The organism is Trinickia sp. (genome assembly GCF_051953405.1).
GTDB lineage: Bacteria > Pseudomonadota > Gammaproteobacteria > Burkholderiales > Burkholderiaceae > Trinickia.
The window spans coordinates 1-54,933 of the sequence record NZ_JBQCIV010000103.1; the positions used below are offsets into that span (position 1 = coordinate 1).

General features: G+C 63.3%; 56 protein-coding genes, 1 tRNA gene and 3 pseudogenes (1 of these 60 only partly in view). 33 read left to right on the top strand and 27 right to left on the bottom strand.

Features of this window, described 5'->3' with window-relative positions:
- The coding region (locus ACTHN9_RS17595) for an elongation factor 1-alpha C-terminal domain-related protein (protein ID WP_440538054.1) at positions 1 to 631 on the top strand (631 nt) is incomplete at its 5' end.
- A gap of 146 nt (positions 632 to 777) precedes the next feature.
- Positions 778 to 1,953: a porin gene (locus tag ACTHN9_RS17600; protein ID WP_440538055.1), complete on the top strand. Its 1,176-nt coding sequence runs from the start codon at positions 778 to 780 to the stop codon at positions 1,951 to 1,953.
- Positions 1,954 to 2,045: 92 nt separating this feature from the next.
- Here the strand turns inward: ACTHN9_RS17600 and ACTHN9_RS17605 are convergent, their stop codons facing one another.
- Entirely contained in the window at positions 2,046 to 2,195 is a 150-nt protein-coding gene (locus ACTHN9_RS17605) for a glycine zipper 2TM domain-containing protein (RefSeq protein ID WP_440538125.1), read from the bottom strand.
- A 185-nt stretch (positions 2,196 to 2,380) separates the two neighbouring features.
- On the bottom strand, positions 2,381 to 3,190 hold the full coding sequence (locus ACTHN9_RS17610) for a helix-turn-helix domain-containing protein (RefSeq protein ID WP_440538056.1): 810 nt from the start codon (positions 3,188 to 3,190) through the stop codon (positions 2,381 to 2,383).
- A 580-nt stretch (positions 3,191 to 3,770) separates the two neighbouring features.
- Here ACTHN9_RS17610 and ACTHN9_RS17615 point away from each other — a divergent pair.
- The 6 genes and pseudogenes from ACTHN9_RS17615 to ACTHN9_RS17640 all read left to right on the top strand — a co-directional run bounded on the left by ACTHN9_RS17615 (position 3,771) and on the right by ACTHN9_RS17640 (position 8,947).
- Positions 3,771 to 4,478: pseudogene (locus tag ACTHN9_RS17615) on the top strand (c-type cytochrome).
- Entirely contained in the window at positions 4,475 to 5,764 is a 1,290-nt protein-coding gene (locus ACTHN9_RS17620) for a c-type cytochrome (protein WP_440538057.1), read from the top strand. The pseudogene ACTHN9_RS17615 and the gene ACTHN9_RS17620 overlap by 4 nt, the downstream one beginning before the upstream one ends.
- A 21-nt stretch (positions 5,765 to 5,785) precedes the next feature.
- A complete protein-coding gene (locus tag ACTHN9_RS17625; protein ID WP_440538126.1) occupies positions 5,786 to 5,968 on the top strand; it encodes a hypothetical protein in 183 nt (60 codons plus the stop codon).
- 9 nt (positions 5,969 to 5,977) lie between these two features.
- A complete protein-coding gene (locus tag ACTHN9_RS17630) occupies positions 5,978 to 6,547 on the top strand; it encodes a cytochrome C oxidase subunit II (protein ID WP_440538058.1) in 570 nt (189 codons plus the stop codon).
- Complete coding sequence (locus ACTHN9_RS17635) at positions 6,537 to 8,162, top strand: b(o/a)3-type cytochrome-c oxidase subunit 1 (protein ID WP_440538059.1); 1,626 nt, start codon at positions 6,537 to 6,539, stop codon at positions 8,160 to 8,162. The genes ACTHN9_RS17630 and ACTHN9_RS17635 overlap by 11 nt, the downstream gene beginning before the upstream one ends.
- A complete protein-coding gene (locus ACTHN9_RS17640) occupies positions 8,159 to 8,947 on the top strand; it encodes a c-type cytochrome (protein ID WP_440538060.1) in 789 nt (262 codons plus the stop codon). Before ACTHN9_RS17635 ends, ACTHN9_RS17640 begins: the two co-directional genes overlap by 4 nt.
- A gap of 49 nt (positions 8,948 to 8,996) precedes the next feature.
- Here ACTHN9_RS17640 and ACTHN9_RS17645 read toward each other — a convergent pair whose 3' ends face one another.
- The 4 genes from ACTHN9_RS17645 to ACTHN9_RS17660 are packed head-to-tail and all read right to left on the bottom strand — an operon-like array spanning position 8,997 to position 11,486.
- Positions 8,997 to 10,256, bottom strand: a complete 1,260-nt coding sequence (locus tag ACTHN9_RS17645) for an FAD-dependent oxidoreductase (RefSeq protein ID WP_440538127.1) — start codon at positions 10,254 to 10,256, stop codon at positions 8,997 to 8,999.
- A gap of 31 nt (positions 10,257 to 10,287) precedes the next feature.
- Positions 10,288 to 10,713 (bottom strand): DUF6691 family protein, encoded by a 426-nt coding sequence (locus ACTHN9_RS17650; RefSeq protein WP_440538061.1) that lies wholly within the window; start codon positions 10,711 to 10,713, stop codon positions 10,288 to 10,290.
- A 15-nt stretch (positions 10,714 to 10,728) separates the two neighbouring features.
- Positions 10,729 to 11,154 (bottom strand): YeeE/YedE family protein, encoded by a 426-nt coding sequence (locus tag ACTHN9_RS17655; protein WP_440538062.1) that lies wholly within the window; start codon positions 11,152 to 11,154, stop codon positions 10,729 to 10,731.
- Positions 11,151 to 11,486, bottom strand: a complete 336-nt coding sequence (locus ACTHN9_RS17660; RefSeq protein ID WP_440538063.1) for an ArsR/SmtB family transcription factor — start codon at positions 11,484 to 11,486, stop codon at positions 11,151 to 11,153. The genes ACTHN9_RS17655 and ACTHN9_RS17660 overlap by 4 nt, the downstream gene beginning before the upstream one ends.
- A 90-nt stretch (positions 11,487 to 11,576) precedes the next feature.
- Between ACTHN9_RS17660 and ACTHN9_RS17665 the strand changes: the two genes are divergently transcribed.
- Positions 11,577 to 12,437 carry an MBL fold metallo-hydrolase gene (locus tag ACTHN9_RS17665; protein ID WP_440538064.1) on the top strand — a complete coding sequence of 287 codons (861 nt, stop codon included), beginning with the start codon at positions 11,577 to 11,579 and terminating at the stop codon, positions 12,435 to 12,437.
- 69 nt (positions 12,438 to 12,506) lie between these two features.
- On the opposite strand, the gene ACTHN9_RS17670 is transcribed toward ACTHN9_RS17665, so the two are convergent.
- Positions 12,507 to 12,977: an Rrf2 family transcriptional regulator gene (locus ACTHN9_RS17670; protein WP_440538065.1), complete on the bottom strand. Its 471-nt coding sequence runs from the start codon at positions 12,975 to 12,977 to the stop codon at positions 12,507 to 12,509.
- A 195-nt stretch (positions 12,978 to 13,172) separates the two neighbouring features.
- Here ACTHN9_RS17670 and hemN point away from each other — a divergent pair, with 195 nt between their 5' ends.
- The gene (hemN, locus tag ACTHN9_RS17675) at positions 13,173 to 14,618 is read left to right on the top strand and encodes an oxygen-independent coproporphyrinogen III oxidase (RefSeq protein ID WP_440538066.1); all 1,446 of its coding nucleotides are present in this window, start codon (positions 13,173 to 13,175) and stop codon (positions 14,616 to 14,618) included.
- 15 nt (positions 14,619 to 14,633) lie between these two features.
- Positions 14,634 to 15,335: a Crp/Fnr family transcriptional regulator gene (locus tag ACTHN9_RS17680; RefSeq protein WP_440538067.1), complete on the top strand. Its 702-nt coding sequence runs from the start codon at positions 14,634 to 14,636 to the stop codon at positions 15,333 to 15,335.
- Here ACTHN9_RS17680 and ACTHN9_RS17685 read toward each other — a convergent pair.
- The gene (locus ACTHN9_RS17685) at positions 15,312 to 16,628 is read right to left on the bottom strand and encodes a hypothetical protein (RefSeq protein WP_440538068.1); all 1,317 of its coding nucleotides are present in this window, start codon (positions 16,626 to 16,628) and stop codon (positions 15,312 to 15,314) included. The two genes, ACTHN9_RS17680 and ACTHN9_RS17685, sit on opposite strands and share 24 nt — an antisense overlap.
- Entirely contained in the window at positions 16,628 to 16,861 is a 234-nt protein-coding gene (locus tag ACTHN9_RS17690; protein ID WP_440538069.1) for a DUF2249 domain-containing protein, read from the bottom strand. The genes ACTHN9_RS17685 and ACTHN9_RS17690 overlap by 1 nt, the downstream gene beginning before the upstream one ends.
- A gap of 280 nt (positions 16,862 to 17,141) precedes the next feature.
- On the opposite strand from ACTHN9_RS17690, the gene ACTHN9_RS17695 reads away from it, so the two are divergent.
- From ACTHN9_RS17695 to ACTHN9_RS17715, 5 genes are all read left to right on the top strand, one after another.
- On the top strand, positions 17,142 to 18,317 hold the full coding sequence (locus tag ACTHN9_RS17695; protein ID WP_440538128.1) for an NAD(P)H-dependent flavin oxidoreductase: 1,176 nt from the start codon (positions 17,142 to 17,144) through the stop codon (positions 18,315 to 18,317).
- Between the two features lie 29 nt (positions 18,318 to 18,346).
- Entirely contained in the window at positions 18,347 to 19,372 is a 1,026-nt protein-coding gene (ubiU, locus tag ACTHN9_RS17700) for a ubiquinone anaerobic biosynthesis protein UbiU (RefSeq protein WP_440538070.1), read from the top strand.
- A gap of 41 nt (positions 19,373 to 19,413) precedes the next feature.
- On the top strand, positions 19,414 to 20,316 hold the full coding sequence (ubiV, locus tag ACTHN9_RS17705; RefSeq protein ID WP_440538071.1) for a ubiquinone anaerobic biosynthesis protein UbiV: 903 nt from the start codon (positions 19,414 to 19,416) through the stop codon (positions 20,314 to 20,316).
- 10 nt (positions 20,317 to 20,326) lie between these two features.
- Complete coding sequence (gene ubiT / locus ACTHN9_RS17710) at positions 20,327 to 20,797, top strand: ubiquinone anaerobic biosynthesis accessory factor UbiT (RefSeq protein ID WP_440538072.1); 471 nt, start codon at positions 20,327 to 20,329, stop codon at positions 20,795 to 20,797.
- A 64-nt stretch (positions 20,798 to 20,861) separates the two neighbouring features.
- On the top strand, positions 20,862 to 21,275 hold the full coding sequence (locus tag ACTHN9_RS17715; protein WP_440538073.1) for a putative zinc-binding protein: 414 nt from the start codon (positions 20,862 to 20,864) through the stop codon (positions 21,273 to 21,275).
- A gap of 24 nt (positions 21,276 to 21,299) precedes the next feature.
- Here ACTHN9_RS17715 and ACTHN9_RS17720 read toward each other — a convergent pair whose 3' ends face one another.
- The 7 genes and pseudogenes from ACTHN9_RS17720 to ACTHN9_RS17750 all read right to left on the bottom strand — a co-directional run bounded on the left by ACTHN9_RS17720 (position 21,300) and on the right by ACTHN9_RS17750 (position 28,416).
- Positions 21,300 to 22,043: an anaerobic ribonucleoside-triphosphate reductase activating protein gene (locus ACTHN9_RS17720; protein WP_440538129.1), complete on the bottom strand. Its 744-nt coding sequence runs from the start codon at positions 22,041 to 22,043 to the stop codon at positions 21,300 to 21,302.
- Complete coding sequence (gene nrdD, locus ACTHN9_RS17725; RefSeq protein ID WP_440538074.1) at positions 22,036 to 22,221, bottom strand: anaerobic ribonucleoside-triphosphate reductase; 186 nt, start codon at positions 22,219 to 22,221, stop codon at positions 22,036 to 22,038. Before nrdD ends, ACTHN9_RS17720 begins: the two co-directional genes overlap by 8 nt.
- 2 nt (positions 22,222 to 22,223) lie before the next feature.
- Entirely contained in the window at positions 22,224 to 24,005 is a 1,782-nt protein-coding gene (locus ACTHN9_RS17730) for a ribonucleoside triphosphate reductase (RefSeq protein WP_440538075.1), read from the bottom strand.
- A gap of 251 nt (positions 24,006 to 24,256) precedes the next feature.
- Positions 24,257 to 24,511 (bottom strand): annotated as a pseudogene (locus tag ACTHN9_RS17735) (DUF2249 domain-containing protein); the annotation flags it as partial.
- On the bottom strand, positions 24,489 to 25,682 hold the full coding sequence (locus ACTHN9_RS17740) for a hypothetical protein (protein WP_440538076.1): 1,194 nt from the start codon (positions 25,680 to 25,682) through the stop codon (positions 24,489 to 24,491). The gene ACTHN9_RS17740 and the pseudogene ACTHN9_RS17735, both read right to left, overlap by 23 nt.
- Positions 25,667 to 26,005, bottom strand: coding sequence for a metal-sulfur cluster assembly factor (locus ACTHN9_RS17745; protein WP_440538077.1), 339 nt, complete (start codon positions 26,003 to 26,005; stop codon positions 25,667 to 25,669). The genes ACTHN9_RS17740 and ACTHN9_RS17745 overlap by 16 nt, the downstream gene beginning before the upstream one ends.
- Before the next feature lie 92 nt (positions 26,006 to 26,097).
- Positions 26,098 to 28,416 carry a nitric-oxide reductase large subunit gene (locus ACTHN9_RS17750; RefSeq protein WP_440538078.1) on the bottom strand — a complete coding sequence of 773 codons (2,319 nt, stop codon included), beginning with the start codon at positions 28,414 to 28,416 and terminating at the stop codon, positions 26,098 to 26,100.
- 437 nt (positions 28,417 to 28,853) lie between these two features.
- Between ACTHN9_RS17750 and ACTHN9_RS17755 the strand changes: the two genes are divergently transcribed.
- Both ACTHN9_RS17755 and ACTHN9_RS17760 read left to right on the top strand, forming a co-directional pair.
- A complete protein-coding gene (locus ACTHN9_RS17755; RefSeq protein ID WP_440538079.1) occupies positions 28,854 to 29,162 on the top strand; it encodes a DUF4258 domain-containing protein in 309 nt (102 codons plus the stop codon).
- A gap of 2 nt (positions 29,163 to 29,164) precedes the next feature.
- A complete protein-coding gene (locus ACTHN9_RS17760; protein WP_440538080.1) occupies positions 29,165 to 29,632 on the top strand; it encodes a hypothetical protein in 468 nt (155 codons plus the stop codon).
- Positions 29,633 to 29,676: 44 nt separating this feature from the next.
- On the opposite strand, the gene ACTHN9_RS17765 is transcribed toward ACTHN9_RS17760, so the two are convergent.
- Positions 29,677 to 29,925, bottom strand: coding sequence for a DUF1272 domain-containing protein (locus tag ACTHN9_RS17765; RefSeq protein WP_440538081.1), 249 nt, complete (start codon positions 29,923 to 29,925; stop codon positions 29,677 to 29,679).
- Positions 29,926 to 30,181: 256 nt separating this feature from the next.
- Positions 30,182 to 30,625: a hypothetical protein gene (locus ACTHN9_RS17770; protein WP_440538082.1), complete on the bottom strand. Its 444-nt coding sequence runs from the start codon at positions 30,623 to 30,625 to the stop codon at positions 30,182 to 30,184.
- Positions 30,626 to 30,930: 305 nt separating this feature from the next.
- Here ACTHN9_RS17770 and ACTHN9_RS17775 point away from each other — a divergent pair, with 305 nt between their 5' ends.
- The 4 genes from ACTHN9_RS17775 to ACTHN9_RS17790 all read left to right on the top strand — a co-directional run bounded on the left by ACTHN9_RS17775 (position 30,931) and on the right by ACTHN9_RS17790 (position 34,218).
- Positions 30,931 to 32,073 carry a hypothetical protein gene (locus tag ACTHN9_RS17775; RefSeq protein WP_440538083.1) on the top strand — a complete coding sequence of 381 codons (1,143 nt, stop codon included), beginning with the start codon at positions 30,931 to 30,933 and terminating at the stop codon, positions 32,071 to 32,073.
- A gap of 169 nt (positions 32,074 to 32,242) precedes the next feature.
- Positions 32,243 to 32,764 (top strand): sigma-70 family RNA polymerase sigma factor, encoded by a 522-nt coding sequence (locus tag ACTHN9_RS17780; RefSeq protein ID WP_440538084.1) that lies wholly within the window; start codon positions 32,243 to 32,245, stop codon positions 32,762 to 32,764.
- The gene (locus ACTHN9_RS17785; RefSeq protein ID WP_440538085.1) at positions 32,761 to 33,558 is read left to right on the top strand and encodes an anti-sigma factor family protein; all 798 of its coding nucleotides are present in this window, start codon (positions 32,761 to 32,763) and stop codon (positions 33,556 to 33,558) included. Before ACTHN9_RS17780 ends, ACTHN9_RS17785 begins: the two co-directional genes overlap by 4 nt.
- A 24-nt stretch (positions 33,559 to 33,582) precedes the next feature.
- Positions 33,583 to 34,218: a YceI family protein gene (locus ACTHN9_RS17790; RefSeq protein ID WP_440538086.1), complete on the top strand. Its 636-nt coding sequence runs from the start codon at positions 33,583 to 33,585 to the stop codon at positions 34,216 to 34,218.
- A 103-nt stretch (positions 34,219 to 34,321) separates the two neighbouring features.
- On the opposite strand, the gene ACTHN9_RS17795 is transcribed toward ACTHN9_RS17790, so the two are convergent.
- The 5 genes from ACTHN9_RS17795 to ACTHN9_RS17815 are packed head-to-tail and all read right to left on the bottom strand — an operon-like array spanning position 34,322 to position 40,505.
- Positions 34,322 to 35,782 (bottom strand): GAD-like domain-containing protein, encoded by a 1,461-nt coding sequence (locus ACTHN9_RS17795; protein ID WP_440538087.1) that lies wholly within the window; start codon positions 35,780 to 35,782, stop codon positions 34,322 to 34,324.
- A gap of 15 nt (positions 35,783 to 35,797) precedes the next feature.
- On the bottom strand, positions 35,798 to 36,202 hold the full coding sequence (locus ACTHN9_RS17800) for a hypothetical protein (RefSeq protein WP_440538088.1): 405 nt from the start codon (positions 36,200 to 36,202) through the stop codon (positions 35,798 to 35,800).
- Positions 36,203 to 36,209: 7 nt separating this feature from the next.
- The gene (locus ACTHN9_RS17805; RefSeq protein WP_440538089.1) at positions 36,210 to 36,905 is read right to left on the bottom strand and encodes a DUF1266 domain-containing protein; all 696 of its coding nucleotides are present in this window, start codon (positions 36,903 to 36,905) and stop codon (positions 36,210 to 36,212) included.
- A gap of 16 nt (positions 36,906 to 36,921) precedes the next feature.
- Positions 36,922 to 38,115 carry a hypothetical protein gene (locus ACTHN9_RS17810; RefSeq protein WP_440538090.1) on the bottom strand — a complete coding sequence of 398 codons (1,194 nt, stop codon included), beginning with the start codon at positions 38,113 to 38,115 and terminating at the stop codon, positions 36,922 to 36,924.
- Positions 38,116 to 38,117: 2 nt separating this feature from the next.
- Positions 38,118 to 40,505, bottom strand: coding sequence for a hypothetical protein (locus ACTHN9_RS17815; protein ID WP_440538091.1), 2,388 nt, complete (start codon positions 40,503 to 40,505; stop codon positions 38,118 to 38,120).
- A 385-nt stretch (positions 40,506 to 40,890) separates the two neighbouring features.
- Between ACTHN9_RS17815 and ACTHN9_RS17820 the strand changes: the two genes are divergently transcribed.
- Positions 40,891 to 41,232, top strand: a complete 342-nt coding sequence (locus ACTHN9_RS17820; RefSeq protein ID WP_440538092.1) for a hypothetical protein — start codon at positions 40,891 to 40,893, stop codon at positions 41,230 to 41,232.
- 172 nt (positions 41,233 to 41,404) lie between these two features.
- Here ACTHN9_RS17820 and ACTHN9_RS17825 read toward each other — a convergent pair whose 3' ends face one another.
- Both ACTHN9_RS17825 and ACTHN9_RS17830 read right to left on the bottom strand, forming a co-directional pair.
- Complete coding sequence (locus tag ACTHN9_RS17825) at positions 41,405 to 42,103, bottom strand: GntR family transcriptional regulator (RefSeq protein ID WP_440538093.1); 699 nt, start codon at positions 42,101 to 42,103, stop codon at positions 41,405 to 41,407.
- 119 nt (positions 42,104 to 42,222) lie between these two features.
- Positions 42,223 to 43,167: a multidrug resistance efflux transporter family protein gene (locus tag ACTHN9_RS17830; RefSeq protein ID WP_440538094.1), complete on the bottom strand. Its 945-nt coding sequence runs from the start codon at positions 43,165 to 43,167 to the stop codon at positions 42,223 to 42,225.
- 202 nt (positions 43,168 to 43,369) lie between these two features.
- Between ACTHN9_RS17830 and ACTHN9_RS17835 the strand changes: the two genes are divergently transcribed.
- From ACTHN9_RS17835 to ACTHN9_RS17875, 9 genes are all read left to right on the top strand, one after another.
- A complete protein-coding gene (locus ACTHN9_RS17835; protein WP_440538095.1) occupies positions 43,370 to 44,995 on the top strand; it encodes a B12-binding domain/radical SAM domain-containing protein in 1,626 nt (541 codons plus the stop codon).
- Positions 44,992 to 46,215 (top strand): aminotransferase class I/II-fold pyridoxal phosphate-dependent enzyme, encoded by a 1,224-nt coding sequence (locus ACTHN9_RS17840; protein ID WP_440538096.1) that lies wholly within the window; start codon positions 44,992 to 44,994, stop codon positions 46,213 to 46,215. The genes ACTHN9_RS17835 and ACTHN9_RS17840 overlap by 4 nt, the downstream gene beginning before the upstream one ends.
- Before the next feature lie 6 nt (positions 46,216 to 46,221).
- Positions 46,222 to 47,193 carry a C-terminal binding protein gene (locus ACTHN9_RS17845; RefSeq protein WP_440538097.1) on the top strand — a complete coding sequence of 324 codons (972 nt, stop codon included), beginning with the start codon at positions 46,222 to 46,224 and terminating at the stop codon, positions 47,191 to 47,193.
- Positions 47,194 to 47,213: 20 nt separating this feature from the next.
- Positions 47,214 to 48,203 carry a KamA family radical SAM protein gene (locus tag ACTHN9_RS17850; protein WP_440538098.1) on the top strand — a complete coding sequence of 330 codons (990 nt, stop codon included), beginning with the start codon at positions 47,214 to 47,216 and terminating at the stop codon, positions 48,201 to 48,203.
- A gap of 21 nt (positions 48,204 to 48,224) precedes the next feature.
- Complete coding sequence (locus ACTHN9_RS17855) at positions 48,225 to 49,193, top strand: DMT family transporter (protein WP_440538099.1); 969 nt, start codon at positions 48,225 to 48,227, stop codon at positions 49,191 to 49,193.
- 250 nt (positions 49,194 to 49,443) lie between these two features.
- Complete coding sequence (locus ACTHN9_RS17860) at positions 49,444 to 49,998, top strand: hypothetical protein (protein ID WP_440538100.1); 555 nt, start codon at positions 49,444 to 49,446, stop codon at positions 49,996 to 49,998.
- A 119-nt stretch (positions 49,999 to 50,117) separates the two neighbouring features.
- The gene (locus ACTHN9_RS17865; protein ID WP_440538101.1) at positions 50,118 to 50,690 is read left to right on the top strand and encodes an autotransporter outer membrane beta-barrel domain-containing protein; all 573 of its coding nucleotides are present in this window, start codon (positions 50,118 to 50,120) and stop codon (positions 50,688 to 50,690) included.
- A gap of 488 nt (positions 50,691 to 51,178) precedes the next feature.
- A complete protein-coding gene (locus ACTHN9_RS17870) occupies positions 51,179 to 52,909 on the top strand; it encodes an asparagine synthetase B family protein (RefSeq protein ID WP_440538102.1) in 1,731 nt (576 codons plus the stop codon).
- Positions 52,884 to 53,759, top strand: a complete 876-nt coding sequence (locus ACTHN9_RS17875) for a DMT family transporter (protein ID WP_440538103.1) — start codon at positions 52,884 to 52,886, stop codon at positions 53,757 to 53,759. Before ACTHN9_RS17870 ends, ACTHN9_RS17875 begins: the two co-directional genes overlap by 26 nt.
- 256 nt (positions 53,760 to 54,015) lie before the next feature.
- Here ACTHN9_RS17875 and ACTHN9_RS17880 read toward each other — a convergent pair.
- Both ACTHN9_RS17880 and ACTHN9_RS17885 read right to left on the bottom strand, forming a co-directional pair.
- A pseudogene (locus tag ACTHN9_RS17880) lies at positions 54,016 to 54,138 on the bottom strand (BrnA antitoxin family protein); the annotation flags it as partial.
- 410 nt (positions 54,139 to 54,548) lie between these two features.
- A tRNA-Lys gene (locus ACTHN9_RS17885) sits at positions 54,549 to 54,624 on the bottom strand.
- Positions 54,625 to 54,896: 272 nt separating this feature from the next.
- Between ACTHN9_RS17885 and ACTHN9_RS17890 the strand changes: the two genes are divergently transcribed.
- Positions 54,897 to 54,933 carry the 5' portion of a PaaI family thioesterase gene (locus ACTHN9_RS17890; protein ID WP_440538104.1) on the top strand. The gene runs 368 nt beyond the window's last position, so 37 of the gene's 405 nt are visible here — the first part of the coding sequence; its start codon is at positions 54,897 to 54,899; its stop codon lies beyond the right edge, outside the window.

The window sequence follows — 54,933 nt, forward strand, 5'->3', positions numbered from 1 at the left end:
GCAGGCCACGGGCGACGCGCTGCGTTTCCCGGTGCAATGGGTGGCGCGCCAGGACGGCGCGAGCGCCGACGACTTCCGCGGCTACATGGGCCGTGTGGAGGCGGGCGAAGTGCGCGTGGGCGATACGATCGTCGTGCTGCCGGCCCAGCGCGAAGCGACAGTGGCGGAAATCATCGCGCCGGTGCCGGGCGGCACAGCGGCCGTGGATCGCGCCTTCGCGGGACAAACGGTGACGATCCGCTTGACGCAAGACGTGGACGTCTCGCGCGGCGATACGTTCGTGGCGGCGCTAGCAGCGCCGCAGCCGGCCAAGAAGCTGAATGCTGACTTATGCTGGTTCGACGAGGAACCGCTTTCCACACAACGCAAATATCTACTGAAGCAGGCGACGAATACGGTATTCGCGCGAGTGAGTGCCGTGGAAGACGTGCTCGATGTTCATACGCTGTGTCAAATAAAGTCTGTTTGTGACATGAATATGAACGATATCGGCCGCGTCGTATTGGCGCTACAAAAGCCGATTATCTGCGATGCTTATGATAAGCATGCAGCTATGGGCGCATTCGTTCTTATCGACGAGGCCACGCACCACACCGTCGCAGCCGGCATGATTCGAGCATCCGCGACATAGGTGTATTGCAAAAACCGAAATAATGACTGTTAACAATACGCCACATTAAACAAAAAATTCACAAAGACGCTCCGGAAATGAGCAAAAATTCGCCCCGGCGCTATTGGGGCCGCTTACCCATTCACAAATACCACTCAAGAGAAATGATGAACAAACGTATCCTCGTGGCTGCCGTGCTCGGCAGCATCGGCGTGGCCGCTCACGCGCAAAGCAGCGTGACGTTGTACGGCTTGATCGACGCGGGCGTGAGCTATGTCAACCACGCAGGCGCGAACTCGAAGAGCCTGACGAAGTACGACGACGGCGTCGCGCAAGGCAGCCGTTGGGGCCTGAAGGGCAACGAAGACCTGGGCGGTGGCCTGAAGGCGATCTTCACGTTGGAAAGCGGCTTCAACAGCGGTAACGGCACGCTTGGCCAAAGCAATGCCACGACGCAGCGCCTGTTCGGCCGTCAAGCCTTCGTCGGTCTTGCCAAGGACGGCATGGGCTCGGTAACGTTCGGCCGCCAATACTCGATGTCGACGGACGTGCTGGCCAACTACACGACGGGCGGCAACACGGTTGCAGGCAACTACGCGTTCCACATTAACGACGTCGACCAACTGACGTCGAGCCGTGTCGACAACGCGATCAAGTTCACGAGCGCGAATTTCGCCGGCGTGACGTTCGGCGCGTTGTACGGCTTCTCGAACCAAGCCGGCGCGTTCGCCGGTGCGCAGGGCACGGGCAGCAGCAACTCGGGCGGCTCGGCACGCACGTACAGCTTCGGCCTGAACTACGCGGCCGGCCCGATCGGCGTCGGTGCGGCTTTCACCGATATCCGTTATCCGAGCCAGCAACAAGGCTTCAACACGGGAATTTCGAACGTGTCGCCCATCAGCTCGGCGAACGTCAAGGAACTGCGCACGTTCGGTCTGGGCGCGCGTTACTTGATGGGTCCGGCGGCGTTCTGGGCATTGTGGACGAACACGCGCCTCGTGCAACAGCCGGGCACGGGTTCGACGAACCTCGTGTTCGACGCGTACGAAGCCGGCGCGAAGTACTCGTTCACGCCCGCTTTGACGGCTGGCCTGGGCTACACGTACATGCACCTCGGCGATGCGGCTAAGGGTCACTTCAACCAAGTCGACCTGAGCCTCGACTACGCCCTGAGCAAGCGTACCGACGTGTACGTGCTCGGCATCTACCAAAACGCCGCGGGCAATAACGGCGGCACGGCCGTGCAAGCGCAAATCGGCGATTCGACGAGCTACTTCGGCCCGTCGGGTTCCAACTCGCAATCGCAAGTGGCCGCGCGCGTCGGCATCCGTCACAAGTTCTAATGTGACGACATAGGCGGCTCGACCGGCCGCCTATGGTCAGAAAAAAAGGGGCACCGCGATGAGCGGTGCCCCTTTTTTGCAACGTGGATTGCTTATTTGCTGAGTTCGTACCCGACGACGCCACCCGCCACGGCGCCGCCGACCGTCCCCAGCGTGCTGCCGTGCGTCAGCTTGTTGCCGGCGTACCCGCCGGCCGCCGCGCCGCCGAGCGTGCAACCCGTCAACAGCGCAAGCGACGCCATGCCCGCCGCGCATACGAACTTCAATCGTCCCAATCGCTTCATGATCGCCTCCCATCGGCCCGACGTTGCGCGTCGACGCTCGATCGAGCCCCATGCATGCCAGTTGAAAGCATGAGAAGTCACGCAAGCTCCGTGCCCACGGCCATGGGCGCGCTCATTGGCCCCGAGCCGGCCGGCCCGGCCGGTTACGAAGGATGATGCGCGACTTCGATCAATCCGGCGAAGTCGAGAATCCGCACTTCCTTTCCGTGAACTTCGATGAGGCCCTGCTTCTGAAAGCGCGACAGTGTCCGGCTCACGGTTTCGAGCTTGAGCCCGAGGAAGCTGCCGGTTTCCTCGCGCGTCATGCGCAGCACGAATAGGCTCGGCGAATACGAACGCGCTTGCCATCGACGCGACAGATCGAGCAAGAATGCGGCGACGCGCTCGTCCGCCGTCATCGTGCCGAGCAGCATCATCGCGTTGCTTTCGCGTACGAGCTGCGCGCTCAGCATGCGAAAGACATGCTGCTGTACGACCTTCACTTCGCGGCTCAGCAATTCGAGCAGGTCGTACGGCATGACGCACACGCTGCTGTCCTCGAGTGCGATCACGTCGCTCGCGTAATGATTGGCCGCGATGCCATCGGTGCCGAGCGATTCGCCCGAGACGTAAAAGCCCGTGACCTGCTCGCGGCCATCGGCCAGCAGCGTGACCTTCTTGAACGAGCCTGTGCGCACGGCGTACAAATTGGTGAAGCCATCGCCGATCCGGTACAGCGCCTCGCCCTTCTTCACATGGCGATAGCCGAGCACAAGGTTTTCCATTTGCTGCGAGCACGCGAGCGCGTCGGGATTGACCGCGCAAACGGGGCGCAGCGAGCACGTCTTGCAGGAGGACGATGCAGCGGCTCGCGGCGCTCGCGCATGGGCCGCCGGCTCGGCGTGTACCGCAATGGACAAGAGCCCCTTGTTGGCCGCCTCGTGATGGGCAGCGCGTTCGCTGGTACCGAACATTTGTCTTCTCCTGGTTGCATCGAGTTGCATCGATAAGCGCGAGACACTTCGTCGCTCCGCGCCCGGCTCGCGCTGGGCCGGCATTCATGCGACAGATGTGTCGGCATGCAGTGTCCCTCAGAGCCTTATCGCTGCCCATCATCTGGAAGATGAGCCTCGCGTCGGTGCTGGCGTACAACCTGTAGGGAAATTCCTACAACCGATGCGGCGTGCGCGATCGTGCCCGTCATGGCTAGCTTCTTGCGTTGCAGCATGTTTGTCACGTGCGGACGGCGCGGCGAACCGCCGCATGGCCGATGCGCAACGGATGCGCGCTCTCGCGAATGCATGATCCAAATCAAGTCTGCGCGGGTGCGGTGCTGTTCTAATCACAGAGTTTTGGCGATTGAATCGGTCCGCCGGCAACCAGTCGGGATTCGAGCGCGCTCTACTCCACGCGAGTGCTTTCGTCTTCGTTTGCATTGATTAGAATCGACTGCACAGCTAGGAAAAGACGCATTGCCGTTCCGGTCCGCACCGCTGCAAGCAGCAAGCCGTGGGCGCGCCACATATCGTTCGTGTCCCCGGAGACGATGACGTGATGCTGAAAAGAAGAATCGCTGCTGTGCTCCTGGCTGCGCTCGTCGGCGCGGCCGCTCACGCGCAAGAGGCGCAACCCGAGCGAGCCCCCGATACGATGCAAGCCCGTGTGCTCGCCTGCGCCGCCTGCCATGGCGCGCAAGGCCAAGGCACCGACAACGACTACTTTCCCCGCTTGGCGGGCAAGCCGGCCGGGTACCTCTACAACCAGCTCGTCGCCTTTCGCGACGGCCGGCGACAGTACCCGCCGATGAACTAGCTGCTCGCCTACCTGCCCGATGCCTACTTGCATCGGATCGCCGACTATTTCGCGAGCCAGCGTCCGCCCTATCCGAGCGCCTCGACGCGGGCCGTCTCGGCCGCGTTGCTCGCGCGCGGCGAACAACTCGTGAAGTCGGGCGATCCGAGCCGGCACATCCCGGCTTGCGCGGCCTGTCACGGCGCGGCGCTCACGGGCATGGAGCCCGCGATTCCCGGGCTGCTCGGGTTGCATGCCGAGTACATCAGCGCGCAGCTCGGCGCGTGGCGTTACGGCACGCGCAAATCGTACGCGCCCGACTGCATGCATGAAGTCGCTTCGCGTTTGACGAACGACGACATCACCGCCGTTGCCGCATGGCTTGCGGCATCGCCGGGCGCGGCCAATCCCGCGTTCGCCCCGGCGGGCAGCTTGAAGATGCCGCTGCGTTGCGGCAGCGAACCGCAATGACGGAGTCTTTCGTGCCAGCCATTCTTTCTTTCTCTCGCTCGCTTGCGCGCGTGGGCGCCGGCATCGTGCTTGCCGCATCGAGCGCGTCCGCGTGGGCCCAAGGCCCCGCGAGCGCGAACGTCGACGTCGTCAAACAGGGCGCATACCTTGCGCGCGCCGGCGATTGCATCGCTTGCCACACGCAGCCCGGCGGCAAACTCTTCGCCGGCGGCCGCCCGATGCCGACGCCGTTCGGTACGCTCTATTCGCCGAACATCACGCCCGATCCCGAAACGGGCATCGGCGGCTGGACCGCGGACGAGTTCTATCGAATGATGCACGCGGGGCGCTCGCGCGACGGCGCCCTGCTCTATCCCGCCATGCCGTATGGCGCGTACACGAAAGTCACGCGTGCCGATTCCGACGCCATCTTCGCCTATCTGCGTTCGGTGCCTGCCGTGCATCAGCCGAACCGGCCGCACGAGCTGCGTTTCCCCTACAACAACCGCGAGCTGTTGCTCGGCTGGCGCACGTTGTACTTCCGCGAAGGCGAGTACCAGGCCGAACCCACGCGCTCGGTCGAATGGAATCGCGGTGCCTACCTCGTCCAAGGTCTGGGCCATTGTTCCATGTGCCACACGGCGATCAACGCGCTCGGCGGTAGTTCGGAGTCCAAAGCATTCGAGGGTGGTCTGATCCCGATGCAGGACTGGTATGCCCCTTCGCTGACGTCGAACAAGGAGGCCGGGCTCGGCGATTGGACCATCGGCGACATCGCCGATTTGCTGCAAAAGGGCGTGTCCAAACGCGGCGCGGTGTACGGTCCGATGGCCGAGGTCGTCTACGACAGTTTGCAGTATCTGTCCGACGACGACGTGCGCGCGATGGCGGTCTACTTGAAGTCGCTGCCGCAGCACGGCGGCGAAACGCCGGCCGCCGGCGGTACCGTATCGGGCGAAGAACGCGATCTGCTCTCGCAGCTCGGCTCGAAGATTTACGATGCGCAGTGCGCGACCTGCCACGGCAAGCATGGCGAGGGCAAGCTGCCCGACTTCCCGCCGCTCGCGGGCAATCAATCGATCCAAATGACCTCGGCCGTCAATCCGGTCCGGATGGTGCTCAACGGCGGCTACGCGCCGGGCACGACCAAGAACCCCTCGCCCTACGGCATGCCGCCGTTCGCACAGTCGCTCTCCGACGAGGAAGTGGCGGCCGTCGTGACGTTCATTCGCACGGCGTGGGGCAATCACGGCACGCCGGTAACGGCCAAGGATGCCAACGCGCTGCGCTCCGCGCCGCTTTATTGAATCGAGGACGTCTTGAATCCCATGAATACCGATAACGAGGCGCATTCGAACGCCGGCGACGCCGAGGCCGAGCGCGTGGACGAAATCGTTCGCTCGGGGCCCGCGGGCGCGATCGCGGTGGCCGGCATCGCCACGGCCATCGTCGTGGCGCTCTGGTTCGCGTTCTACTTCCTGGTCTTCCTGCCGCGCGGCGTCATCCACTGAGCGAGCGATATGTCGAACATTCCTTCTTCCCGCCACGCGGAAAGCGCAGCGGTTGCCTCGCGCGTCGAGCGCAAGTGGGCGGCGGTCGCCGTGGCGATCATCGTTCTGCTCGTCGCGATGGTGGTCTACACCGGCTTGCATTGGGCGATGATGCCGCCGTCGCGCGTCGAGACGATCGATCCGACCACGCTGCACGTGTCGGGCGAATTCATCGAAAGCAACCTGGGCAGCGCCGTCGAAACGGACGGATCGGTCACCGTGCGGATCGTGGCCCAGCAGTATTCGTTCACGCCCCAATGCATCGTGGTGCCGGCCGATACGCCGATCACGTTTCGCGCGACGAGCGCCGACGTGGTGCATGGCTTTCTGATCGCCGACACCAACATCAATTCCATGGTCGAGCCGGGATACGTCTCGACCTTCAAGACGAGCTTCGCGCGCAGCGGCGAACACCTCATGCCCTGCCACGAATACTGCGGCACCGGCCACGAAGGCATGTGGGCGCATGTGAAGGTGCTCGATCGCGCCGCGTTCGACAAGCTCGCGGCCAACGCCCGGAGGCTTAGCTGTGCTCAATAACAAACGACTCGTCCTCGCGCACTTCTGGTTCGCCTTCGCCACGTTCGGCGTCGCGCTGCTGCTCGGCGCATGGCAAATGTACGTGCGCAGTCCGATGCACGCCTGGCTCGGGCAGCCCGAACTCTATTACCGCTCCGTCACCGCGCACGGCTCGGTCATGGGCTACGTTTTCCCGACGCTCATTGCGATGGGCTTCGGCTACGCGATCAGCGAGATCTCGCTCGAGCAGCCGCTCGTCGGCAAGCGCTTCGCTTGGCTCGGCTGGTGGCTCGTCGCCGTCGGTTCGATCATGGCCGTGATTCCCGTCGCGCTCGGGCGCGCCTCGGTGCTCTACACGTTTTATCCGCCGATGGTCGGCAACGCCTTCTACTACATCGGCGTCGTGCTCGTCGTGGTCGGCTCGTGGATCTGGGTGGCGCTGATGTCGATCAACCTGCGGACCTGGAAGCGCGCGAACCCGGGCAAGCCCGTGCCGCTGCCGATGTTCGCGAATGTCGCCGGCTCGTATCTGTGGGCCTGGACGGCGGTCGGCGCGGCGATCGAAATCCTGTTTCAGATCCTGCCCGTTGCGCTCGGGCTCAAGACGACGATCGATGCGGGGCTGGCGCGTGTGTTCTTTTCCTGGACGCTGCATGCCATCGTCTATTTTTGGTTGATGCCCGCTTATATCGCCTATTACACGCTCGTGCCGCGTGCGGTGGGCGGCCGGCTCTATAGCGACGCGATGGCCCGGATCTCGTTCATCTTATTCCTCGTCGTGGCGATGCCGATCGGCATTCACCATCTGTTCGCCGATCCGCAGGTCGGCTCGGGCTTCAAGTTCCTGCAATCGGTCTTTACCGCGCTCGTCTCGGTGCCGACGTTGCTGACCGTCTTCACGATTTGCGCCTCGGTGGAAATCGCGGGCCGGCTGCGCGGCGGCAGCGGTCCGTTCGGCTGGCTGCGCGCGCTGCCCTGGCACGAACCGATGATGTTGGCCGTTGCGTTCTCGTTCGTCATGCTGGGCTTTGGCGGCGCGGGCGGGCTCATCAACATGAGCTACCAGCTCGACTCGACGATTCACAACACGCAGTGGATCACGGGCCACTTTCATCTGATCTTCGGCGGCGCGATCGTCATCATGTACTTCGGCATCGCCTACGAGCTATGGCCGCAACTGACGGGACGCGCGTTGACGAGCATGAAGCTCATGCGCTGGCAACTGTGGCTTTGGTTCATCGGCATGATCGTGACGACGTTCCCGTGGCACTACGCCGGCATTCTCGGCATGCCGCGGCGCATGGCCTACTTCGACTACAGCAACCCGGCGATCGCACCCGAGGCGATCACGGTGGATATGTCGGTGATCGGCGCGCTGATTCTGGTCGCTTCGGCCGTGCTGTTCTTTATCGTACTCGCGCGCGGCCACCGCGGCGAAAAGACGGTGCAGCCGGCGTTCACGTTCGCGACCGCGGTGCACCCGCCTACGACACTGCCGGTCGCACTCAATAGTTTCGGTCTGTGGGTCGCGCTGATGATCGCCCTGACCGTCGTCAACTACGGCTACCCGATCGCCCAACTGCTCGCGCTCAAGCAGTCGTCGGTACCCGCGATCTATATGGGAGGCCCGCGATGAGCACCGAACGTCTGTTCTCGCTGCGCAACCGGTGGTTCACCGTCAGCGTCGGGTTGACGGCCGGCGTGGCCATCGTTTCGATCTTGATCGGCTTTATCTGGTTGCCGTCAGTTCAAACCGATAAGCCGTTCACGGGCATTTGGAACTCGATCTGCAGCGCGGCCGGCGTGCCGCAGCAATGGTTCGTGTCGACGCCTGTGACATCGAACGTGAAGACGAGCGAGGTGGTCGTCACGCCGACGATGTTCGCGCATGTCGATGCGCTCTCGATCGGCCGCGGTGCGACGCTGGCGTTGCGCTGTTCGATGTGTCACGGGCCGCAAGGCGTCAGCCAGGCGAATTCGCCGAATCTCGCGGGGCAATACGAAACGGTGGTCTACAAGCAGCTCAAGGATTTTCAGAGCGGCGCCCGCACGAACGCCGTCATGAGCCCGATGGTCGGCGCGCTGTCCGATCAGGACATGCGCGATCTGGCCGCGTACTACGCGTCTTTGCCGAAGCTGGCCGGCTATCATCCCGCGGGCCAACCGGTGCCGCCGATCGTGGCGTCGGGATCGCCGATGCGCAACATCGCACCGTGCGCATCGTGTCACGGCGCGGCCGATCACAAAACCGGCGCGCCTTGGCTCGAAGGCGAACCGGTGGCCTATATCCGCGCGCAATTGCAAACGTTCGCAGCGGGCGAGCGTCACAACGATATCGCCGAGCAGATGCGTAACGTGGCTCGGCAAATGACGCCGGCCGAGATCGAAGCGGCGGCACGCTACTACGCGAGCCAGCCATAAACGGTTCGGCAGAACCGGGCGCCGGCGCACGCGCCACGCTCGGGCGGCGTCAAACCGACGTTTTCGTGAACCATTCGCGTGCCTTGAGCATGCCGTTCCAATAGAACCACGGCAACAGTTTGGCCTTGAGCAGCCACGCGAGAGTGCTGGGCTGGGTCGGATCGAGCGGGAACGTCGGCAAGAGTTTGCCGCCATAGCCGAATTCCGCCAGCACGACCTTGCCCTTTTCGACCGTCAGCGGGCAGGCCCCATAGCCGTCGTAGCGACGCGGCATCAAGCGGCCCGCACGCATGGCCAGCAGGTTCTCGGCGACGACGACCGCTTGCTTGCGCGCGGCGGCAGCCGTTTTCGCATTGGGCACCGAGCACACATCGCCGAGTGCGAACACGTTCGGATACCGCGGGTGCTGCAGCGTCGCATGATCGACTTCGCACCAGCCGGCCGGATCGGCCAATGCGCTGTCGCGAATGAAATCGGGCGCCACTTGCGGCGGGACGACGTGAATCATGTCGAACGGCTTGGCCACGCGCGTCGTGACGCCATCGGCGCCGGCGACATCGAAATGCGCGACCTTGCCTGGGCCGTCCACGGCCACGAGATTCGAGCTGAACGCCAGATTTGCCCGATAACGCATGACGTATTTCATTAGGGCGGGTACGAACGCGGCGACGCCGAACAATACCGCGCCGGCCGTGTTGAACTCGACATCGATTCGATCGAGCACGCCCGAACGGCGCCAATGATCGCAAGCGAGGTACATCGCCTTTTGCGGTGCGCCTGCGCATTTGATGGGCATCGCCGGTTGCGTGAAGAGCGCCGAACCGCCTTGCATCGAGCGCACGAGATCCCAGGTATAAGGTGCCAAATCGTAACGATAGTTCGACGTCACGCCGTCCTTGCCGAGTGCTTGCTCGAGGCCGTCGATGCGCTCCCATGCGAGACGCAGCCCCGCCGCGACGATGAGATCGCGATACGGAACGGTTTGACCGTTGTCGAGCCGCACGCGGTTTTCGTCGGGCTCGATGCGGGCCACCGCTGCGCGAATCCACGTGACGCCGTCGGGCATCACTTCGTTCATCGGCCGACGGGTGCGCTCGACGTCGAACAGACCGCCGCCCACGAGCGTCCATGCAGGCTGGTAATCGTGCGTCTCGCGCGGCTCGACGATGGCGATCGTCAAGCTCGGCTGACGGCGCAAGAGGCTCGCCGTCACGGCGATGCCCGCCGATCCGCCGCCGATCACGACGACATCGAACGTGGTGTCCCACGTGCAAGCGGGGGCGACGCTCGGCGCGCTGTGCTGCGGCATGCTGGTGTTCGACATCGGCGTGATCTCCCGATCAGGTACGAGCGGCAACGCGCCGCGTGAACATTGAATGAAGGGCCATTCCCGCGAGCATCGCGAGCACGAACAGCCACGCTTTGGGTTCGCCGCTGGACGCGGTGACGAGCGCCGGGCCCGGACAAAAGCCGGCGAGCCCCCAGCCGATGCCGAACAGGGCGCTGCCGACGATGAGAGGACGGTCGAGCCGGGTGGCGCTCGGCCACGACATCGGGGCACCGAGCAAGGTCGTGCTCCGGCGGCGTGCGATCGCGAAGGCAACGGCGCCGATCGCGACGGCGCCGCCCATGACGAAAGCAAGGGAAGGATCCCAGCGGCCGGCCAGGTCGAGAAAGCCGAGCACTTTCGAGGGATCGGCCATGTGGGACACGATAAGGCCTAGGCCGAAAAGCAAGCCTGCGGCGAACGCGGACAAAGCGAGCATGTGGGTGGGATACGGTTAAAGGTGCTTGAGTAGGAAGACGGTGAGAAAGCCGAACGCCATGAACGTGGCCGTCGCCGCAAACGATCGCCCGGAACCGCGCGAAATACCGCACACGCCGTGGCCGCTCGTGCAGCCCGATCCGTATCGGGTGCCGAAGCCCACGAGCAGACCGGCGGCGATCAGCATGGGATTCGAGGCCGCGACGACGACTTCGGGCAGCGGCGCGACGAGGCGCCAAAGCCAAGGCGCGGCGATCAGCCCGACGAGAAAGGCGAGCGGCGAAGCGCGATCGGTCGAGGCCTTATCGATCAGACGGCCGAGCATACCGCTGATGCCCGCGATGCGCCCGTTGAGCAACATATACAGCGCCGCCGCCAGGCCGATCATGATGCCGCCCGCTAACGCGGAGGACGGGGTGAAGTGCAACGTGTCGAGCGTCATGCCTTCCCGCCCTTGGCCTTGCCGCAAAACAGCTCCGATAACGTCTGCATCACCCTCACGACTTCGTAGCTGGCGAGACTGTAGTAGATGTACTTGCCTTCTCGCCGGGCGGCGACGAGCCCTTCTTCCCGCAATACGCCGAGATGTTGCGACAGGCTCGGCTGATGCAGCCCGACGCTCGCTTCGAGTTCGCCCACGTTCTGCTCCCCCGCTGTGAGCTGGCAGAGCAGCAACAAACGATCCTCGTGCGCCATCGCTTTGAGCAAGGCACAACACTGCGCCGCCGATTGGCGCAACTCGTCCCGGCTTTGTGCACTAAGCTGATCTTGCATCTGTGCCGCATCCATCTGTCAATATGTTGACGAACATTATATTGATGGATATAGTGTTTGGCAACTTCACATTTGAACCGAGGCTTGGCGATGCATCCCTGCGTAGAGCCGTTTTTCGATCCGGCCACCTCCACCTTTACCTACGTCGTGCATGCCGGCGATGGCACCCCGGCCGCCATCATCGATTCGGTGCTCGATTACGATCCGAAATCGGGCCGTACATCGACGGCGTCGAGCGATCGCGTGATCGCTTTCGTGCGCGAGCACGGGTTGCAGGTGCAATGGCTGCTCGAAACGCATGCGCATGCGGACCATTTGTCCGCAGCGCAGTATTTGAAGTCGCATGTTGGCGGCGAGATCGGCATCGGCGAGCAAATCCGCACGGTCCAGCACAAGTTCAAAGGGGTGTTCAACCTCGGCGCCGACGTGTCGGAGGACGGCGCGCAATTCGATCATCTGTTCGCGGCCGACGAAACCTTCTCGATCGGCTCGCTCACCGCCCGCGCATTGCACGTGCCGGGGCATACCCCTGCCGACATCGCCTATTGGATCGGCGATGCCGTGTTCGTCGGCGATACGTTGTTTATGCCCGATGTGGGTTCGGCGCGCTGCGATTTCCCCGGTGGCGACGCGCACATGCTCTACCGATCCGTGAAAACGTTGCTGTCGCTACCGCCGCAAACGCGCTTGTTCATGTGTCACGACTATCCGCCGCCCTCGCGTGCCGCGCGTTGCGAAACGACCGTCGACGAACAGCGCCGTGCGAACGTGCATCTGCACGAAGGCGTGACCGAGGGCGAGTTCGTCGAGATGCGCGTCGCGCGCGATCGCACGCTTTCGATGCCGGTGCTGATCTTGCCGGCCGTCCAAGTGAACATTCGTGCAGGCGACATGCCGCCGCCCGAATCGAACGGTATTCGCTATCTGAAGATCCCGCTGAACGTGTTTTGATCGAGCGTGGGGGCGTGCGCAAAGCGCGCCCGGCATCAAGCCTCGCCTTGTCTCCGCCTCACCTTCGCTTCACTTCCGCGCAAGCCGTACCAGCGGACGTTCTGCGGTGTTGAGCCCGAGCAATCGCGTGAGCTTGCCCTGCTCGGCCGCGATATCGGCCAGCGTGAATTTGTCGAGCACATCGAAATAAGCGCGCAACGCGCTGCCGAGCACACCGCGTAGCCCGCACGCCGCGGTAATCACACAAGCGTTGCCCTCGGTATCGAAGCACTCGACCATGCGGAAATCCGGCTCCGTCGTTCGTACGACATCGCCGACGGTGATGCGAGAAGCCGGCCGGCCGAGCTTCAATCCTCCTGTCCGGCCGCGCGTCGTGCTCAAGTAACCGGCGCGCCCGAGCGCGTGCACGATCTTGACGAGGTGTCCGCGCGCAATGCCTAGCGCTTCGGAGATTTCCCCGATCGTGACAAGTTCGTCGGAGCGAACGGCCGCGTACATCAGCACGCGCAGGCTGTAATCGGTGAAGTCCGTGAGTCGCATAGCGCACCTATAAAGTCGATTAATTGTATATCTTTTAGGCGCATTCGCACCTGCTTTGCTCGCCCTAGCGCCTCGCGCGGCGGCTGCGTGCGAACGAAACATTCATGACATGCATCAAGTTTGCGGCGCGCACCGGTTCGATAATGGATCCAGGGCGGCCACGCCGTGCGGCCCCGACCATCAACGAGAAAGACCATGTCCGTTCATGTGGAGCCTAGCCGCTCGACCCGTGAAGGCGACTCGCTCTCCGATATCGGCCGCATCGCCGACATCGAACTATCGGAGGCGCTGGTTCGCCGCTTCGACACCGCGGGACCGCGCTATACGTCTTACCCGACCGCCGATCGTTTCGCGCCCGAGTTCGACGAAGCCGCCTATCGCGGCCACCTTGCCGAACGCGCCCAGGCGGCGACTAAACCGCCGCTTTCCGTCTATGTGCATTTGCCGTTTTGCGAATCGCTTTGCTACTTTTGCGCGTGTAACAAGGTCATCACGCGCGACCACGGTCGCGCGGCGGAGTATCTCGCCTATCTGCTGCGCGAAATAGCGATGGTCGCGCCCGAGCTGGGGCGCGAGCGGCGCACGTCGCAGCTTCATCTCGGCGGCGGAACGCCGACGTTTTTCAGCATCGCCGAACTCGGCCGTCTGACCGACGCGTTGCGCGGGCATTTCGATTTCGACGAGCAGGCCGAACTGGGCGTGGAGATCGACCCGCGAACCGTAACCGACGACACCTTGTCGCAGCTCGCGGCACTGGGGTTCAACCGCACGAGCTTCGGCGTTCAGGATTTCGATCCGGCCGTGCAACAGGCCGTCAATCGCATCCAACCGCTCGCGATGGTGGAGCGCGCGCTCGGCGCGAGCCGCGACGCCGGCTTCGAATCGGTCAACATCGACTTGATCTATGGCCTGCCGCGCCAATCGGCGGCGAGCTTCGACCGGACGCTGGACGAAGTCGTCCGGCTTTCGCCCGATCGCATCGCACTGTACAACTACGCCCACCTGCCGAGCCGCTTCAAGGCGCAGCGGCTGATCGATGCGGCCGAGTTGCCGCCCGCCGAAGATCGGCTCCGAATCTTCATCCGTGCAACGCGGCGCTTGCTGGAAGCAGGCTACGTCTATATCGGCCTCGATCACTTCGCCAAACCCGACGACGAACTGAGTCGCGCGCTGCGCGCAGGCAGCCTGCATCGCAACTTTCAGGGCTATACGACGAAGGCCGAGTGCGATCTCGTCGGCTTCGGCGTGTCGGCCATCGGCAAGATGGGCCGCAGCTACTGCCAATCGACGCGCTCGGTGAAGACGTATTACGAACGCTTGGACGAGGGGCGGCTGCCCGTCGAGCGCGGGCTGACGCTGTCGGCCGACGATCTGCTGCGGCGCGAAGTCATCATGACCTTGATGTGCAGCGTACCGCTCGCGTATCGGGCGATCGAGGCGCGGCATAACATCGAATTCGCGCGTTACTTCGAACGCGAACTCGTGGCGCTCGCGCCGTTCGTCGCCGCCGAGCTGATCGAGCTTGGCGACGAAGCGATTCGCATTCTGCCCAAAGGACGCCTATTCGTGAGAGCTGTCGCGATGACCTTCGATCGATATCTCGCGCGGCCTAGCACCGCATCGTATTCGAAGCTGATCTAGCTCGACGGAGCCCTTATGCAAAAGCCGAAGATCCGCGTTCAGGATTTTCTCGCCCGGATGCCGCTATTCAACGAGCTGTCAGGCGATGAACTCGACCGCATCGCACAGGGCACGACGCAACAGAGCGTCGGGCGCAAAGAGACGGTGTTTCATTGCGGCGACCCCTGCACGGGCTTGCATGCCGTCGTCTACGGACAGATCAAGCTCAGCGTGATCTCGCCGCTCGGCGAGGAAAAGGTCGTGCGGCTAGTCGGCTCCGGCGACAGCTTCGGCGAGGCGCTGATGTTTCTCGGCAAGCCGTATTTCGTTACGGCGCAGGCGCTCGCCGATTCGTTGCTGCTGCATGTGACCAAAACGGTTGTCGTCAACGAGCTGCGGGCCGATCCCGACTTCGCCTGCAAGATGCTCGCGGGCATGAGTGCGCGCCTGCACGCGTTGATGCGCGACGTCGAAGCGTATTCGCTTCGGTCGGGTACTCACCGAGTGATCGGCTATCTGCTCGCCCAGCCGGGCGAGTCGGAAACGGATGGCGAGAACGAGCCGTTGCGCGTGCAATTGGAGGTCGGAAAAAAGATGGTGGCATCCCGGCTCAACCTGACGCCCGAGCATTTCTCGCGCATCTTGCACGAACTCGGCACGCGCGGCCTCCTGGCCATCAACGGCCGCGAAATTTTTATTCCCGATCCGTCGAAGCTACGCGCGGCGTGCGCGTACTGACTCGATCTCGCGCGCCGCGCGACGATACACGCGCAGCGCGCGCGCCACGTTGACGCCGAACCACGCGCTCGACACCGCAAGAGCAAACGCGGCCGGGCGGGCGAGGGCGCCAGGCCACACGCATGCCGCGAGCATCGACACCAATGCGCCCAGATGAACCCAAAATTGTGCGCGCGCGTGCGAGTCGGGCAATACCGCTTTCACCTTCGGCACGGCGGAAGAACGCACGTCGAGCGCGGCCTGAAGGTGGTACCAAAGCAGAAACGGGACGATCTTATAGAGCATGCCGTTGATCGCCGATAGGATCGCGCCGACGAGCAGCAACACGCCGGCCGCGAATTCGAGCGATGGGGCTCGCATGGCGGCAGCGATCGTCGCCACTAGCGCGCTGCCGACGAGGCTCGTCATCGACGTACGCCAGTAGAGCGTCGTGGCATCCGGCTCGGCACGCTTTCGCCGGCGTAGCAGGGCAAGCGTGATGAAGGCGAACACGCCGAAACCGCAGAGCGGGAGCAGGACGAGCGCCGCCGCCAAATGCGGATCGAGCCGGTGTGCGAAGCTCGCCGGAAGCGAAGCGAGAACGAGCGAGAACAACGAAGCCGGCGCAAACCAGCGGGTCAGCCAACGCGGGTAGGGCTCGGTGACCTGAAACATCGGAATGACCTGATACGCCACGCCGGCCGTCAAGAGCCCGACCCAACCGCCGAGGCCCCAAAGCAAATGCATATCGGTCAGCGCGACGACATCAAGCGCGACCGGGTGCGCGAGCGAGACGGCGAGACACGCGCCGAGCGCGACGGCGAACGTCAACGCGGCCAGCGCCAGACGGATCGCGCGCAAGATGTCTTCGAGGCCCTGAGCGCGCGCACGCGAGCCGCGTGCCAACCCGATCGCGCATGCGCCGACAAACCAGAGCACGGCCGAGCCGCAGGCGAGCGCGGCGATCGGAAAGAGTGCGGCGACCGAGCTGACGAACCCACCCGCCAGGGCGATCGTGCCGAACGTGAGCAAAGCATGAATGCCGCTCGCGCCGGTTCGGCCTGCCGCAACTTGCACGCCGGCCACGACCGGCAGAATCTGCAGCAGTGCGCCGATCATCGCGCTGGCGAACACGCCGAGGGTCATGAGGTGCGTGGCAGCGAGCGTGAACGCCGACCAGCGCGTGGCGAACGCGGACGGCCCCGCATAGAACAGCAGCGCCGACGCCAGCACCGCGAACACCGGCGCGTTCAACAGCAATCGCAACGGTGCGCCGAGCGTCGGTGAGGCATCGAGATCGAGATCGCGCCGCATCAGCGCGTGCGCCAGATATCGATCTCGTAGTGCCCGGCGCTTGGGCCGCACACTTCGCAATCGAAGCCGGTCCGCGCGAGCAGCGCGAACAGAGGAAGCGGCTCGCGATCGATCACCATGCGCAGATACGCGTCGGCAGCCAGCGTGCGCAGCGCCGCGAGCACGCGCTCCATCGGTTCGGGCGGTTCGAGCCCGCACAAGACGAGCGTCGTTTCGCAGACAAGCGGTTTCATGTGGTACTTCGTCGCAGCGTGCGCGGCGCGGATAGGAGGAGGGCACACGCGGCCCACGATAGCAAAGGGCGCAGCGCGCGCGGGGAATAACCGCGTTCGCCATGAGCATACGTCCTTGCCGAAACCCCTTCTTGACCCAGGTTAAGGTCCGAGGCGCAGCGTCGCCTCACACTGTCGAACACTTGGATCGTCGTGAGGTTGTGCCGTGTCAGTGCTTGAGGCTGGATTCGAGCCCCTGCGTATCAAGGGCAAAGCGTTGTTGCCGATTGTGCAGGGCGGAATGGGGGTGGGCGTGTCCGCACATCGTTTGGCGGGGACCGTTGCCTCGCTCGGCGCACTCGGCACGATATCGAGCGTGGACTTGCGTCGGCACCATCCCGACCTGATGGCGAAGACGGGGCGCTCGCGCGATCGCGCGCTCATCGACGCCACCAATCTGGAAGCGCTTGGGCGCGAAGTGCGCGCCGCGCTGACGCTCTCGAAGGGCCGGGGCGCGGTGGCCGTGAACGTGATGCGGGCCGTGTCCGCCTATGCCGACTACGTGCGCTGCGCTTGCGAGCACGGCGCGCATGCCGTGGTCGTGGGGGCGGGGCTGCCGCTCGATTTGCCGGAACTCACGGTCGAGCATCCCGATGTCGCATTGATTCCGATCTTGTCGGATGCGCGAGGGATCGGCCTCGTGCTGAAGAAGTGGATGCGCAAGCAGCGGCTGCCCGATGCGATCGTCATCGAAAACCCGCGCTTTGCGGCCGGGCACCTCGGTGCGCCGACGCTCGACGGTGTGGCGAACCCGCATTTCGCGTTTCCGGAAGTGATCGAGGGCACGCTCGCGCTGTTCAAGGACCTTGGCCTCGAGCGCGAGAAGATTCCGCTGATCGCGGCTGGGGGGATTCACACGCACGAGCAAGTGCGCGATTTGATCGCCTTGGGCGCAACGGCCGTTCAATTGGGGACGCCGTTCGCGGTAACCGAAGAAGGCGATGCGCATCCGAACTTCAAGAAGGTGCTCGTCGAAGCGACGCCCAGCAACATCGTCACGTTCATGAGCGTGGCCGGTCTGCCGGCGCGAGCCGTGCGCACGTCATGGCTGGACGATTACCTCGACAAAGAAGCCAAGCTGCAGGGCGTGGCGAAGGCGCGCAAATGCACGGTGGGGTTCGATTGCCTGCAGCAGTGCGGCTTGCGCGACGGCATCGCCAAGCATGGCCAGTTCTGCATCGACCAGCGGCTCGCGTACGCACTTGCGGGCGACATCAAGCGCGGCTTGTTTTTCCGAGGCTCGGAGGCGTTGCCGTTCGGCAATCGGATTCGCCCCGTGCGCGAACTGATCGCGTACCTGCTGACCGGATCGCGGCCGCTCGCCGACGCCGATGCCGATGCCATCCGTTCGGATGCAGCGGGCACGGCGATTCGGCCGCCCGAACAAGCGTCTATCCATTTGCACAAAGCGGCTTGACCGCCGAACCCGATGTCCACGATCGACCCATGACGAACGATCGCTCCCCGCACCCGCAGATGGAACTTGTCTGCCCGGCGGGCAGTTTGCCCGCGCTCAAGGCGGCGATCGACAACGGTGCCGACTGCGTCTATCTCGGCTTTCGCGATGCGACGAACGCGAGAAACTTCGCCGGTCTGAACTTCGACGAAGCGTCGATCGCGAACGGCATCGCGTACGCCCATGCGCGCGGGCGCAAGGTGTTCCTCGCGCTCAATACCTACCCGCAGCCGACGGCTTGGCCCGTCTGGCGCGCGGCCGTCGACCGCGCGGCGGGCGCGGGCATCGACGCGGTCATCGTCGCCGACCCGGGGCTCATGCGCTATGCGCGCGAGCGTCATCCCGACTTGCGGTTGCATTTGTCGGTGCAAGGCTCGGCGACGAACTACGAGGCGATCGAGTTCTATCGCGCGCAATTCGGCATTTCGCGGGCCGTGCTGCCGCGCGTGTTGTCGATGACGCAAGTCGAGCACGTGATCGAGCACACGACAGTCGAACTCGAAGTATTCGGTTTCGGCAGCCTGTGCGTGATGGTGGAGGGGCGCTGCGCCTTGTCGTCGTATGTGACCGGGGAATCGCCGAATACGCACGGCGTGTGTTCGCCGGCCAAGCACGTGCGCTGGCAGCGCACGGCGCAGGGCTTGGAATCGCGGCTGAACGGCGTGCTGATCGATCGCTACGCCGACGACGAAAACGCGGGCTATCCGACGCTGTGCAAGGGCCGCTTCGACGTGGCGGATGAGCACTACTACGCGATCGAGGAGCCGACGAGCCTGAATACGCTCGAACTGTTGCCGCGACTCATGAGCATGGGCGTGCGCGCGATCAAGATCGAGGGGCGACAGCGCAGCCCGGCCTACGTCGCACAAGTAACGCGTGTCTGGCGAGAGGCGATCGATCTATGCCGAACCAACGCCCAGCGCTACACCGTAAAACCGGGATGGATGAGCGAATTGGATAAAGTGGCCGAAGGGCAGCAGCATACGCTCGGCGCTTACCATCGTCCGTGGAAATGACGCGGCGCGGCCGAAGAAGCCAGCCCGCTGGAGTGCTTGAAGTGAAACTTGCATTAGGTCCCATTCATTACTACTGGTCGCGCGTGACGACCCTGCAGTTCTACGAGGCGATGAGTACGACGAGCGTCGACATTGTCTATCTCGGCGAGACGGTCTGCTCGCGGCGGCACGAACTCAGAGCGGCCGACTGGATCGATATCGCGGACATGTTGTCCCAAGCCGGCAAAGAGGTGGTGTTGTCGACTCAAATCCTGCTCGAATCGGGCAAGGACATCGCCACGATGAAGGCGGTCGTGAACAACGGCCGCTATCTCGTCGAAGCGAACGACATGGGCGCGGTGCACTGTATGAAAGGCGAGCCGTTCGTCGCCGGGCCTTGGCTCAATGTCTACAACGAGCCGACGCTGCAGGTGCTGGCCGGGCAGGGGGCCAAACGTTGGGTGATCCCGCTCGAGATGAGCGCCGACGCGCTCGCTCGTATGCAAGCCGAGCGAGCCCACGGCATGCAAACCGAAGTGTTTGCCTACGGCCGCATGCCGCTCGCGTTCTCGGCGCGGTGCTTTACGGCGCGTAACCGGAACCTCCCGCGCGAGAATTGCCAATACGTGTGTATCGAGCACCCGGACGGCCTTGCGCTGAGCACGCGCGAGGGCGAGCCGTTTCTCGTGCTCAACGGCGTGTCGGTGCAATCGGCGCGGGTCTACAACCTCATCGATTCGATCGATACCTTGAAAAGGCTCGGCGTGGACGTCTTGCGAATCAGCCCGCAATCGCAGGGAACGGGCGAGATCGTCGAGTGCTTCCGCAGTGTGATCGACGCGGACGCGACGGGGGCGCAGGCGCTCGAGCGCATGGGCCGGCTCATGCCGGAATCGCGCTGCGACGGCTATTGGTACGGCATGCCGGGGCTTGCGCGGCAGGCCGAGACTTGGATCGAACAATAAGGAGCGCCGCATGAGCCAAGCGACCTATCGCGTGCCCACGTTCGTTCGCGGCGTGCTGTCGAGGTTGCCCGTGTATCCGGGTTCGTTGTTGTTTTCGGGCGGCTTGAACGTCGTCCTCAAGCGGCACCTGCCCGACGATACGCTGAAGCAACTCGAAGGACGCCTTCTACGCATCGACGTGCGCGATGCGGGTGTCGTATTCGATTTCGTTTATCGCGACGGGGCGTTTCGCGCCGCGCGACACGAGGGCGAGGTGGCCCTGACGATCGGTGCGAGTGCCTACGATTTCCTGCAGTTAGCGCGGCGAACGCAGGATCCCGACACGCTGTTCTTCAGCCGCCGTCTGACGATGGAAGGCGATACCGAGCTGGGCTTGCTCGTGAAGAATTCGCTCGATGCGATCGATCTGTCGACGCTGTTCGCTGCGCGCGTGGGGCCGATGGCCGCGTTTAGGCGGCGGCGACCGACCCAGCAGCCATAGAGGAATCCGCGCAGCTCGTGTTGCAGGGTTGCGGCGCGAGGGAAGGAAAGGAAAAGGAAAGTCGATGAACAACGAACGTCGTGTTTTGCCGCTCGTCTACTCGTGCTCGGGGTGCTCGAGCGCGGCGCAGATGGCCAACTACGTGGCCGTGCAACTCGATCGCCGCGGTTCGGCCGAGATGTCGTGTATCGCCGGTGTCGGCGGCGACGTGCCGGCATTGCTCAAGCTGGCGCATTCGGGGCGGCCCATCATCGCGATCGACGGATGCGCGCTGGCCTGCGTGAAGCATTCGCTCGAGCGGCACGGGATTGCTGTCGACGAATACGTGCAGTTGGCGGAGCATGGCGTGAAAAAGCGCTTCCATGCGGATTTCGATCCGCAACAAGCGGAACCGGTGATCGCGCAGGTGCAGGCGCTCGCGCACGCACTGAACGAGAGCACGCCGAGCCGGGACGAAGCGCTGAGTCACACCACGTAAACACGTCAGGCCGGCCGGCGCGACTTAAGCACGGCGCACGTCGAAAGCGAGAAAGCGCTGCCGGATTCGCTCGAGTACCGCTTCGCTCGGGTAATGCGCCGTCGCGATCGAATTCAATGCCGCGTCGCGCGAGCCTTGTTTGCGGAACACTTGCAGCACATACTTTCGGACGCCCATGCCGGCCAGCATGTCCGCCAGCCTCAGTAACGCGTCCTCGGACAGCAAGCTAGGATGCACGGTCGTCCGGCATTCGTAGTCGATGCCGCTCGCCAGCAGTGCTTGTAGGCAGCGCCGCGCCGGCTCGCCGCTCGCGCGTACGCGCGTCACGCGCTTGTAATCGTCGAAGGGCGCCTTCACGTCGAATCCAACCCAATCGAGCAGCGGCAACACGCCTTCGAATCGCCGGGCATGCGTGCCGGCGCTGTGTAACCCGACCTTGAAGCCGAGTGCGCGCACCTCGCCGATTGCACTCGCGAGCGCGGGATCGGAGGTCGGCTCGCCGCCGCTGAAGACGACGCCGTCGATCAGTCCCACGCGCCGCGACAGAAGACGCATGACGTCGACCCAGCGCACCGCGCCCGTCGCGGTGCGCGGCTGCAGATGCGTGTTGTGGCAATAGCCGCAGCGCCACGGGCATCCTTGCACGAACACGACGGCCGCGAGCAACCCCGGGAAGTCGGTTGCGGTAAACGCGGTCAGCCCGCCGACCTTGAGGGACCGGCGGGCTGCGGCGCCGTTCGCACCGCGCGCGGATGCCCTGTCAGGCAGCACGCGAGGCCTCTTCCGTGAAGTAAGTGCGCTCGTAGAACTCGCCTTTTTTTCCGGTGTTGAACGATGAGACAGGCCGGTGATAGCCCATGACGCGCGTCCAGATTTCGCAGCGCTGACGTTCGTCGTCGCTCAACGCCGAGGCCGCCGCGTTCGAAGCAAGGGTCGTTTCGTTCATGATTAGGACTCCATGGTTTCAAGTTGAGGGGTTTTGCTCCGAAGCAGCGCCTCGTCGCATTGGGGACAGAATTCGTGCCGCCCCGGCAGATAGCCGTGCTTGGGACAAATGGAAAACGTGGGCGTGACCGTGATGTAGGGCAGCGAGAAACGGCTCAGGGTGCGCTTGACGAGTTCGCGGCACGCCGCGGCCGAGGAGATCGGCTCGGTCATGTAAAGGTGCAGGACCGTCCCGCCCGTGTACTTGCGCTGCAAATCGTCTTGATGCTCGAGCGCTTCGAACGGATCGTCGGTGAAGCCTACCGGCAACTGCGACGAATTCGTGTAGTAGGGCATCTCGGGTGTGCCGGCTTGCACGATGCCGGGGTAGCGCTTGCGGTCTTCCTTGGCGAAGCGGTAGGTCGTGCCCTCCGCCGGCGTGGCTTCGAGGTTGTACATGTGCCCCGTCTCTTCCTGAAACGCGAGCATCTTGGCCCGCACGCGGTCGAGCAGACGAACCGCCATGCCGTGCCCCCACTCGGTCGTCAGATCGTGTTCGTCGCCCGTGAAGTTGCGCACCATCTCGTTGATGCCGTTCACGCCGAGCGTCGAAAAGTGATTGCGCAGCGTGCCGAGGTAGCGCTTCGTGTACGGGAACAGGCCGTTGTCGATGTGATGCTGGATCACGCGCCGCTTCAATTCGAGGCTGTCTTTGCCGAGTTCGAGCAGCGCATCCACGCGCGCCATTAAAGCGGCCTCGTCGCCGGCATGCAGGTAACCGAGCCGTGCGCAGTTCAACGTCACGACGCCGATCGAACCGGTCTGCTCCGCCGAACCGAACAGCCCGTTGCCGCGCTTGAGCAGCTCGCGCAGGTCGAGCTGCAGCCGGCAGCACATCGATCGGATCATGTTGGGCTTGAGTTCGGAATTGATGAAGTTCTGGAAATACGGCAGGCCGTAGCGCGCCGTCATGTCGAATAGGCGCGTGGCGTTGGGGCTGTCCCAATCGAAGTCGGGCGTGATGTTGTAGGTGGGGATCGGGAATGTGAAAACGCGTCCCTTCGCGTCGCCGGCCTGCATGACTTCGATATAGGCGCGGTTGATCATATCCATCTCGCCTTGCAAATCGCCGTAGCAAAAATCCACCTCCTTGCCGCCGATCACCGGCACCTGCTCGCGTAAATCCTCGGGACAGACCCAATCGAAGGTCAAATTCGTAAACGGTGTTTGCGTTCCCCAGCGGGACGGCACGTTCAGGTTGTAGATGAGTTCTTGAACGTATTGCCGCACTTCGTCGTAGCGAAGCCGGTCCACCCGGACGAACGGCGCCATGTAGGTATCGAACGAACTGAACGCTTGCGCGCCGGCCCATTCGTTCTGCAACGTGCCGAGAAAATTGACGATCTGCCCAACGGCGCTCGACATGTGCTTGGGCGGCGCCGCTTCCACTTTGCCGGGCACGCCGTTCAGCCCTTCCGTCAGCAACGTGCGCAGCGACCAGCCGGCGCAATAGCCCGAGAGCATGTCGAGATCGTGGATGTGGAGATCGGCGTCGCGGTGGGCTTGGCCGATCGCGGGCGGGTACACGTGGCTCAGCCAATAGTTGGCCACGAGCTTGCCCGAGATGTTGAGAATCAGGCCGCCCAGCGAATAGCCTTGATTGGCATTCGCATTCACGCGCCAATCGCGGCGATCGAGGTATTCGTCGATGGCGGATGCGACTTCGACGTACGGCTTGGTCGGCGCCGGCGCCTGCGTGTGAAGGTCGGCATCGCTTGAGGGGGCACACGTCGGTCGGCGGTCCATGAGCTTCCTTGGTTGGCACAAGATGTTGTGGTGATGTCCATCGTATGCACCACCTATCGTGTGGTCAATGCGGCCGACCCGCCATATTGCGTCTGCTTGATCTGCATTAAGTTTCGTCCGCGCGCGCACTCGGCGCGTGCGCGGCGAATTGTCGTCGAAGCTCAGCCGCTGCAACCGCAGCCGCCGTTGCCGCCCCCGCCGCAACCGGCTTCGGCGTCCGCGGCTCGATGCGCCTCGTGCGTGGCGGCGAGTTGTATGCCGAAGTCGATGACGATGCGCTCCGGCTGGCGCTCGACGTATTGAATGCGTACTTGGTCGCCGTAACGCTGCTGAATCTGACGCAGCAGCGGCAGGGGATCGTGATCGTTCACGAAGCGCATCGTCTCGCCGTGATCGAGCGTTTCGAGCGCGGCGAAGATGGCGGCATGGCGGAAGCGCTTGGCAATGCCGCGTGCATCGAGGATATTGGTCGTATCGGGGTGGCTAAGGGGCATCGTGAACTCCATTCGTTGGGGGAGGGGAACAAGCTTGGCGGGCCTTGCGATGGGCGGCCCTGGCGGCGGCAACCATGACCGCCGCGAACAACAGGAGCGCGGCCGCGTTGCCTAGCGCGCCGGCGCGTCGCAGCCCGAACAGATCGAGCAGCGACCCGCTCACGCGCACGGCAAGCGCCGCGTGCAGTGCGAGGAGCGGCACGTAAAAGCCGGCGTGGTAACGGACGCGGATTCGTGCGACCGCCGGCAGGACGATCGGCGCATGTCCGAGCGCCATGGACATGACGAAGCCGAGCGTCAGCGCATGCAGCGCCGCGTCGTGCCAGGGATGTGCGCTGCGCCACGCGCCGGCGAGGCCGAGGATGCCGCTCAGCGCGAGCCATCCGTAGCCCGAGAGCAGGCACACGGCGATAAAGCGAGTGAGCCCGTGCTGGCGCACGGTGATGCGCGCAATGTCGTAGCGCGCGAGCCAAGCGGCCAACGCGAGCAGACAGGCCGAGAACGCGCGCAACGCGACATCGGGTGCGAAGGGCGATGCGATCACGGCCGCGAGCAGGACGGCGACGGTAAGCACGAAGAGCGCACGCGCATAGCGGGGTGTGGGGCGCATGCGCGTCAGCTCGAGTCGCTCGGCTGCAATCGTCAATACGAGGAAAGCGACCCAGCTCGGTACGGCGTCGAGTGCCGAGCCGGTGAAGAGCCAGAGCGCATTGCCGAACCACCAGGCGAAGACACCGAGCGAGAGGATCGCCAGGTGCAGGGCGGCGTGCCGACGCAATAGGCCGAACACGCTAGCCGCGGCGCTCGTCGCGGCGCCGAGCAGCAACGCTTGCGCAAGCGCGACAGGCGCACCGGCCAGCAATGCCCAGCCCGCGAGCACGGCCGCGACCGGGGCGCCCAGATGCCGGCCGCCGCCGAGCGCGACGGCGCGCTCGAGGCTAACTAGCGCACCGAAAAAAACCGGCAGCACGAGTACGCCGTGCCAAGCGGCCTTCGATAGCGCGTGGCTCGGAACCGAAACGCCGAACCGCGCCAGCCCGGCAAGTACGCCGCAGACGAACGTCGGCACGATGAAGAGCGCGAACGCGATCCGCGCCGACACGCGAAACGGACGAGGCGCTGGCGCACCCTTCGCGTCGGGCGAGCCGGCCGCGCGCGGCAAGGGGTTCAATCGTCGGTCCATCCGAGCGCCTCGCGTGCGGCCTCGCTCATCATCGCCGGGTTCCAGGGCGGTTCCCAGACCAGATCGATGTCGACGCTCGTCCCAAACGCGAGCGACGCGTCGATGGCAGCGTGGACGTCTTCGAGAATCGATTCGCCCATGGGGCAAGCGGGGGACGTCATCGTCAACGCGATGCGCCAGCCGTCCGTCTTCGATTCGATGTCGTAAACAAGGCCGAGATCGACGATGTTGACGCCGATCTCGGGATCGATGACCGCAAGCAGCGCGGCGCGTATGCGTTCACGCGTGGCGGGGTTATCCGAGACAATCGGTAAGGACTCCATGGCATTTCTCCTCGGCACGGCGTGCCGTCGAATGCGGCGGCCGGCACGATCGAGCCGGCCGCCGCGCGGGTTGAAGCGGTGGTATCGATCGATCAGACCCGTCGTGCGACGGCGCGCTGCGCCGCCGGGCTGACCGCTGCTTCGGCCGGGCGCGCCGGCTGCACGCGACGCAACAGCCGCACCGCGAACCAACCGAGATAGAGCACGCCGACCGCGAACACGAGGTCGCCCGGAACGCGAATCCAAACGAGCGCCTGCATGATCGGCGCGTGCACGATCTCGGGCGAGCGGGCGTACCAAAGCCCCTTGCTGACGCTGGCCCAGGCTTCATAGATCCCCGACGGCAGGATCGAGAAGAAGACCATCATGAAGAGCCCGATGTTGAGCATCCAGAAAGCGGGCTTGAGCAACTCGTCATCCCAGGCTTCGCGCGCGGACAGCCCGCGCAAGCAGAAGAGCATCAGCCCGATGCCGAGCATGCCGTAGACGCCGAACAGTGCGGCATGGCCGTGCGCCGGCGTGATGTTCAGCCCTTGCACGTAGTAGAGCGAGATCGGCGGGTTGATCGAGAAGCCGAGCAGGCCGGCGCCGACGGTATTCCATACGCCCACAGCGACGAAGCACAGAATGGCCCACTTGTACGTCTGCACCCACGGCGCCGCTTTCGTCTTGCGATACGTATGCCAGCCTTCGAGTCCGATGAGCGCGAGCGGTACGACTTCGAACGCCGAGAACACGGCGCCCACGGCGATGACGGCCGTCGAGGCCCCCGTGAAGTACAGGTGATGCAACGTCCCGAGAATCCCGCCGAACAAGAACACGATCGTTTCGAGCACGATGGCGCGGTTAGCCGATTCGATGCGGATCAGGCCGAGGCGCGAGAAGATCAGGGCGATCACGGCGGTCGCGAACACTTCGAAGAAGCCTTCGACCCACAGGTGCACGAGCCACCATCTCCAATACTCGATCATGGAGTAGTGCGTGTGTTGGCCCCAGGCGAGCGAGGTCGAGTAGAACGCGCCGATGCAGGCGGCAGAGAGGAACACCATGCCGATGAGCCCGCGCCCGTTCGTCTCGCGGTTCTTGAGCGCCGGCAGCAGGGCGCGACCCATCAACAGCAGCCAGAACAGCAAGCCGACGAACAGCAGGATTTGCCAGATGCGGCCCATGCTCGTGTAGGCGAGGCCTTGATTGCCGATCCAGAAGGCGAAGTTCGTGCCGCGATGCTGGAGCGTGCCGAGCCAGCCGCACACGGTCGAGCCCACCACGATGAACAGCAGCGCGTAAAAGAGCACATCGACGCCGAGTTTTTGCAGCTTCGGTTCGTGGCCCGAGAGCAACGGCGAAATATAGAGACCGGTGGCGAGCCATGCGGTGGCGATCCACAGCACGCCGAGCTGCGTATGGATCGTGCGGCTCACCACCCAAGGCAGCACTTCGGCAAGCGGCAGGCCGAAGAAGCTATGGCCTTCCACCGCATAGTGCGCGGTGATCGCACCCATGCCCACTTGCACGAGCAGCAAGCCGATGACGACGTAGAAGTATTTCTTCGTCGCACGCATCGAGGGTGTCGGCTTGACGTCGACGAGCGGATCGTCTTTCGGCACGGCCACCTGTTCGTCGCCTTCCTCGCCTTCCGTTTCGCCGTGCGCGGTGTGGTACCAGATCATTCCGGCGATGCCGGCCAACAGCAGAATCACGCTTGCGATCGACCACATGCCGTTGGCGATCGTGGGGTTATTGTCGACGAGCGGTTCGTGCGGCCAGTTGTTCGTATAGGTGATGCCGGTTTGGCCCGGCCGATCGGTCGTGGCCGACCATGCCGACCAGAAGAAGAACGACGCGAGCGCGATGCGATCGTCTGCGCTCTTTACCGAGCCGGCGTTCATCGCATATTGATCGCGCAGCGTGTCGAGCGAACGATCGGTGCCGAACAGCGCTTCGTAGTGACCGGCCACCTCGCGCGCGGCCGTGGCGCGCGCGTCGGTGAGCGTGACCTTGCCCGTCGACGAGTCGTAGCGGTTCGCGCGCATTTCGCGCTTCAAACGGGCGTCGAGCATGCCTTGCTGATCGGGCGTGAGCGCCGCGTAGGGCTTGGCGAATTGTTGCTTGGCCCACACTTCGCGCAGTCCCAACGCTTCGCGATGGAGCCAGTCGGCGGACCAGTCCGGCGCCACGTAGCTGCCATGGCCCCAGACGGTGCCGAGCTGTTGGCCGCCGGCGGCGAGCCACACCTGCTGCCCGCGCTTGATCTGATCGCCCGTGAATAGCGTTTGGCCGCTATCGTCGACGACCGCGCTCGGAATCGGCGGGGCAGCGAGATAGATTTCCTTGCCGAGCCAGAGCAAGGCGGCGAACGATAGCAGGCAGACCAGCCCCAGCCATCTCCATAAGCGTTGTGTCGATTGCATATCCTCTCTCCTAGAGGGGTGAAGTGCGGCGGCGGCCGTCGTCGATCGGTGACCGCCTACCCGCGCCGGCTTAATAATGCATTGCGCATGCATGTTATAGGGCATCTTATGTTCGCTTATTGATCTATGTAAAGGTGAGGCTATACGGGAATGAGTGGCTAACTTGCGTAAAACATAGATTGAAAATCAATGTTTACGGGCGTTTGAGCGGGCATCGCGATGTTTGGTCGCAGGGGTGGGAGACGGCGTGCAATTGAGACGAGCAATAGAGCGGCCCCGGCATTTTTGCAGTTGCCCGACAGGCTCCGGCTGATATGGATCAAGGATTTTCGATCAACTTAACCGCTCCGACAGACAGGCTGCTGCTGATCGACTCTCGGCGTCCGGGTGGTGCGCTATACTTCGAACCTATCAAAATGATAGGATGTCGCTCATCGGTGAGTCACCCTTCCAAACGTCAACTCGAGAAGCACGTGCGTCTTTGCGCTGAAAGCACGTCGAACATCGTCTTCGTGCACCACGCACGCGAGCGAATGCGGCTGCGCAAGATCAACGACCCGATGGTGCTCGAAACGCTGCGTAAAGGCGTTATTCAGCGTGAACCGGAACCGGATATGAAGGCCGAAGGGGTGCGTTGCTTGATGGAGCGCTACGTGGCTGGCGTCAACGTCGGGGTTGTCGTCCTGGTCGACCATCCCGAGCCGGACTTGACCGTGATTACCGTGATCGATATCAAGAAGGGATAAGCATGTACCACTACACAGACGGTGGTCTCAAGAACGTATGGCTGGCAAGCGGCTACAAGATGCACAAGACGCCATACGGCGAAGGTATTTCGATCGAAGACCTGGACGGCCTTAGTGCGGCCATTTGTCTAGCGCTGGCACGGAAATACTCGCCACTGAGCGGCACGGAGTTTCGCTATATTCGAAGCGCCGGGATGAAGCAATCGCAGGCAGGGTTGGCCAAGCTGCTCGGCAACAACGAGCAAGCCGTGGCCCGATGGGAGAAGACCGGCAAGGTGCCTCGTTGGGCGGACAAGCTCGTTCGCCTTCTTTACCTGGCGCAAGCCGACGGCAATGTACCCATCGCGTCGGCCATCGAGCGAATCAACGCCATCGAGCGCGCGGCAAAACAAAAGATCGTACTGCGCGCGGCGAAATCGGGCTGGGCCTCCAAGATCGAAGACGACGTCCGCGAGCGCGCCGCCACCTGATCGATGCCTGAACGCCACTTGAGCGGCACGCCCGTCGTCCCGTCTCAGTTATGCGCCTCTGCGCACGCTGGGTTGAACACGCGCTTGGTGGATGGCGGGTTGTTCGCCAGCTTGCCGGCAGGACGGCGGGGGCGAGCGACGAGTTCGCCGCCGCAATTCGGGCAGCGGCCGCTCAGCACGCGCGTGGCGCAGTCTGTGCAGAACGTGCATTCGAACGAGCAGATCCATGCGCCGCCGGATTCCGGCGGTAGATCCTTGTCGCAGCATTCGCATCCAGGCCTTAGATCCAGCATCGATTGCTCCGTTTTGATTGATGCGCGATACGTTGCGCGCGACGTTTCGCCGTTGGGCGAATCATTGGCGATGCATTGGCGATAAGCGGTCGGCGCCTGATGGCCGCATTTTACCGGCCACGATCATCGCTCAGGCACGCACGGACCGTCACAAACTGCCAAATAGCTGCCATTGAGCCGCCTTTGCCGCGAGCGCGTGCCGAAACCGACGCCGCACCGACGTCATCCATCGCGCATCGACACGGCACATGCCGATTCACGCCTTGGCCGACACCGCCTTGCGGATGATCCAGCCGATCGCACAGGCGGTCAGCGCGAAACACAGCCAGAGTTCGCACCACATCTCGAAGAGCGCGGCATCGTAGGCAAATTCGCCGTCGAGACCGAAGAGCGATGCAATGTAATCGGTCGACACGCGATCGAGCAGCGTCGCGGGAAGACGGTTCATCGCGAATTTCGTGAGGACGTTGAGCACCGCTGCGATAGCGAGAAGCGGCAGTAGGGCGCGTTGCTTGGGCGTCGTCGATTTGAACGACGACCATGCGCAGTAGCCGCCGCCCGCGCAGAGCGCGACGAGCCCGACGATCAACCAGGTATCGGTGGGCGGGACCGGCAACAGAAACACGAACGGCGTCAAATCGAATACGGCCAGTAGAAAAACGACGACGGCGCGAACGGTCCGAGGGAGGTGTTTTTTCACGAGTGCGGTTGTGCTGCCAACGGAGTTTGGGTTAGCCGACGGCCGATTCGATGGATGAATACGTACGAGCCAGCATATTCGGCAGGGCGTCCGTTCAGGCCCGAAATCGCGTGATTTTGAGCGTTGGACATGCGCAGCGTCAACAGATGGCCCGACCGACCGGGCGATCTGCGTCATCGAAGGAATATGTGCGCCGCTCGCTCGTTTACGTTGGATGGCTTTCTCGCGTTGAAGCAGTTGCAGGCTCGCCGAGTCCTACATGCCGCTCCGGCAATGGGATGTTCGGCTATCGAAGGAGGTCCAGCATGAAAGCTTCGCGTCAGTTGTCCGCCGTCGAATCGAGCGGCCCCGTCTCTACCGGGTCCGCGCCTCGCCATGTGCGCGGTGCGCTTTGCGGTATCGGTCTCGCTGCACTATCGTTCGGAACCGCGATGGCGCACGGGGAGCCGATCCTACCGCCGACGTCCACGATCGGGTCGACCGTCCCGGCCAGCGGCGACCTCAATCCGTACGGCATCGCGTTTGTGCCCAACGGCGTGCCGTCGGGTGGCGCGCTGAAACCGGGCGACGTCTTGGTGTCCAACTTCAACGCCGCCTCCAACCAACAGGGCACGGGGACGACCATCGTCAAGCTAGTGGTTGACGGCGCCCCCGTGACTTTCTTCCAAGGGATGAATCTCGGACTGACGACCGCACTGGCTGTCCTCAAGAGCGGCTATGTGCTGGTGGGCAATCTTCCGACGAACGGCACGACCATCACCTCCGCCGGCTCGCTCTTGGTCGTCAACCCGCAAGGCGGGCTCGTGACCGAGCTGAAGGACGCCACACTCTTGGACGGCCCGTGGGACATGGCGGTCGTCGTCGATAAGACGACACGGGTCACGGCGTTCGTATCGAACGTGTTGAGCGGAACCGTGGCGAGGATCGATCTATCCATCGGCGCGAACGGCGCCACGTTGCTGGGCAGTTCGCGCATTGTCGCGTCCGGCTACGCCCACCGGACCGATCCCGCGGCGCTCGTTGTCGGTCCGACAGGGCTCGCTTACGACGCCGCTCACGATCTCCTGTATGTCGCGTCGACCAACGACAACGCGGTGTTCGCCGTGCCGCGCGCCGCGTCGCGTATGCGCGACGACGGGCCGGGACGGATTGTCTACCAAGACAACGAACATCTGCATGGGCCGTTGGCATTGGCCTTGGCGCCGAATGGCGATCTCGTGACCGCAAACGGGGACGCCGTGAATCCGGATTCGCAACAATCGAGCGAAATCGTCGAATTCACGCCGCAAGGGCATTTCGTCGCGCAGATGCAAGTCGACCCGACCCCGGGCGCCGCGTTCGGCTTGGCATTCGGACAAAGCGGGACCGGCCAGCCGCAGTTTGCAGCGGTCAACGACGGCACGAATACGGCGACCGTTTGGACATTGCGCCCTCGCCACGGCGAGTGATCGTCGGGAATCGCTCATTTCACCCATGACCCGACAGGAATAAAGTGCCTATGTGGCCCGTTTTCTTCATGTCACTGAGCCGTCGGGAGGCGGAGATGCGATCGATGCACGATCGATGCGCGGCGGCGCGGCGGTATTCGCGCCTAGCCACTCACGGCGGTGCCGGACGGTGAGCTTCGAATCCGACGTCGTCGGGTGGCTCCCGCAGTTGCGGCGGTACGCGCGTGCGCTGACGGGGGACCCGGCTTGGGCAGACGACTTGGTGCAGGACACGGCCGAGCGTGCGCTCACGCGCGTGCGTATGTTTCGGCCGGAGAGCAACCTGCGTGCGTGGCTGCTCACCATCTTGCGCCACCTGTACATCGACCAATTGCGGGCACGCCGCGAGATTGCCATCGACGACGAGCAAGGGCCATGGCAAACCCTCGAAGCACCGAGCGGGCAGGTCGACTCGCTCATGTTGCGCGACGTGCAGCGCATGCTGTATCGCTTGCCCTTCGAGCAAAGGGAAGTGCTGCTGCTCGTGTGCGTGGAGGAATTGAGTTATCAGGAAGTGGCGTCGGTGCTGGGCGTGCCCATCGGCACCGTGATGTCGCGGCTTGCGCGTGCGCGAGAGCACATGCGCCGGCTGTTGGAGGAGGGGGCGGCACCTCACGCGGCCGCTTTGAAAGCAGTGAGAAATAGACGATGACTGACGATCTCGACACCATCCCGACGGGGGACAACGGCGAGCCGGATATCGATGCACTGTCCGCGTTCGTCGATGGGGAATTGCCCGAGGCACGACGGCGCGCGCTGGCCGAACGGCTTGGCGTCGACCCGCGCTCGGCCAGCCTCGTGACGCACTATCGCGCGCAACGCGCTGCCTTGCGCGCCCTGTTCGCCGATCCCGCGGCGCAAGCCAACGGGCCCTGTGTAGTCGTGCGCATCCGTACGCCCTGGTGGCGCAAAGCCGCGCTGGCTGCCGGCTCGCTGGCGGCCGGCATCGCGTTGGCCTGGCTGGCGGGGGCGCTGCCGGCGAATTTCGCGCTGCGAGACGCGCACGCGGCGTTCGCTCGACAGGCAAGCCTGGCCTATTCGGTGTACGCCCCCGACCCGAATCACGCGGTGGAGATGAGCGCACCGAGCGAGGCTGCGCTAGTTGCCTGGCTGTCGAAGCGGTTGAATCGTTCGCTCTCCGTGCCGTCCTTGGGCGAATACGGGTATGCGTTCCTGGGCGGGCGGCTGTTGCCGGGCGTGGCGGGCCCCGCCGCGCAATTCATGTATGAAAATCGAAGCGGCGAGCGGCTCGCCTTGTACGTGAGTGCGGTTTCGTCGCGCGAGGCGCCGGTCCGGCTCTTGCGCGAGGGCGACCGCCGCACGTTCTATTGGGTGAGCAGCCAGACGGCTTATGCTTTATCGGGAGAGGTCGCGGACGGCCGGCTGCGCGAAATCGCGGCCGATGTTTGCGGCGATTTGGGCGGACACCCCGACCAATGGCGCTAGGGTGATCGGGACGATGGGATGGCGATGCGTGTTTTTAGTACTTGGGCAAAGACGATCGGCGTACTGGTGTATGCGGTGTATGCGGTGTGGGCGGCCGGCGCGCTTGCGGCCGGCGCTGCGGCAGCGCCCGGCTCCTTCGAGGCCGTCGCGCCGGACCCATATCGGCTCGACCCCGTCCGCTCGGGCGTCACGTTCGACGTCGAATATGTGTTGCACACGCGCCTGACGATGCACATCGATCGCATGCGCGCCCGGCTCACGGGGATCGAGGACGGTCTTGCCGCGGCCCGCGTCAGCGTGACGATCGATGCGGCGAGTGTCAAAGCGAACATGCCGTTCGTTGCGAGGATCGTCGAAGGCGACGACATGCTCGATGCGGCGCGCTACCCGGACATTCGCTTCGTCAGCACGCGTTTCGTTCGCACGGGTCCGTCAAGCGGGCTGCTGACGGGCGCGTTGACGATCCGTGCGACGACGCACCCGGTCACATTGACTGTGACCTTCGATGGCACGGCGCGCGAGGCGGGGGACGACCCGCCCACGCTTGCCTTCCTAGCGGACGGCCACTTCAGCCGGGCGGCATTCGGGCTGTCGAGGTGGCCTTCCGCCGTCGGCGACGACGTCCACATGAGGATTCGGGCTGCCTTCGTTCGGGAATGAGCGAATCGCTCGGGGGCCGGTGGACGGTGCGCGGTGCGCGAGGCTAGCCTGATGTGGGACGACGCTCCGAAGCGCATCGAACGCTCGCTTATCCGCCCACGGCTTACTCGGGGGCTCGTGTGATCAATACGTCGCCGACGACGGGACCATGAACGATGGCGCCGTTCGCGCTTTTTCGATATTCGATGCCGGCCTTGCAGGCACGCGGCGCCATCTCCCAAACCCATCCGACGAGTTGGCGTCCCGTTTCCGCAGGCGAGAATAGCGGCATGTTCATGCGCAATCCGTCGTCTTCGCCGAGACTCAGCGTGCACATGACCGTGCCTTCCTCCTCGTCGTCTTGATCCGGGTTCAGTGGTGCGATATGCGTGATCGTGGCCCGCAGCGGCTCGACGTGTACCAGCGCTTGCAGCGCCCGCGGCAAATCCGCGAATGGGGGGGCGGCGCGGCCCTCGAAAGGCTCTTCGACAAACGCATCGCTCAGCGTCACGCTGCGGAAGTAGTCGTCGCTGCGTCCCATCTCGTTCCAGCCGCCGATTGCGGTCGCCACACTTTCCAACTCGGTTGTACGCAGCAAAAACGTTGTGCCTTCCGTCCGCATGACGGTCAATTCGGCATCGTTCGCGTCGCTGCCTAGAGAATCGTTGTGCAGCGCGATCGCGAGTTCGACGGTCTCGTCGCCCTCGGCGTTGCGCGCGATTCGATAGGAACCGGTGTATGCCCGAGCGTCGGTCCGGTCGAACGTGCGGTCATCGATTTCCCAAAACAGCAGCTGATAATGGCCGTCCGCTTGAAGCGCCAGCAGTCTGTGCGAATCGAGGTAGGAGGACAGATACAGCAGCGCGAGTCCGTTGCCGGTTTCGATGCGGTCGAACAGCGAACGATATTCGTCCGGGATGGCGTCCGCCACAGTCGCAGGCTTTCGAGCGTTTGCGGCGGCGGTAGCGGTAGCGGCGTCGACGGCATCCCGAAGGCGTCGGTGCATCTCGAGGGCATCGACCTTTTTCGCACTGAGCGTCTGCGCGGCAAGCAGCGTCTCGTCGATCTCATAGACTTCGCCGGCGGCGAGCGGTCCGCATTGCCGCCGTGCGGATTGCACTAGCGACGGCGAAACGATCGCTTCGAGCGTGTCGTTTCCGCAAGCGATCTGATTGAAAAAATCGTCGAGACTCAGTGCAAGGACGCCGCTTTTCTTCGATACGGGGTCGATATAGCTGACATCCTCGTCGGTGGCGGTCAGTTTGCGATAGTAAAGAACGATGCCGAACGGCGTTAGTGCAATAGGAATGCGTTGTACCGGACGTGGCGCTGCAACGACCCAACGATCGAGGACGGATTGCCAGGCTTGCGGATCGATCAGCGCAAGTTGCAGATCGCCATAGAAGCCAAGGCCCTTTCGGCGCCACAGCTCGATCAGGCTGGCCGGGAGCATGCCTTCGTATGCCGCGATCAGTGCCTCGCTTGCCGGAGAAACCTGCTGAGCGGGCGGATGTGCATTGACGAAGCGGTGAAGGGCGAGTCGACGAAAGAAGATCATGTGGCAAGTGGCGCTGTGAAGGGGCAAGGCTATCCGATAACGCTACGCGGTAGCGTGTGCTCGGTAAAGCGCGCTGTTCGGGCTGCCCATCCGACAGGCGAGCCAAATCAGCATGACGAGCGCAAACAAGTTGATCCCAAGCTCGCCAGATTGATACCAGCCGGTGGACACAACCACATTCAAACCCAGCGTAAATGAAAACTGAAACTCGGGCGTTAGCACGTGAAATAGCTGAATGGCCCAGAAGCCTAGCCCTAGGTAGGCTGCCCAGCGCTTTCCCTTGAGACAACCCAAGCCAGCGGCGATGCCCGCGATGGCTAGCGCGAGATTGCTGAGCAGAAACACCGGCGGATTGCCGTGAGTGGAAGCCATCCACACAGTCCAAACGATGCCGAGCGATCCGTGGGTCGCGAGAATGCCCGCGACGATTTTGTCTTGCTTTGCCATATTCGTTTTACGCGATGGAGTTAACGTTCACGGTGCCCGCGCGCGCGGCAGCGACGGCGGGCTCGGGACAGAATGCGGCGAGCCCGGGCCACGGTAGCTTCTGCCACGCGCCGCGCTTGTTCAACCAGCCGGCGAGCGCACCATCGTCGAATGCCTTGCCGAACGGATCGGCGCGAAACGCGGCGATCCATTGGCGGCGGCCCGCGATAAACGCCTGCCCGAAATCCTGCCAACTCGCGAAGCAGTCTTGTGCGCGTTGCGCATTGAGCAGCAACACGCGCCAGGCGATTTCGGGTTCGACCCATTGCAACAGCATGACAACGCGCGCAAAGAATGCCATTCGAGCACAGGCGAATGCGAGTGCCGCGTGCGGATCGTCGGCTGCCAATAGGTCATTGAGATCGGCCCGATACCAGTGCGATTCGAAGGTGCGCGCGAGATGCTGGCGCGCGTCCTCGTCGCTGGCGTCGGTGCGCAAGCCCATTTGATGCAGCAACTGCGCGCGAAATTGCGCTCGCGTGGCTTCATTGACGGAGTCGGCCGCCGGCGACGCGAAGCCGGCGAACTGCGTGGCTTCGACGAACGGTTGAGCAAGCGCAAGCGCCCAATGTTTCCGCGGCGAGAGCATCGGCGCGCGGGTGCGGCGCACGAAGCGATAGATGCGCCAGAGCACAAGGATGGCGAGGAGAATCTTGGTCAGCATGGTGTCGCCTCTCGCCTCAATGCTGGGGCCGCGACGCTTGCAGCGCTTGCGCTTCGCTCGCATCGAGCCCGGGCCACCTCACGCCCTCGGTGCAGAAAGCGGCGTCGCCGCCAGGCGTGGCATCTCTCACCGCGTAGCGCACACCTGGCGTACGCGCCTCGTTCGGCCTACGCAAAAGCTCCGGCTGCCGGGCGGCGACGAGCCATTCGACAGCCGGCGTCGGTGCGGCCAGTCGCACGAACAGCCGCGGATAACGCCCGATGAGCTTGGTCTGCGAAGCGGCGTCCGTCACGTCCTCTATGCGGCGCCAGCCCGACTCGGTGCGCACGATGCCGATCGCGATGCAGTCGGGCGGCGTCTCGTCGCTCGTGTCGAGCGCGTTCAGGCACGTAAGCAGATCGTCTACGTAACGCGCGATCGGCGGCCGGTTCTGCTTGCCTTTCACTTGCTCCACCTCGGGCTTGCCGCCCGCCCGCACGATTAGGCTGATCGTGATGTGCGGCTGTCCCTGAGTATCGCGGAAACTGACTAATCGAAGACGCTTCGCCTCGATCGCTTCCGCATAGCGCTCGCCGTAGCCGCCCGTCAGCGCCTGCCGATCGGCGAACTGGCCGAGGCAGTGACGCATCACGTAAGTCTCGAATGCCATTTCGGCTCGCAAGAGCGGGCTGTCGTGACGAAACTCGACGAAGCGGCCGTTGGGCGTGGCGAGGCGTTCGATCAGCGCGTCGGGCTGGCTTTCGCGCCAGCCTCGCTCGATTCGCGCCGCGATCCGTGCGTGTTCCTTCTCCCACAGCGCAAGGGCCTGCGGACAGTTGATTCGATCGAGCTTGCCATCGAGCGATGTCCCGGTGCGCGACTCCAGAAATTCGACGAGGCGTGCCTCGAGCGCGAGCAGTTCGGGCGCGGCGGGGTCGACCCAGACCACCGGTGCGGGGGCATTGTCAGACGCCTTGGGCGGCGTGCCGAAGCGCGCACGCACCCAGGCAGGCAACGACGTGTCGCCGAGGGCATCGCGCGCGTCGTCGATCGACTCGATCGGGCGGGCCGGTTCGAAGTTGGCGACGAGATGGCGATAGAAGTGGTTCAGCAGCCACGCGCGCACCGCGTCGTTGTCGCCGCGCGTGCGGCTGCGCACCGCGATCGCGGCCTTCAGCGCATCGGCGTTCAGCGCGTTGCGCGGCGCGTAGCCGAGCTTCGGGGCTGCCATCGTCACCCCCAGAATTTCCACCAGGGCTTGCGTGCGGGGCCGTCCTGGGCCGGTGCAGCGACCGCTTCCTTACATTCGACGATTCGAGCGTCGACGATCTCGGTCTTGTAGCGCTTCTTTTCCGGCAGCGTAGCGTTGATGGCTAGCGCGCGCTCGTACCAGGTCTTCGCGTCCTCATGCCAGCCAAGATAGTAGAACGCCGAGGCCGTGCGATAGACGACAGGATAGTGATTGCGGTGCTCAGCCTGCGGGCGTAACCGTTGAATGAGCCCCGCCGCGTCGGCGTGCCCACCCAACGCGAGGTACACGGCCACCGAGAGTCGCGCCGCGAGTGCGTCATCGGGCAGATTAGCTTCGTCGACTTCGAGTTCCTGCTGCTGCCACTTCACGAGCCGTTCGAGCCAGATCAGCATTTCATTCGTGCGACCGAGCGCATGGAGCGAGGCCATCACGTCCGACATGTAGTCGTGCGGATCGTGCCGGCTATAGCCGTGCTCGTCCGCGAAATGCCAGAGCTGCTCGGCTGCCTCGACGATTCCCGCGTCGTCCTGCAAAGCTTTGCGCACGCTTAGAATTCCGGCGAAATGCTCGGCGAACGGACTCGCGGCAATCCCGCGACGATGCACTTCGAGCGCATCGTCGTACCGCTTGACGCTGCAATACGCGATGGCGAGGTTGTTGCAAAGCATCGAGTAAAGGTGCGCACAGCCATCGAGCCAATGGCCCTTGCCCGTCTCGAAGAAGCGCTCCATGTGGGCGCGCCCCTGCTCGTAGACGGAGATTTGGTTCCGTTCGATGTCCTCCCACGTTTGCTCGCGCTCTTCCGCGGTCATCGAATCCCTGTGCTGCACGTAGTATTCGCTGAGCGTGCAGCCATAGGCATAGCACCACATCCCGGCGGTCAAGGTCGGCGGCGGCAGCTTGAGCGCGGCGTTCAAGCCGATCGCCTGGTGCTGAGCCACCAGGAGCGCGAAGGCGGTGCGCTTGTCCCCAAGCCCGCCGCGCGCGATGGCCTCGGCGATCCTCGCGGCTTCCGTCTGTGCATCGATACGTTGCGCGCGCGCGTCGTGCACGGCGCCGAGCCGTGCCGTCCACGGGTGACCCGGCGAGCGCTGCTCGGCGAGCGCGCGTGCCGCGTCGGAGACGATGTCGAGCGCCGCTTCTTCCGACTGCGTGGCGAGTGCCGCATACAGTTGCGCATGCACGGGGGAGCGGGCCGCGAGATCTTGTCCGCTCTCGCGGCCAATTGCGACGAGGCGCGCGAGCGTCGGCGCGGTATGGCAGGCACGCACGGCACAGAGTGCCCACCAGACCGACGTATCGGCGGGATCCGCCAGCCGCTCGTGCACGGTGCGCCCGACGATGTCCCACATCTCTTGTTCGAACTCGTAGATATGGAAGAAGGCACGCTCACCGGCCTCGTCGAATCGTCCGGCTTCGATGAGCCAGGGCAGCTCGTACTCGAGAAAGTCGTCGGAACCGTTCGATTCGAGGCTCACGTGCGCGAGTTCGCATGCGCGCAAAGCGCCGTCCAGATCGCCTTGCGCATAGGCCGCGCGGGCCGCGAGCCGTGCCACGCGCACTTCGATTTCGCGCCGCTGCGGCAGTGCCCAGTCGGCCGTCAGCGCAGCGATGGCGCGTTCGATCGTCGCCAATTGCAGCGGGGCGAGTTCGATCATCGCGCCGCCCACGTGCAGCCAATCCGATTCGTCGACGGACTGATCGGGGCCCGCCGATGCCAAGGCTGCCACGGCTGCCTCCGCGGCGGTGCGCGCCGTATCGGTGTCGCCCTGCCGGTGATAGACCCACGCGCGCCGAACCTGATAATCGGCTTCATCCCATGCGCGCACGGCGGCGCGCTCGGGCACGGCCAGATTCAGTGCGTGGCGCAGCTCGATGGCAGGCAACGCTTGGGACGGCCGCTCCCGCTCGAGGTTCTCGAGTATGCGGACGCGCCGATAACGCTCGGCGACGAGTGCGGGCTCGGTCTTGGCGACGTCGCGCATCTGCGCGAGCGCGGACGATACCGCATCCTCTTCATCCAAATAGTGCGCGATTTGCAGGCGATAAAGCGCAAGTTGCATCCGAATGTCGGCATAGTCGGGCCCGGATGCGCCACCGAGCAGCCGGGTGCCGTCTACGTCGAGTACGGCGCGCGCCGAGGCAGCGTCGCCGGCTCGCATCCAGAGCGTATGCAGCCGACCGACGGCGTCCATCGAGTCTGCCTGAAGCGGTTGCGCGCGCAATCTCGTCAATAGATCGGCGGCCGCGCTCGAGTTGCTTTCCTCGAGATCGGCTTCGAGACGATCCATCAATTGTTCAAGTGCTTGGCCCTTAAGCGCGTGCGCGTTGTCATCGATTTGCGCATCGATATTGGTATGGGGAGTCATCGATCTCTCCGTTTTCGACGCGCGCTAGCTTAACAGCGTTGTCGGAAAACACCAATTGGAGGGGGAATCGAATCGATAATGACGGAAGGATTGTGGGGTTATCGATGTCTTGGGGAGGGAAGGCGGTGGTTTGTGAAATGGGTTTGTTTCGAGGCGTATGGCGACGGTGAGCGTGGCGGCACGGCGCCTGGCTTGGGGTTGGGGATCCCGGTGTTAAAAAGTTTCATAAGCGTGACGTTTTTGTTAATAGATGGACAGTTCTGTATAGATAAAGCCTTATGCGAAGGAAATCCGAATTCGATTGCAGCCCGCGCGCCTGTAGCGCCAGACGACGTGTGAAGCCGAAGGTATCCGGCATGGGGGAGCGCGTGGCGAAGAGGCGGCGATGAACCCTCGACGTGTGCACCGGCTGATGCGAGAACACTTTCCAGCCGTCGATGCCGTCCGGCACGACTGGATCAATGTCGCCGATCGCCATGGCGTGCGGCGCGAGGTCGTTGCACAGATGCTGAATACCTGGGTCGACGCGCCTTGGTTGCTCGTTCAGGCGCATCGCAAACTGGGCGATTACTTGCCGCGCGACGCGGCAATCGATTTCATCTGCACGCACGCAGGGAAAGGTTGGGGCGGATATCTGCGAATCACGGACCGTGCGTTTACGGCGTTTATGGTTATCGGTACGAACGGCGTTGCGGCGGGGTGGCGCAAGGATTTGCTCGACGGGTAAAAGAGCGTGGCGTGGACCGATGAGCGAAATTTCGCGGCGACGTTCATGGGCATCGAGGGGCGATGGGACTTCAGGATTCGCGACCGGTCCTGGCCGCCGATTTTTCCGCGGCTGAAAATGACCTACATCGCCAGCTAACGTGGGCGCCCGTTGCGGTCAGTGTCTCGCGACATCACTGATCGACTCGACCGTGCCGATCCCGGACAAAGTTCGCAAGCGAATTCCCTCCTTCGAGCAAATGCCGGGAAAGAATCGCGCACCCGGCCTCGACATCGCGCGCGCGGCAGCAGGCTAGCAAGGCGCGGTGCTCGCTGTCCGACTTCGCCGAATAGCCCAATTGGCTCATCAGCAGGCGCAGATAGCGATCGATTGTCGTGTTGAACGAAGTCAGCAGCGATTTGGTGCGCTGCCGCTGCACGCCCGAATAGAGCTTCAAATGAAACTGCAGATTCAATGCGCCCGTATGCACCGGCGAGGGATGAGCCTCGATCTGGGCCTGCAGCAATTCGGCTTCTTGCAAGGCGGCCTCGGTTAAATTCGGGATCGAAAGCCGCAACAGGGTGGGTTCGATCTGTGCCCGCAACTCGTAGATTTCGATGATGTCGTCCGGCCAAAGCGTGGCCACCACCGCGCCCTTGCGCGGCTGAAAATCGACGAGTCCTTCGGCCTCCAACTGACGGAGCGCCTCACGAACGGGCATGCGGCTCAGATCCAGCGTCCGCGCCAGTTCGTCTTGGCGCAGTGGCATGCCATCGGGGAAGCTGCCGTTCAGGATGCGCTCCCGAATGACGAGCGCCGCATACTCTGTAGCGGTCCGGTAGCCTCGTTGCTCCTCCGGGTGCAGTTCCGAGACGTGGGAGGGTTCTTGCATGGCAATGAGGGATCCAGAATCCAGATAGTGCCCGAAAGATACACTGGCACACACCCGGCATCAAGAACGCTGCCCGCGCGATTCCGAGCGTATCGCTGGCGCTTGCGTATTGCGCCGGCTCACTGCGCGGCCCCGGTGGGACGACCCGCGCAGGCGAACAGCACCAGCCCCGCACTGATGATTGCGATGCCGGCGAATTCGGAGATATGCGGCAAGGCCGCGCCGATGAACACGATCTCGCCGAGCAGCGCCAGAGGCACTTCCGCCGCCTGTGTAGCATCGACCGCCATGAGTCCGATCGGTTGCTGATTGAGGTTGCGCGCGTAGAGAAACAGCGGCGTCGCGATGCAGCCCGATAGCAGCGCAACGAGCGCCGTGCTCGCAAGCTCGGAAGCCCCGGGCAGACCGACTCGCCCGAACAGCAGCAGCGCGCCGAACACGGGAAGCGCGCCCAGCGTCAGCAGCAGCACGCAGGCGGCCGGGTCTGCCAGCACTTCGCCAATGCCGGCATCGGCATTCATGCGCTTGAACTGCCAGATCATTTGGTTACCGATCGGATAAGCGAACGCGGCCACTACGACAGGGAGGGTGCCCACCACAATGTCGCCGAACGGCGCACCGGTGGACAGGCGAGCGATTTGGATCAGACAGACGCCGGACGCGATCAGCAGTAAGTAGCCGAGGCCGCGCCGCGTGACGGGATGCCCGAATGCCCAAAGGACGATCGGCGTGGCCAACATCGTGATTTGCCATGCCGAGGCCACTACCCAGCCGGGCGCGTAGCGCGCGGAAAAGCAGATGCCGGTATAGAACACGCCGTATCCTACGCCGCCCGATATCAGGAAAAACAGCGGCCGGCTGGCAAACAGGCGGCCGGTGCGCACCAGGAAAGGCCGCCCCCGTCGCACGGCAATCCACGATGCGAGCACGGGCACCATATAAAAGAAACGCAGCGCCGCCGTCCATTGCCAACGCCCGCCCACGGTGCTCACGAAGCGATTGAGAAAGAAGGTGGACGAGAACAGCGCTGCCGCAAGTACTCCCAGCGCGACGGCCAGCAGCATCGGGTTTCTTTCGTTAAATAAAACCAACCGAGGCCGATGCATTTCGCCGCGGTCCGTTCCTAGATCCATCGTTCAACCCAGTTGTAAAAAAAGACGATTGTCGATAGTCTATCGCGAATAAGATCGATTGGATCCAAAATCCAAGAACATCAACACCGACCCCGATCCAGGGGGCTCCCCACCATGGGCTAGGTGAAAAACATTGAAGAACCTGAGAGTGGTTGCAGTGTCGGCGCCCGAATCGCCAAGCGGCAAAAAGAGCGAGCGGGCGCTGAATAGCGGGGATCCGGCCAGCCTATACAACGCATGCCGGCTGGCCGCGAGTCGGACATCCGACCCAGGCTCTGCCTGGTCGCGAAGCAACTGGCGCGGCCCGCGCCGCACACGTCGCGATTGCTGCCTGCTGATGCATGCGGGCAGCGAGATGCCCGCGTTCGGGCGTCTGCTGCGCAGGGAGCGGCCTAATCTCTTGTTGATCGGCGCGATGACGATTTGCCTGCGCGGCGCGATCGAGTGCGCGACCGTGGCCAAGCAAATGCTCGGCGATGATGTGCTGATCGTGCTCGGCGGGCGGCATGCGAGCGAGACGATCCATCTGGGCGATGCCGCGCTGCGTGCGTCGGCCAGCGTAAAGCACCACGCGGCCTCGCCGGCGGCACTGATGCAGGCGGGGAAGATTCCCCCTGTGTTCGATATCGTGCTGTCGGGCGACGGGGAGTATTTCGTCGCCGAATTGGGAGAGCGTGTCGCGCGCGTGCGCGGGAACGTGGCAGCGCACGCGGCCGGTATCGCGCGCTCGCTTGGGCGCTCGGACGTGCGGGGCGACTGGATCGCGGTGACGCTTCGCGACGGAGAACTGGAGGCGGCGGTCAGCCGCGGCTTGCCGGTGCTCCATGCCGAGCTGCCGTCGCCCGTTTCCATGTTCGGTGTCTCGACCTCCTTCGACATCTTCGATGGCCGCCTAACCGCGCATTGCTACAGCGATACCGGGCGCGGCTGCATCTACAGTTGCCAGTTCTGCAGCGAAGGCAGCGCGGTCACCGGCGCGCCGACGGATCTTGCGAACAGCGCGGACCGGCTGTATCGGCAACTGCGCGACGTGGTGGAGGTGATATCCGACGACCATCCCGGGCGCCGGGCGAGCGCTTTCGTGGAGGATTCGGTGCTGCTGGGCGGCAGCGCAAAGCTGCTCGAGCGGCTTGCCACGCTGCTAGAGGATAGACCTCTCGATATCCAATGGGGCGCGCAATTGACGATCGATCTTATCTTGGCCAGAAAGGATCTGCTCGTACGCCTGCGAAAGGTCGGGCTAAGTTATCTGTTCATCGGCATCGAAACGCTGGATCCGGCCGAGATCGGCGGCATGAGCAAGGATACGCGGCCCGCCACTGCGTGGTTGAGGCGCATTGGCGACACGTTGGCGTTTTTGCGTGCCGCGAATGTGAAGTGCGGTTGCGCCATTCTGTTCGGTCTCGGCGAGTCGCATGCCAGCCGTCTGCGGCTGCTCGACGAATTGCAGCAATTGCGGGAGGAACAACAGGCTCCGCATCCGGTGAGCTTTAACTGGGCCGTGCAGCATCCGCTGCGCGGCTTCGATGACGGCGCCAATTACGAGTACCTGGAGTGGCCGACACCGGAGGGACCGCTGCTCGATTTATTCCAGCATTTCGGCGAGGCTTCCGCGCGCTATCCGATCCCGGCCGCGGGCCATCCGCGCGAAGCAGAGGTTCGCGCCATCGTCGATCGCATGGCTTGCTTCTCGTCACCCCCCGCCATGTCCGCGCCGATCGATACCGAGGCTGGGACGCTGGCGGCCCGTTGCGTATGAACGATAAATCGTCGATGCGCACGGCCACTAGGGTCGTGACGAACAACAGTCTAGAAATCGCGGATGGCGTCTCGCTGCCGGTCCCGCAGGCCATCCAGGCCACGACGGTGCTCTTCGATTCGCCGGCGCGGATGCTTCCGATCGCCCGCGACTCGCTGGATTCGCCGTCCGAGGGGCGCCATGCCGGGTTCTACTACGGCGGCGTCGGCACGCCGACGACGCAGGCGCTGGCCACGAGCCTGGCTGCGCTGGAGGGAGGCGAGGCCTGCGTGCTCTTTCCGTCCGGGCAGGCGGCAATCCATGCCGCGACCGCCGTCGTCGCCCAGCCTGGCACCATCCTGTTGGCGAGCGACAGCGTGACCTACACCACGCGCTGGCTGTTCGATCAGGTGCTGGCGCGACAAGGCGTGCGCGTTCGGTATTTTCATCCGCTGCGGTTGGACGTACTGGCGCAAATGGTTCGCGAGCCTGGGGTGTCGGCGGTGTTCATGGAATCGCCGAGCTCGATGTTTTACGAGATCCAGGATGTGCGGGCCATCGCTCGCCTGTGTCGCGACCAAGGCGTAGTCAGCATCCTCGACAACACCTGGGCGGGTTCCACCCTGTTCGATGGCTTCGCGACGGGCGAGGTGGACCTGGTGGTCTTGTCGCTGTCGAAATATCACGGTGCGCCGTATGGCGTGTCGGGCGGTGCGATCGTCACGCGCGAGCCGGACCGCCATATGGAATTACGTCACTTCGGTGCGCTGATCGGCACCATGCTGACTTCCGACGCGGCGTCGCGCATCGCCGTCGGCCTGCCGAATTTGCCCCTGCGAATGCGCCGGATGGCCGATAGCGCGGATCGGCTCATGGCCATCATCCTCGAACGCCTCGGCACCATTGGCATCTTGCGTCCGTGCGCGGCGTCGTGCGGCGCGGATTCGCTGTGGCAGCGCGATTTCTCCGGCGCGAACAGCCTCATGACACTGCGGCTCGACGGCGTACCCCCACCGGCATTGCAGGCGGCGATCGAGCGGTTCCGCGTCGTTCGCCACGGCTACGGATGGGGTGGCGACGTCAGCCTGGTCAATCTCGTGCGGCCGAACCAGTGGCGCGATTTCCCGGTGGGTGGCCGGGACGACGTCTATCTGCGGCTGTATGTCGGTATGGAAGATCCGCACGACATCGCGGACGACGTGGTCCACGTTCTATCGAATCTATTGCAATCGAGAGCATGAGCGGAAATGGCAACGATCTACATCGTCGATTCGACCTTTGAGCATCACTTTCCTGCCCCAGCCGTCGAGGCGTCCATCCTTGAGGGGCATCGCGTGAACTTGCGGCACATCGCCAGCCAGGAGGAATTGGCGAGCCTGCCGCTGGAGCAGATCGAGATGCTGCTGCTATGGGCTTGCGTGCCGGCGATCCGGATCGACCGTTCGATCGTCGCGCGCCTGGCCCACTGCAAGGCGATCGTGAAGGTGGCAGTGGGCTTCGACAACATCGACCTCGACGCAACCCGCGAGCGCGGCATCGACGTGTTCAACGTGCCCGACTACGGCACCGAGGAGGTGGCCGACCATGCGATGGCGCTGCTGCTGTCCATGTCGCGCAGGCTCGCGCACATGAACGGTCTTGCCAAGGCCAGCAATTGGGACTGGAAAACGATCGGCACCGCCAGCCGTATTCGCGGCACCACGCTTGGCATCGTCGGCTTCGGGCGGATCGGCGGTGCGCTCGCCCGCCGCGCCATGCCGTTCGGCATGGACGTCAGCTTCTACGATCCCTACGTGCCGAGCGGCATCGAGAAAACCTTTGGCGTGCGCCGCTGCAACGACCTGGCGAGCCTGCTGCATGAGGCCGATCACCTGTCCATCCACTGTTCGCTCAACGATACGTCGTATCGCTTGCTCGGGCGCGCTCAGTTCGATCGGATGAAGCGCGGCGTGCTGATCGTCAACACGGCGCGCGGGGCGATCATCGACACCGATGCGCTGGTGGATGCCCTCTCGGCGGGCATTGTCGCCGGCGCGGGGCTCGACGTGATCGAGAACGAACCGGCTGTCGATCCGCGCCTCGCGCGTCTCGACAGCGTCACGCTGACCGCTCATTCGGCGTTCTACACAAAGGAGTCGTTGCTGGAAATGCGTGAAACGTCCGCGCGCATGGCCGTTGAGATATTGAACGGCAAGCGCCCGCGAAACCTCGTCAACTGAGTCATCGGGAAAGGAACGACATGAATACGCTTGCGAACGTCGCGGGTGAAGAAAAGGAAACGAGATTCTCCGAGAAGATGACGCCCTACGTCAGATCGCTCGCGGAAAAGAGCGTAGCGATCAGACAGATGTACGTACTCGATCCCGCGCGCGAGAAGATCGACGCGGATCTGTCTGTGGACTTGCTCAACGAGAAGAAGTCGACGCCGATCTTCGGCACCGTCAGGAAGTACGACGGTCAGATCCTAGTATTGCTCTCGTACACCTGCGCATCGAATTGCCGATATTGCGAGCGGCAGGACCGGGTGGGCGTCGGCCTCGACACCGAGGGGCATCTGAAGATGGAGCAGATCGACCGCATTGTCGAATACATCCGCAACGATTCGTCGCTCTACGAGGTCATTGCCAGCGGTGGCGATCCGCTTTCTAACCCGAAGGGGCTCGAATACCTATTCACGCAGTTGCAGACGGTGGAGCACGTCAAGGTGCTGCGGATCCATACGCGCTTTCCGATGCAGAACCCGTCGAAGGTAAAGCTCGACTTGATGGCGCGGCTCGCGCGCCTGCGCGAGACGGTTTACCTGAGCCTGCACATCGATCATCCGGACGAATTGCAAACGGAGATCGTCGAGTTGATCCGCAAGTTCAGGGCGATGGGCTACGTCCTGCTTTCCCAGTCGGTGTTCCTTAAGGGCGTGAACGATGATGTCGACACGCTCAAGCGGCTATTCCTGACATTGTTCGAACTCGGCGTCCGCCCCTACTACATCTACCACGGACAGGAGGTGACCTCGACGAAGCGGTTCGTGATGTCGCTGGAGGACGAGATCGCAATCATGACCCAGCTTCGCAACGATTTGTCGGGCCTCGCCTTCCCGCAACACGTCATCGACATTCCCGGGGCGTCGGGCAAGGTGATCGTGCCGAGCGACCACTGGGAAAAGAACACCGGTGTCGTCGCCGACTTCGAAGGCAAGCGTCTCAGGACGGACAACTGGCAACCCGCCTGACCGAACGAAGGAGCATGAATCATGTCCCAGCGAATGCTGACCGACCAGGGCGGTGCCGTCCGTCGACTGGGCAGCTATGGCTGCCTGGCGCTTGCGATGACGCTGACGGGCGTTTATGTCAGCGTGTGTAAGCCGCTTGGCGCCCAACTGCCGATCTTCCTGCTGGCTTGGCTGCGATTTTGCATCGCGGCCGTCGCGGTGTTGCGCTGGTTGCCCGTGCCGGCCGGCACGCCGCCGTTGTCGTGGAAATCGCGGGGGCTGTTGTTCTTGCAGTCGTTCTTCGGCAACTTCCTCTTCACGATCTGCATGCTCTATGGGCTGCGGCTGACCTCGACCGTTTCGGCCGGCGTTATCCTCGCGTGCATTCCGGCGGCGGTGGCCTTGCTCAGCCGGGTGTTTTTGCGCGAGCGCATCGGCACCCGGATGCTCGCCAGCATTGCGCTAGGCGTAGCCGGGGTCGCCATCCTTTCGTTGGCGCAGGCGCGCCAGGAAGGGAGCGATGGCGCGGCGGGGGCCGGCCATCTTGCGTGGCTCGGCAACTTGCTGGTGCTCGTCACTGTGTTCTGCGAGGCCGCGTATGTCGTGATCGGCAAGAAGCTGACCGAGAACGTTTCGCCGAAACGGGTGGCTGCCCTGATCAACCTGAGCGGGCTGGTGCTGTTCACGTTGCCGGGCCTGTATCAGGCGCGCGGCTTCGATTTTGCGCGGATCACGCCCCACCTGTGGGCACTGCTGGTGTTCTACGCGTTGGCGGCGAGCATCGTCTGCGTATGGCTGTGGATGACGGGGCTCAAAGGCGTACCCGCCTCGCAAAGCGGCGTATTCACGGTGATGCTGCCGGTCGGCGCGACGCTGACCGGCGTACTCTTCCTCGACGAGCGATTCACGCCGCTGCATCTGGTGGCGTTCGCGATGGCGATCTGCGGTCTGATCATGGCCACCACACGGCCGGCCGCGTCGAAACTGCGGGGGGGCCACGCGGCACCGTGACGAGCCGGCGCATTGGGTGGCATTGCGCTGCCGGAGAAACCGGGGCATCCAAATCGGGTCGGTCCTCGGCGGCTCGCGGCCTTGGACTTTCGCCAAGGCCCACCTCGTGGGTCTCGATCGCCGCGTGTCAGTTCGTCGTTTGTCGTCCCGGCCGTTGGCGGCTGCCCGGCCGAGTGCGACCTCTATCCGAACTTCGTGAGATAGAATGCGCGCCATCTGCACTTACGAGGCGACGGTCGGCCTGATTAAGATGAAACGCGTCCTCTTGTCGGTTGTACTCTTTGCCGTGTGCGCCTCGCTGCGCGCCGCTGGCCTGCCGGCGGCTATCGTGGCGCAGCTACCTGCGGGTTACGAACCCATGGTGTTCCACGCGGGCCCACAGATGGACGGCGGCCGTCATAGCTGGCTCGTCGTCGTCCACCGGCGAGGCGACTCGGCGGATAACCCATCGCCACGTCCGCTGATGATCTTCGAGGAACAGGCAGGCGGTGAGTACCGGCTTTCCGCACGCAATGATGCAGTCGTACTGCGTGCTGACGAAGGGGGCCAATGCGATCCGTTCGAGGACGGCGATAACGGACTGGCGGTGAAAGGCCGCTACTTTACGGTGCAAAACGGTATCGCTTGCGGCCAACACTGGACCGACTTCATCACGTTTCGTTACGATCTACCGCGCCGCGGGTGGTTCTTCGATAACGAGATCCGTACTTCTTTCAATCCGCTCGACGATACGCAGGACACGACCGACATGAAGCGTGCGAACCGCGCAAAACCGGTCGCGTTCGAGGATTGGCGCGCTGACTGAATTGGCGGATTGAAGACGTCTACGTACGTTGAGCAGACACTCGCCGGTTGAAACCGCCTACCGCCGTCCTGCTCGAATTAACAGCCTCTTGATGGAAATCAGCTCGCCCTATCGGCCCGGTGAATCTCGCAGCAACGTTCGGCGCGGGGCTGGATTTCCTGTCGCAGAAACGTCCCTTCGGCACGCAGGGGACCGCGCACGGCGATCACATGGGCCAGGAGTTCAACGCCGGCGCCCAGGCGAGCTTGCCGATGATGCTCGGCGGCGTGACGGTGACGCCGCGTGTGGGGCTGCGCTATGCGTACTTTCATGCGAACGGCTTCAGCGAGAAAGGTGCGGGCGGTCAAAATTTGAGCGTCGGCACGGACAACGCGCGCAGCCTTCAGCCGTATGCGGACATCGCGCTCGATAAGGCGTTCGGCGATGCGCTCCGGCCGATCGATGCCGAATTTCGTATCGGCTATGCGCACGAACTGCTCGATGCGAACCGGGCGGTGAGCGTGGCGTCGCAGGATGGCACGCTGTTCATGGCGTCAGGCACGAGCCTGCCGCGTGGTTATCTCACGGCAGGGGCAAGCGTGACGCTGCATCCCAGGAAGAACCTGGATGTATCGCTAAGCTACGACACCGTCGTCGACACAACGCATGCATCTGCGCAGGAAGGCCGCATTCGGGTGGGCTACCGGTTCTGATCGTGGTCCGTGATGGTGGTCCGGCTGTCGTGCCGGGCCCTCACGCCTGCCGCCAGCCACGGAGAGGCGGAAAGTGCCTGCTGGCAGTCGGCTCGTTGGCGATCGTTCGATCGCCCGAGGGCGCGTCGCCTCATTGCGTATTACGAAAGCAAAGATCTGATTCGCTGCCTCTGCTTTGCGGCCACCTCCGGCAGCGTGCTTGGCGTGACCACACGCGCCAACTTCCGCGACAGGCCAGCCGTTGCCCACGCCCGACATGGCTTCGTGTTTCGAGATTCCCTGCGGCGGATCTTTTGTCTCGATGCGTTCGCGCGCAGCGTCGCGAAACGCCGGTAGCGCTGCTCGACTCGAGCACAACCTCTCAATTCTGATAGTTCAACAAAGGAAGATTCCGTGTAACAGTGCGCGCCGACCCGCGATGGGTCGTCACAGGGCTGATCGTCACGTAATTGTGTCCCCTTCTTTTTAGAGAACAACAAATGTGCAGAATGTTTGGCTTATTCGGACAAGTCACGTACGGCAAAGCCATCCAATCCATAGAATATTTGCGCCCCGGCGGGCCCGACGAGCAGAACATTCGCTTTTTACGGACGGGTCTGCTCGGCCATACACGCTTATCTATTAATGGCCTGCCAAACGGCAGTCAGCCTTACGCACTCGATGGCCGACATTGCTTATTCGTCGGGGAGATCTACAATCACCGGGAACTGTCGGCCACGTACGGGATCGCGCGGCGTCCAGGCGATTCCGACGGCTCCGTCATCTTGCCGTTGTTCGAGCGTTTCGGTCCGCGGTTCGTCGAACGTCTCGAAGGAATGTTCGCGATTGCTATCGTCGATACACGGCAAAACGATAAGCTTTATTTGTACACAGACAGCGTTGCTGTCAAACCTGTGTACTATAAGCATTCGACCGGCAGCTTAAGCTTTGCCTCCGAAATAGAGGCGCTTCCGAATCTGGACGAATCCGACAGGATAGTCGATGCATCGAGCTTCGATACTTATGCGACGTTTCGAGCATTTCTCGGCGCGCAAACGATTTTCCCGACAATCAAGGTGCTCGAGCCCGCGACATACTTGACATTCGACGGAGCCCACATTTCCGTGTGCCACTATGTGCCGTCGCACGAGCAGTCGTTGCCCCAACGTTACGAAGCCCCGCAATTCTTCGAAGACGTTCATCGCGCCGTCGCGTGGACGACCGATGCCGACGTGCCACTTTGCTCGACCTTGTCGGGCGGCATCGACTCCAGCCTCGTCGCCTCACTCGCCCGACGCTCCCCTAAAATGACGGATGCATTCAACGTCTGGTATGAAGGCGACTGGCAAGAAGATGAAACGATGTATGCCAAGACGGTGGCGGAGCGGGCGGATATCGGTTACCACCAGGTGACGGTCGAAAACCAACGCTTTCCCGATCTCGTCCGGCGAATGTGCAGGGCGTTGAGCCAACCAAACGCGGCTGCGCATTGCCTTAGCACCTTCAGGTTATATGAAGCAATTTCCCACGCGGGATTTCGCGTCGCCCTCGTCGGTGAGGGTGCCGATGATTTTTTTGGCGGATATGACCGCATGGTTACGGTCGCCACCGCGCCCGAGCAAGAGGAAGCACTGTCTGCATACATCGGCGATTTAGCTGCCATACCCAGCACCTTGCGAACGCGCTTGATCGAGCCTCACGCTGTCGATATGAAATACGCCATGGCCTTGAAGGACTTCATCCGCGGCTTACCCGGGAGTACGTGGTTCCGTAAGATTCTGCAGTTCGAAGCAAAGCATCGGCTCCCCTACTACATCCTTCATCGCGTAGACGCGCTCAGCATGGCGCACTCGGTCGAAGCACGCGTTCCCTTTTGCCTTCCCTCGGTCTATCGGCATTCATTGGTGTCCGCGGATGATCAGTTAGTGGATCGGCAAGCCCGAAAGCGGCCCATCTACGAGTGTGCGCGCGGTATCTTGCCCGACGCGATTCTAGCTCGGCACAAGCAGCCCTTCCTGCTCCCCATCGCCGGAATGTTGCGACCGGGGTTTCCGATCTTCGAATATCTGATGGACACCTTACACTCGTCGTGCCGAACGCTCGACTTCGTCAAAAAGGAAGTGCTGCTTAAATGCGTAGAAGAGAACGTGAATCGCCCGACAACGTCGCTCGGCAATTCGATTTGGGCTTGGTTGATCTTCGAGGTATGGGCCGATGAGCACGACATCACGTTCCGTTAAACCCGAGGTCATCGCCTCGATTCTGCTATGTCCGATCAGCCTAGCGGGCATGGGCATGTTCCTCAAAGCAGCCAAGGGCGTGCCCGAATCGGTGCTGTTGCTCGCACGCTTCGGCGTGCCTGCACTGATTTATTGGGGGTTGCTTGCTTTCAGGCGCTATCCGTTCTCGCGCATTCGACCGCACAAACATCTGTTGCGGGCGCTGCTCGGGTTCTTGTCGGTGTCCTGCCTGTTTGCAGCCATCGCGCGAGTGCCGCTATCGACAGCGTTGTGTCTGTCGTACACGCTGCCGTTTTTTGCCTACGCAATGGCTTTGCTTTCGGGACGAGAGCGGCTAGATACCCGGGGCCTGTTCGTTATCGGGGCACTCGTCGGCGTGACGTGCATTACCAATCCGAGCGCACATGCCGATCTTCTCGGCATTGCACTCGCGCTGGCGTCGGCGCTGTTCGGGGCGATCGCACTTTATGAAATCAAACGCGTTGCGCGATCCGAGGATTCCGATGCCGTCCTCCTCATGTACTTCACGATCTCGACCATCGGATTGACCCTGTACATCGCGTTCTTCGACAAAAGTGCGATGCAGAGGATGGACACCGTGCCGTGGGCAATGCTGGCACTCATCGGCATTTGCGGTCTGCTCTATCAGGTGGGGCTCGTCACATCGCTGAAGCAAGTATCGGTGTCCCTCGTATCGATGTTTCTCCTGCTCTCGGTCGGGATCAGCTTCGCTGGGGATTGGCTCTTGTTCAAATCCGCGTTCACCCCCGTGGGAACGCTCGGTTTAGTCGTCATGGCGGCTAGCATTCTCGGCTTCCAATATTTCGAGGCTTCTACGCAACAGCGGTGAGCCGCGATGTCCTTGATGATCGCGAACGCCCATATTATGGGCATCGATTGGCGGCATGGCGTGGCCAGACCTCAAAGCCAAAAATGCGCTCGATTTCCGCTTCGTTCGCCGCGGCGTTGCAGTGCAACCTCGGGATGTACTGAACGAGAAGCGCACGCGCTTGACAGCGTCTCGCTGGTAGACGGGATTGGGGGCGCAGTAGATAGACGAATTGCGAGCGGTACCAGCCGTCATCGCCTTCTTCTTAAGCGTTTCTTTAGGCCGCCCCGTGCAGCATGCCATGCGATTCCGCCCACTCGCGTAACGCTTGATTCATTCGAGTTTGCCAGCCCTCGCCCTGTGCTCTGTAGGCTTCGATGACGTCGAGATCGATGCGCAGATTTTTAGGACTAGTGGTTGCCCGGTCCTACTTGAACCAGCGTCGCGGCGACGGCCGCTCGCGCTCAAGGCGGTTTGTCTCGTCCATCCGGACAGCGGGTTTTTCCCAGGACAACCCTGTCGACGGTGACAGAGCTTTCGCGTGTCACACCCGCACGCAGCGCTTTGCCTTAGCGGATTCCCTGTGGATCTGTATGTCCGCAGGGTTGTGCGGCGCATACGACGCGAATGCCGAAGGCTCGCGTATTCGGCGCGGACCTACTTTCCAGGTATGCGTATGGCGGCGGAGGGGGCTCGTCGATATGTATCGACATGGATTGATGTAGACGCAAAATGCCTACACCACGCCTACACGAAACCCAAAAAGCAAAAAGCCCAGCCGGGTAGGCTGGGCTAAGTGCTTGAATTCTTTGGTGGGGCGTGAGTGACTCGAACACTCGACCTACGGATTAAGAGTCCGCTGCTCTACCAACTGAGCTAACGCCCCAACAGACTGCGAATTATGCAGGACTTTTTTATGCTTGCCTAGTCCCTTTCATCATTTTTTCCAAAATTCTTCGCCGGCCACCCCTCAACCGCCGCACAACACCGCTTCCAGCCCCTCACCCCCCCCTCGCCCTGCGCCCTTGTCCGATACGATCGTTCGCCTCCCGGTATGATGGCGGCACCGCACCGCCGGCCCCGCGCGACGTCCGCGCCCGCGCGCTGCCCTATGCGAGCGCCGACCCGCGCATCGACGCCGGCCACAGGAGACACCCCGTGACAGAATCCGCCATTCTCGATCTGCTCGACCGCG

What these genes read in the sequence shown, in the direction of transcription:
- ACTHN9_RS17600 (WP_440538055.1), top strand. Translation starts at nt 778, where the DNA reads ATGAACAAACGTATCCTCGTGGCTGCCGTGCTCGGCAGCATCGGCGTG.
- ACTHN9_RS17605 (WP_440538125.1), bottom strand. Translation starts at nt 2,195, where the DNA reads ATGGCGTCGCTTGCGCTGTTGACGGGTTGCACGCTCGGCGGCGCGGCG.
- ACTHN9_RS17610 (WP_440538056.1), bottom strand. Translation starts at nt 3,190, where the DNA reads ATGTTCGGTACCAGCGAACGCGCTGCCCATCACGAGGCGGCCAACAAG.
- ACTHN9_RS17620 (WP_440538057.1), top strand. Translation starts at nt 4,475, where the DNA reads ATGACGGAGTCTTTCGTGCCAGCCATTCTTTCTTTCTCTCGCTCGCTT.
- ACTHN9_RS17625 (WP_440538126.1), top strand. Translation starts at nt 5,786, where the DNA reads ATGAATACCGATAACGAGGCGCATTCGAACGCCGGCGACGCCGAGGCC.
- ACTHN9_RS17630 (WP_440538058.1), top strand. Translation starts at nt 5,978, where the DNA reads ATGTCGAACATTCCTTCTTCCCGCCACGCGGAAAGCGCAGCGGTTGCC.
- ACTHN9_RS17640 (WP_440538060.1), top strand. Translation starts at nt 8,159, where the DNA reads ATGAGCACCGAACGTCTGTTCTCGCTGCGCAACCGGTGGTTCACCGTC.
- ACTHN9_RS17645 (WP_440538127.1), bottom strand. Translation starts at nt 10,256, where the DNA reads ATGCCGCAGCACAGCGCGCCGAGCGTCGCCCCCGCTTGCACGTGGGAC.
- ACTHN9_RS17650 (WP_440538061.1), bottom strand. Translation starts at nt 10,713, where the DNA reads ATGCTCGCTTTGTCCGCGTTCGCCGCAGGCTTGCTTTTCGGCCTAGGC.
- ACTHN9_RS17655 (WP_440538062.1), bottom strand. Translation starts at nt 11,154, where the DNA reads ATGACGCTCGACACGTTGCACTTCACCCCGTCCTCCGCGTTAGCGGGC.
- ACTHN9_RS17660 (WP_440538063.1), bottom strand. Translation starts at nt 11,486, where the DNA reads ATGCAAGATCAGCTTAGTGCACAAAGCCGGGACGAGTTGCGCCAATCG.
- ACTHN9_RS17665 (WP_440538064.1), top strand. Translation starts at nt 11,577, where the DNA reads ATGCATCCCTGCGTAGAGCCGTTTTTCGATCCGGCCACCTCCACCTTT.
- ACTHN9_RS17670 (WP_440538065.1), bottom strand. Translation starts at nt 12,977, where the DNA reads ATGCGACTCACGGACTTCACCGATTACAGCCTGCGCGTGCTGATGTAC.
- hemN (WP_440538066.1), top strand. Translation starts at nt 13,173, where the DNA reads ATGTCCGTTCATGTGGAGCCTAGCCGCTCGACCCGTGAAGGCGACTCG.
- ACTHN9_RS17680 (WP_440538067.1), top strand. Translation starts at nt 14,634, where the DNA reads ATGCAAAAGCCGAAGATCCGCGTTCAGGATTTTCTCGCCCGGATGCCG.
- ACTHN9_RS17685 (WP_440538068.1), bottom strand. Translation starts at nt 16,628, where the DNA reads ATGCGGCGCGATCTCGATCTCGATGCCTCACCGACGCTCGGCGCACCG.
- ACTHN9_RS17690 (WP_440538069.1), bottom strand. Translation starts at nt 16,861, where the DNA reads ATGAAACCGCTTGTCTGCGAAACGACGCTCGTCTTGTGCGGGCTCGAA.
- ACTHN9_RS17695 (WP_440538128.1), top strand. Translation starts at nt 17,142, where the DNA reads ATGGGGGTGGGCGTGTCCGCACATCGTTTGGCGGGGACCGTTGCCTCG.
- ubiU (WP_440538070.1), top strand. Translation starts at nt 18,347, where the DNA reads ATGACGAACGATCGCTCCCCGCACCCGCAGATGGAACTTGTCTGCCCG.
- ubiT (WP_440538072.1), top strand. Translation starts at nt 20,327, where the DNA reads ATGAGCCAAGCGACCTATCGCGTGCCCACGTTCGTTCGCGGCGTGCTG.
- ACTHN9_RS17715 (WP_440538073.1), top strand. Translation starts at nt 20,862, where the DNA reads ATGAACAACGAACGTCGTGTTTTGCCGCTCGTCTACTCGTGCTCGGGG.
- nrdD (WP_440538074.1), bottom strand. Translation starts at nt 22,221, where the DNA reads ATGAACGAAACGACCCTTGCTTCGAACGCGGCGGCCTCGGCGTTGAGC.
- ACTHN9_RS17730 (WP_440538075.1), bottom strand. Translation starts at nt 24,005, where the DNA reads ATGGACCGCCGACCGACGTGTGCCCCCTCAAGCGATGCCGACCTTCAC.
- ACTHN9_RS17740 (WP_440538076.1), bottom strand. Translation starts at nt 25,682, where the DNA reads ATGGACCGACGATTGAACCCCTTGCCGCGCGCGGCCGGCTCGCCCGAC.
- ACTHN9_RS17745 (WP_440538077.1), bottom strand. Translation starts at nt 26,005, where the DNA reads ATGGAGTCCTTACCGATTGTCTCGGATAACCCCGCCACGCGTGAACGC.
- ACTHN9_RS17750 (WP_440538078.1), bottom strand. Translation starts at nt 28,416, where the DNA reads ATGCAATCGACACAACGCTTATGGAGATGGCTGGGGCTGGTCTGCCTG.
- ACTHN9_RS17760 (WP_440538080.1), top strand. Translation starts at nt 29,165, where the DNA reads ATGTACCACTACACAGACGGTGGTCTCAAGAACGTATGGCTGGCAAGC.
- ACTHN9_RS17765 (WP_440538081.1), bottom strand. Translation starts at nt 29,925, where the DNA reads ATGCTGGATCTAAGGCCTGGATGCGAATGCTGCGACAAGGATCTACCG.
- ACTHN9_RS17775 (WP_440538083.1), top strand. Translation starts at nt 30,931, where the DNA reads ATGAAAGCTTCGCGTCAGTTGTCCGCCGTCGAATCGAGCGGCCCCGTC.
- ACTHN9_RS17785 (WP_440538085.1), top strand. Translation starts at nt 32,761, where the DNA reads ATGACTGACGATCTCGACACCATCCCGACGGGGGACAACGGCGAGCCG.
- ACTHN9_RS17790 (WP_440538086.1), top strand. Translation starts at nt 33,583, where the DNA reads ATGCGTGTTTTTAGTACTTGGGCAAAGACGATCGGCGTACTGGTGTAT.
- ACTHN9_RS17800 (WP_440538088.1), bottom strand. Translation starts at nt 36,202, where the DNA reads ATGGCAAAGCAAGACAAAATCGTCGCGGGCATTCTCGCGACCCACGGA.
- ACTHN9_RS17805 (WP_440538089.1), bottom strand. Translation starts at nt 36,905, where the DNA reads ATGCTGACCAAGATTCTCCTCGCCATCCTTGTGCTCTGGCGCATCTAT.
- ACTHN9_RS17810 (WP_440538090.1), bottom strand. Translation starts at nt 38,115, where the DNA reads ATGGCAGCCCCGAAGCTCGGCTACGCGCCGCGCAACGCGCTGAACGCC.
- ACTHN9_RS17815 (WP_440538091.1), bottom strand. Translation starts at nt 40,505, where the DNA reads ATGACTCCCCATACCAATATCGATGCGCAAATCGATGACAACGCGCAC.
- ACTHN9_RS17820 (WP_440538092.1), top strand. Translation starts at nt 40,891, where the DNA reads ATGAACCCTCGACGTGTGCACCGGCTGATGCGAGAACACTTTCCAGCC.
- ACTHN9_RS17825 (WP_440538093.1), bottom strand. Translation starts at nt 42,103, where the DNA reads ATGCAAGAACCCTCCCACGTCTCGGAACTGCACCCGGAGGAGCAACGA.
- ACTHN9_RS17830 (WP_440538094.1), bottom strand. Translation starts at nt 43,167, where the DNA reads ATGCTGCTGGCCGTCGCGCTGGGAGTACTTGCGGCAGCGCTGTTCTCG.
- ACTHN9_RS17840 (WP_440538096.1), top strand. Translation starts at nt 44,992, where the DNA reads ATGAACGATAAATCGTCGATGCGCACGGCCACTAGGGTCGTGACGAAC.
- ACTHN9_RS17845 (WP_440538097.1), top strand. Translation starts at nt 46,222, where the DNA reads ATGGCAACGATCTACATCGTCGATTCGACCTTTGAGCATCACTTTCCT.
- ACTHN9_RS17850 (WP_440538098.1), top strand. Translation starts at nt 47,214, where the DNA reads ATGAATACGCTTGCGAACGTCGCGGGTGAAGAAAAGGAAACGAGATTC.
- ACTHN9_RS17855 (WP_440538099.1), top strand. Translation starts at nt 48,225, where the DNA reads ATGTCCCAGCGAATGCTGACCGACCAGGGCGGTGCCGTCCGTCGACTG.
- ACTHN9_RS17860 (WP_440538100.1), top strand. Translation starts at nt 49,444, where the DNA reads ATGAAACGCGTCCTCTTGTCGGTTGTACTCTTTGCCGTGTGCGCCTCG.
- ACTHN9_RS17870 (WP_440538102.1), top strand. Translation starts at nt 51,179, where the DNA reads ATGTTTGGCTTATTCGGACAAGTCACGTACGGCAAAGCCATCCAATCC.
- ACTHN9_RS17875 (WP_440538103.1), top strand. Translation starts at nt 52,884, where the DNA reads ATGAGCACGACATCACGTTCCGTTAAACCCGAGGTCATCGCCTCGATT.